This window comes from Clostridium sp. AF29-8BH, from assembly GCF_003478145.1.
Taxonomy (GTDB): domain Bacteria; phylum Bacillota; class Clostridia; order Lachnospirales; family Lachnospiraceae; genus Otoolea; species Otoolea fessa.
The window spans coordinates 1-57,671 of sequence record NZ_QUEL01000010.1 but is presented as its reverse complement, the minus strand read 5'-3'; the positions used below and the strand labels follow the sequence as shown (position 1 = coordinate 57,671).

Sequence of the window (57,671 nt, the reverse complement as noted above, 5' to 3'; positions counted from 1 at the left end):
TGTGTCTGTGCCGGATGAAAGCGCGGCGGGCACCGCGATGGCTCTGCGTTGCTTCGTGGACGTTCTGGATCCTGAATCCGTATCTGACGGTCTTTTCCTTTGTCACGACGAAGGATGTGCTCTTTGGCGCATTTTTCCTGCTGGCATTTGATACGGCATGTTGTCTGGCGGAGGATCCGGAGCATTTTTGGCGGGGAATGTGCCAGAAGAAAGAGGATTTGGATAAAGAAAGAGAGCTGGATAAAGAGAAAAATCCGAACGGAACAGGTTCTCGGAAAGAAGTGGGAAAGTCGGGTGATTGGCTGCTCTTTTTTGTGAGTGTGTTTTTCATGTGCCTGTTCCGAAATCAGGGAATCTATGTGTTCCTGTTTTTTGTTTTGGCAGTCTGCCTGTTTTTACGAAAAAAAGTGTATCGCAGAAACTGGTTTATCGGGGCATCTCTGCTGGTGGCAGCTTTATGGTATGTTTTATCCGGTCCGATTCCAACGGCGTTCGGCGTGGGAAAGGGCGATGCGAGGGAGATGCTGTGCGTGCCGATGCAGCAGCTGGCGCGCATGTATCATGAAGTTCCGGAGAAATTGACGCCGGAGGAAAAGGAATATATCGAGACGCTGATTGACCCGCAGGCGCTCAGCGAGTATGTCCGTGTCAATGCGGATCCAGTGAAAAATGGATCCATACGGAAGTGATGCAGGCAGATATAGGACGCTTCGTTCGTACCTGGGCGGAAATCGGGAAGCGCCATCCGGGTATTTATCTGGATTCATTTCTGATGGGGAACTGGGGGTACTGGTATATGGGAGACAGCCAGTACTGGATCAGCTATATTTTATACGATGGGGCATACTTGGAAGGTAATTTAAATATCCTGCATATCACGCGTAACAGCCATTTTCAGGCGCTTTCGGACTGGTTGAGGGAGGCGACACTGACACCCGCATTCCAGTCGGTTCCGGTGCTGTCGGTGCTTCTCAATCAGGCATTTCCGTTCTGGCTGATGCTGTTTGCGGCAGGATTTGCAGTCTGGAAGCACCGGGCGTATGAGATCATTCCGCTGATGCTTCTGCTAGGCTGCTGGGGAACACTTCTGCTGGGACCGGTGGTTTCCCTGCGGTATGCATTGCCGTTGATTTACTGTGTGCCGCGGATGCTGGAAATGATAGTGGGTTTGACGGGAAAATAGTAAACGGCATAGTTTCTGCTTTCCTACATATATTAGATAATAACAATGAAATAGGCGGTAGGCGCTTGTTTGGCAGACAGAAAAAAGCGATCGTTTCGGCGCTCCATCTGCCGGAGGACGTCGTTCTCGGAGAGATGCTTCTGTATTTACCGGCAGTCGGGCGGCTGTGGTGGAAAATTACAGGAGCATTCTCTTTTTTTCCGACGAAATGCTGCGGCTGACGGGAAAGAACACCCGGCTTACTATCAAGGGGAAGGGGCTTTCGATTGAGTATTATGACCGCGATAATCTGCGGGTCACGGGGCAGATTGTGTCTGTCGAATTTGGGGTGCTGTGAGGAATGAGTATGGCGAAGGTAAGACACCTTCTACATGGGATAGTGCGGCTTAACATGCGCGGCACCTCCCCGGAGAGATTCCTGAATCTCTGTACACTGGCAGGTTTAAATGTCTGGCAGGTAAAAAAAGAGCAGGCAAATCTGCTGTTTTATATGGAAATCCGCGATTTTAAGCGGTGTGCGCCACTGGCAAGAAAAGCGGGAGTCCGTCTGCATATCGTTGAAAAGCGTGGACTGCCGGTGTTTCTCTGGCGGAACCGGAAACGGAAATGGTGGGCGGTCAGCTTCGTCCTTTTTTTTCTGTTATTATTGTTTCTGGCACAATTTATCTGGGAGATCGACTGGAGCGGAAACCGGCGTTATACCGAAAGTGAGCTGAATCATTACCTCCAGACGCTGCAGATTGAAGAGGGAATTCCTAAGAAGCGGATTTCCTGTGCGAGGCTGGAGGAAGAACTGCGGGAGTCATTTGAAGATATCACCTGGGTGTCGGTGCGCCTGCATGGGACGCGCCTTTTCATCCGCCTGCGGGAGAGCGAGGTTCCGGTCCGTCAGGAAGTGGAGTCCGGCGAGGCGTGCGATCTGGCGGCGGTATCAGACGCGCGGATCACGTCGGTAATCGTTCGGAGCGGAATCCCGCTTGTACAGGCGGGAGATACGGTGGAAAAGGGGCAGCTTCTGGTGTCGGGAACGGTGCCGATCACAGATGATGGAGGCGAAGAAATTTCCTCTTACCGGGTGCGGGCGGATGCAGATATATATGGGATCCGGGAGCGGGTCGGGAGAAAGGAGCTTCCTCTCTGGAGGGAAATGCGGACGGAAACGGGAAAGAAACGATACGGAATTGCTTTGGAAGCAGGAACACACACATTTTACTGGAAAATTCCAGAATTTTATGATATGATAGAACATACATTCGATGTGGCGGAGCGGTGGGGCTTTTTCAGACGAAGCAGGCGGATGAAACCTGCCTGGACGATCCGGACGGAGTACCGGAAATTGCGGCTCCCGCTTGATTTTTATCTGCCGCTTTCTGTCGGGTGGAGTGAGTACCGGGAGACGTCTGTCTGCGAAAAAAGGTATACAGAACCAGAGCTTGCGGCGCTGTCAGCGGCATTTCAAAAGGAGACGGAAGAAAAATTGTGCGAAAAAGGTGTACATATTATGGCAAGTGATGGTAGAATACTAATAAATGGCGGAGTCTGCCATTTTGAGGTACGGCTTCAGACGGAGGAGCCGATTCAAGTTGTGACACAAGGAGAACAGCAAAGGAATGAGCATAATAGAGACAATGATTGATATTCCGATGGAACATGAGCGGAATGTATGCGGACAGTTTGACGCGTATCTGAAAAAGATTGAGCGGACGCTGCACGTGACGATGATCACACGCGACGGCGCGCTGAAAATCATCGGTCCGGAGCAGACGATCCGGCAGGCGAAGAGTGTGTTCAACAATCTGTTAGAGCTTTCCAAGCGCGGCAATACCATTACCGAGCAGAATGTTGATTACGCCCTGTCGCTGTCCTTCACGGAGAAGGACGATCAGATTCTCGAGATCGATAAGGATATCATCTGCCGGACGATCACGGGCAAGCCGGTCAAACCGAAGACGATGGGACAAAAACAGTACGTGGATCTGATCCGCAAGAAGATGATTGTATTTGGCATCGGTCCGGCGGGTACCGGAAAAACGTATCTGGCGATGTCGATGGCGATTCAGGCATTTAAGAGCGGTGAGGTAAGCCGGATCATCCTGACGCGTCCGGCGATCGAGGCGGGGGAGAAACTGGGTTTTCTGCCGGGCGATCTGCAGAGCAAGATCGATCCGTACCTGCGTCCGCTTTACGATGCGCTGTATCAGATTATGGGGGCAGAAAGTTACCTGCACAATTCTGAGAAGGGCTTGATTGAGGTGGCGCCGCTTGCGTACATGCGTGGTCGTACCCTGGATAATGCGTTCATCATTCTCGATGAGGCGCAGAATACGACCCCGGCACAGATGAAGATGTTCCTGACACGTATCGGTTTTGGTTCCAAGGTGATCGTGACGGGCGACCAGTCGCAAAAGGATCTGCCTGCCGGAGCTACGTCCGGACTGGATACGGCGATTCATGTACTCAAGAAAATTGACGATATCGGCTTCTGCTATCTGACCAGCAGCGACGTAGTCCGCCATCCGCTGGTACAGAAGATCGTAGAGGCATACGATGCGTATGAGAAAAAAGATGCGGATGCGTCCCGCGGTTTCCGGAGAAATAGTTCCGGGACGCGTGACCGGAAAGATGGAGGAAGAAAGAACAGATGACAATCCAGATCGAATATGAAGCAGAGCGGGAGTGGAAGGTAGATTACCGTCCGATCATCGAGGAGATCGTGGTTGCGGCACTCGATTATGAAAAATGCCCGTATGAGGCGGAGGTCAATGTAGTCCTGACAAATGATGAGGAGATTCATCGTATTAATAAGGAATTCCGAGGAATCGACCGGGCAACCGACGTCCTCTCTTTTCCGATGGGGGATTACGATGTGCCGTCCGATTTTGAACGGTTGGAAGAGCAGTCAGAGGACTATTTTAACCCGGAGACGGGCGAACTTCTTCTGGGCGATATCGTGATCTCGATCGACAAGGTTGACGAGCAGGCGGAGAAATATGGTCATTCTAAGGAGCGCGAGCTGGCGTTCCTGGTGGCACACAGTATGCTGCACCTGTGCGGTTACGATCATATGGAAGATGACGAACGCCTTGTGATGGAGAAAAAACAGGAGGAAATCCTGGCTGGCAAGGGATATACACGCTAAAAGCAGGAAAAAGAACCGGAGGGTAAGTGGAGAGCCCATCTGGGAAAAGAGGCACATGGGGATGTGATGGGGAAGTACGGAATGAAAAAAAACAGTTGGAAAATAAGGCACTGGCACTGACTCTGGCGGCAGTCTGCTGGCTGTCAGGCTGTTCGGCTCACAAAGAAATATCGGTAACGGCAGCAGAGACACAGGAGGAGACACGCGAGCTGTCCTTAAATACAGAGACGGAGGTCGAAACGCAGCCGGAAGCAGAGTCGGAGGAACGCTGCGAAAAAGACGGGAAGATACAGAGTTATCTGACCGGGGAATGGACCGATGTCGCAAAGGCGAACCGCCGTCCGCTTGCAATCATGATGAGCAATGACAAGGCGGCGCTTCCGCAGTATGGCATCAACCATGCCGGAGTGGTCTATGAGGCACCGGTGGAAGGCAGCATGAACCGATATATGGCACTGATAGAGGACTATGACGATCTGGACCGGATCGGTTCCGTCCGGAGCTGCCGCCCATACTATACTTTTTTTGCAAGGGAATTTGAGGCAGTCTATGCACATTATGGGCAGAATACGTTTGCACTTCCGTATCTGGAGCAGATGGAACATTTAGACGGAATCAAAGGTAATGGGGTATCTGCGTATTTTCGGACCAAGGATCGGAAGACCCCGCACAATGCCTATGCATCGGGACCAAAGCTGCGCCAGGCGATCGAGGCGAGCGGTTATGCGGATGCGTATCCGGAGAGCTATGAGGGGCATTATACTTTTGCGCCGGAGAGTGCGCCGGTGTGCTTTGAGGATGGTATCGCAGCGGCCAAAGTAGTGCCAGGTTATCAGTTAAGCAATCCCTGGTTTGAGTATCACCCGGAGGACGGGCTGTACTACCGGTATCAGTATGGCGGTCCGCATATGGGAGATGAAGGACAGATAGCGGTTAAAAATATTATTTTCCAATACTGTTTGTGGAAATATTATAAACCGACGGAATATCTGGATATTGATGTCCATACACCGGCGACGGGGTATTATTTTACAAATGGACACGGCATTCTGATTCGTTGGGAAAAAGACGGCGCTTACGGCGTCACAAAGTATTACGATATGGACGGTCAGGAAATCAAGCTGAATCCGGGCAAGACCTGGGTCTGCATCCTTCCGAATGACCGTATGGATAAGGCGGAATTCTATGGAGAACAGACGGAGTAGAAGAAAACCCGGAATGCGGGAAGAGACAGAAAGAGAGATAATCAGCCGGCAGCGCACGGCAGGACGTAGAGAAGAAGCAGCCGGAGGCAGCCGGGAAAGTGCGGGCAGAAGCCGTAACCGGTCAGGAAGCAGCCGGAAGCCGGAAGCGGTTCCGGTGAGGAAAGAAAATTTTGTCATTCAGGGTACGATCCTGGCAGTTGCTGGTATCATTGTGCGTCTGATCGGTATTCTGTACCGCGTTCCGATGACGAATATCATCGGCGATGAGGGCATGGGATATTATTCGACGGCATTCAACGTATATAATATCATGCTGATCCTTTCATCGTACAGTCTGCCTCTGGCGGTGTCGAAGATGGTAGCGGCCCGCCTTGCGAAAGGGCAGTACCGCAATATGAACCGTGTTCTGCGGGCGGCGCTTGTCTATGCGACGGTCGTAGGTGGTCTGGCATGCTTTATTACCTGGAATTTTGCAGGCTTTTTTGCAACGACCTTGTTTAACACGCCGTTTTGCGTGTATGCACTCCGCACACTTGCGCCAACGATCTGGATCATGGCGTATCTGGGCGTACTGCGCGGTTATTTCCAGGGACATGGAACGATGATTCCTACGGCGATCTCCCAGATCCTGGAGCAGGTGGTCAACGCGATTATCAGTGTGGTGGCCGCCAGCGTCCTTTTCAAGGTGGGACTGGATACAGCGAAAGTATATGGAAAAGATGGATATGCACAGGCATTTGGCGCGGCAGGCGGTACGATCGGCACAGGAAGCGGCGCGTTTGCAGCCCTGTTATTTGTGCTGGTATTGTTTTTACTCTACCGTCCGACGGCAAAACGGCGGATTGCCAAGGATCGGAGCGGTAGTGTGGATTCCTACCGTCAGATTTCGAGAATCTTCTTCTTTACCGTTATTCCGGTTATCGTAAGCTCGGGTGTTTACAATATTAACTCGGTTATTGACAACGGTATCATGGCGCACGGCATGGAGTCGCTGGGACGCGGCAAAGAGTTTTTAGCCCTCTGGGGTATCTACAACAACAAATATATGCTGCTGGTACACGTCCCACTTGCGATGGCGAACTCACTGTCCTCGTCGCTGATTCCTTCGCTGTCCGGTGCAATAGCGCGTAAGGATCGAAAGGCGGCGATTGAGAAGACAGCCCTTGCGATCCGGTTTGCTATGCTGATTGCGATTCCGTCGGCGGTGGGGCTGACGGTACTTTCAGCGCCGGTCAATAACCTGTTATTCCGGGGCGGCAACAATGCGGAAGCGATCCGTATGATGATGATTGGCGCTTCAGCCGTTATCTTCCTGTCGCTTTCGACGGTTACCAATGCAATCTTACAGGGACTGAACCGGATGAATGTTCCGGTGAGGAACGCCTTGATTTCGTTGGCATTACACGTGATTGCGCTGTATATTATGCTGATGATCTTCAATATGGGTATCTACAGTATGGTATTTGCAAGTATTTTGTTTGCGCTCTTTATGTGCATTTTAAATGCGATCGCGATCCACAACACACTCGGTTACCGCCAGGAGATGGTCAAGACCTTCCTGCTGCCGGCGATCAGCGCAGCATTTATGGGCGCGGCGGCATATGGCGTGTACCGTGGGGTTACGCTGGTGATCCACAGCAATGTGCTGGGAACGCTGCTGGCGGTGCTTGTGGCGGTCGCGGTATATGGCGTACTTCTTATCAAGCTGCACTGTATCGAGGAAGATGAGATGTATTCGATGCCGATGGGACGGAAACTCACACGCATCTGCCGGAAGCTGCATCTGATGTAGGGTTAGAAATTTAGTTATGATTAAAATTTAGAAAAAAGTGAATAATAAGGATACACAACAGGAGGTATCCTTATTATGAGAAAATATCAGGGAATACTGTTTGCGGCGCTTTTTTGTTTTGCAATGCTTCTGCTTCTGGCGGCAGGGCTCTGGTGGTACCGTCCACGGCGGGCGGAACCGGTACCGGGGCGCGTGTATGAGTCAGAGCGGATGCCGGAGAATAATGCGGTTCTGAACCCGGAACCGGAAGTGGCGGAGAAACAATCCGGCTATTGTCTGACGGCGGAGGATGGGATGCTGCTTATCTTTGACGGAACAAGCGGCGAAGTCTGTTTCCAGACCCATATGCCGCTCTCAGAATTTTCCGTGGAAGAACAGGAAAAACTGCTGGAAGGAGTCTGGTTCGACACAATGACGGATGTGTTTCACTATCTGGAGTCTTTCAGCAGTTAGATGTGATTATAATACAGTCAAAAAACAAAGAATAAAGTCCGCGTATGGACGGTACGAAGCAAACGGTCAGGAAGGGAAATAGGGATGAGTCAGAATAAAGTAATCATAGTGGGAGCGGGAGCAGCCGGAATGACGGCTGCCATTTTTGCTGCCAGGGAGGGCGCTCAGGTGGTTCTGCTGGAACATAAAGACCGGGTCGGCAAGAAGATCCTGTCTACCGGCAATGGACGCTGTAACCTTTCAAACCGTTTGCAGGAGCCGTTCTGCTACCGCAGTGGTCAGCCGGATTTTCCATGGAAGGCGCTTGGGACGTTTACGCTTCCGATGACACTGGAATATTTTGAGGATCTCGGCGTTTTGACGCGGGAACGGGACGGATATCTGTATCCATATTCCGGGCAGGCAAGCGCTGTTTTAGATGCACTCCGTCTGGGACTTGCGCGGGAGTCGGTTCAGGTGGTGACGGAATGTGAAGTTTTCTCGATCACGCCGCGCGAAGATGCGAAACACCGGTTTGAAGTGAAGACGTCCCAGGGGAGCTTTTCGGGCGAGACGCTGATTCTGGCGTGCGGCAGCAAGGCGGCACCGGGTACAGGTTCGGATGGAAGCGGATATAAGCTGGCGAAACGGCTGGGACACCATATCATCAAGCCGCTTCCGGCATTGGTTCAGCTTCGTTGCCCGGAAAAGTTCTTTAAACAGCTCGCCGGAGTACGCGCGGATGCCTCTGTGATACTCTACAGCGATGGCAGAAAGCTGGCGGAGGACAAGGGCGAGGTGCAGCTTACGGATTATGGTATTTCGGGGATTCCGGTTTTCCAGGTCAGCCGCTTTGCGGCGCGCGCGCTCGATGAGGGACAGGATGTACGGGCGGTACTCAATTTTTATCCGGAATGCCCGGAAACGGAGACACGCCGGATATTAAAAGAGCGGAGTGAGCGCCTGAAAGAACGGCAGGTGGAGGACTTTTTTTCCGGCTGGATACATAAAAAACTGGCAGCTCTGTTTTTAAAACAGGCAGGAATCCGGCCAGATCGGACGGTTGGCAGCCTGACAGAGGCACAGATTCAGACGCTGGGGGATCTGCTCTGCCGGTTTGAGGTCAGCGTGAACGGTACAAATTCCTTTGAACAGGCACAGATCTGCTGCGGCGGCGTCGATGTGCGGGAGGTTGACGCACAGACGATGGAATCGAAGAAGGTAAAAGGATTATATTTTGCCGGGGAGATTCTGGATGTCGATGGCATCTGCGGCGGTTATAATCTCCAGTGGGCGTGGAGCAGCGGTGCAGCAGCTGGAAAATGTGCTGGAAGGGAGTCAGATAAATGATACGAGTAAATCAGGTAAAACTGCCGGTCAGCCACAGTGAGGCAGATCTTCGCAAGAAAACTGCCAAAATGATGGGAGTATCGGCAGATCAGATACAGTCGGTGGAGCTGGTGCGCCAGTCTCTGGATGCGCGCAAAAAGCCAGATCTGTACTATTTATATGCATTAGATGTTGCAGTGGCAGGGAAAGAGGCGGCGATTGTCAAACGTGCGCGCAGTGTAAATGTGCAGATCCGAAAGGAAGAGGCGTACCGCCTGCCCGATCCGGGAATAGAGCCGCTTCGGGAACGACCGGTAATCGTGGGCTTTGGTCCGGCAGGTATGTTTTGTGGTCTGATGTTGGCGCGTGCCGGATATCGCCCTCTTATTCTGGAACGGGGGCTGGATGCGGACAGCCGTGCAAAGGCGGTTGCACGCTATTGGACAGATGGAACGCTGGATCCGGAGTGCAATGTGCAGTTCGGCGAGGGCGGTGCCGGTACGTTTTCAGATGGAAAGCTGAATACGCTGGTCAAGGATCCATCTGGGCGGAATAAGGAAGTGCTGAAAATCTTGGCGCAGGCGGGCGCGGATCCGACGATTACCTATGTGAACAAGCCGCACGTTGGAACGGATGTTCTGCGGACGGTGGTAAAGAATATTCGAAGTGAGATAGAGAGTCTGGGCGGTGAGGTACGGTTTGGCTGCCGTCTGGAGGACTTTGAGACACAGAATGGTCATTTGTGTTCCATCCGCGTCAGTGCCCGTAAAGGCACGTCGGAGGCAGGACGGACGGTGGAGGAGATTCCGGCATCGGCACTGGTGCTGGCGATCGGGCATAGCGCCCGCGATACCTTTGCGATGCTGGCAGAGAAACCGCTCGACATGCAGGCAAAGGCATTTGCGGTGGGACTGCGGATCCAGCACCCACAGACGCAGATCAACTTAAGCCAGTACGGACGGGAAGAAGCCGGGAATCTGGGGGCTGCCAGCTATAAGCTGACGGCACAGACCTCCGGAGGCAGGGGCGTGTATTCGTTCTGTATGTGTCCGGGCGGCTTTGTTGTGGATGCATCCTCAGAGCCGGGACGGCTGGCAATCAACGGCATGAGCAACCACGATCGTGCCGGTGCAAACGCAAACAGCGCCCTGATTGTGACCGTTACACCGGAGGATTTTCCACAGCCGGGCACACTTGGCGGCGTAACGTTCCAGCGTCAGCTGGAGGAAGCGGCATACCGCTGCGGCGGCGGAAAAATCCCGGTACAGCTTTATGGAGATTTCCGGGAAAACCGGAGTTCAACGGGATTTGGAGCAGTGACACCACAGTTTGAAGGACAGTTTGCATTTGGAAATCTGCGGGAGGTGCTGCCGGAAGCGCTTTCGGCAGCGATGTTAGAGGGAATGGAACATTTTGGACATGTGATTCATGGCTTTGACCGCGAGGATGCGGTTTTTGCCGGAGTAGAGAGCCGGACCTCCTCGCCGCTGCGGATTCCGCGTGACCACGCGACGATGGAGAGCAGCACGATCGCGGGCATCTACCCATGCGGCGAAGGCGCTGGATATGCGGGTGGCATTACCTCGGCGGCGATGGATGGGATGAAGACGGCAGAGGCAATTATCGCGAAGTATGCTATCCCCAAAATTAAATTGTGAGAGAGAATGGTTCAGCGGCTTTAGGCTTTATAGTAAGGATGTCTGCCTGTAGCTGCGAAGAAACAAGCATTATAAGAGGAGAAATGATAGATGAAACAGGAAAGAATTGACCGTATTAATACGTTATATCATAAGAGCCAGGCAGTTGGATTGACCGAAGAAGAGAAAAAAGAGCAGGCAGCGCTTCGAAAGGAGTACATTGAGTCAATCCGTGGAAATATGCGAGGACAGTTAAATTCGATACTGATTAAAGAGAAAGACGGTTCTATTACGGATCTGGGTAAGAAATACGGCGGCGTTACGGATACGAAGAATTAATTGAAGGGTAGAAGAGATGGTTATTCATTCATCTGGATCGCAGATATCAAAACAGGAGATTCGCGCATATGTCCTTCAAAAACGCCGGACTCTGCTGCCAGAAGAACAACAACGATGGGATGAGGCGTTGTTAGAACGTCTCCACCCTCTCTTTCCATCAGCCGGGACGGCAGTGTATGCCTATACGAGTGTGCGCGGTGAGGCAAGTACGGAATATTTGATTGACGAGCTGTTAAAGAGCGGCTGCCGGGTAGCGCTGCCGCGGGTGTTTGGGCGTGAGATGCGTTTTTTCTATGTCACAGATCGGAGTCAGCTTGTGGCGGGGGCATATGGCATCCCGGAACCGGCGGACGGATGTCAGGAGGCAGATGCGCCGAAAGCGCTGGTGATCACGCCTGGCGTGGGGTTTTCCAAGGACGGAAACCGCATCGGTTATGGGGCGGGGTATTATGACCGCTTTTTTGCGGCAGAACCGGACCATATGGCGGTGGGACTCTGCTATGGATTCCAGTTGTTTCCGGCATTTGAAACCGAAAAGCACGATAAAAAAATGGCATATATTGTGACACCGGAGCAGACAATTAAAGTTTTGTAATGTCTGGCGCACTCGCGCGAAGCAGAAACATATCAAAGGCATACAGGAACAGAGCAGCCGTGTGGTAAACTCTGTTTTTGCTTCCAGATACATGAACCGGAGTATTTTGTAAGAAACTGGAAAGGATTCTGGCAGGAATGGGACTTGCGAAAATGAGCGCCATATAGTAATATTATCTAATGTATGAAATATTAGGATTATTAGGATAATGAAAGAATAGTAAGGAGCAATACAATTTATGGATTTACATACAAACGATTCGTCCGAATCCGCAGCAGGCGTGTTTGTGTCTGACAAATGTCAGATTCCGGTGGGCGGTATACCGCAGCAGGAACCGGATCGCCAGCAGTATTATATGGCACTCTGCCGCCAGAAAGTACAGGAGATTTCGGACAAACTGGGGCGTCCGCTGACCTGCTTTATCTCGACGTTTGGATGTCAGATGAATGCACACGATTCAGAAAAGCTTCTCGGTATTCTGCTGGAAGCAGGATTTGTGGAAGGAACCAGTGAGGAATCGGATTTCGTCCTCTACAATACATGTACAGTCCGTGAAAATGCGAACCTACGCGTGTATGGACGTTTAGGGTATCTTCACAGCCTCAAGAAAAAGAATCCGCACATGATGATCGCACTTTGCGGCTGCATGATGCAGGAGCCGGAGGTTGTAGAGAAATTAAAGAAGAGCTACCGCTTTGTGGACTTGATTTTCGGCACGCACAATGTATATAAACTGGCAGAGTTGCTGGAACAGCGCTTTGAGACGGGGAAGATGGTCATCGATATCTGGAAAGGAACTGATAAGATCGTTGAGGATCTGCCGTCGGAGCGCAAATATACATTTAAGTCTGGCGTTAATATCATGTTTGGCTGCAACAATTTCTGCAGCTATTGCATCGTCCCGTATGTGCGCGGACGCGAGCGCAGCCGTGCGCCGGAGGACATCATCCGTGAGATTGAAGAGCTGGTTAAGAACGGCGTCGTAGAGATCATGCTGTTAGGGCAGAATGTCAATTCCTACGGAAAGAACCTGGAATCTCCAATTACCTTTGCAGAACTTCTGCGCCGGGTAGAGCGGATTGAGGGGCTTAAACGGATCCGTTTCATGACCTCCCATCCGAAGGATTTGTCGGATGAGCTGATCGAAGTGATGGCATCTTCCAAGAAGATCTGCCGCCATCTGCATCTGCCGCTTCAGTCGGGCAGTAGCGAGATCCTAAAGAAGATGAACCGCCATTACACGAAGGAGCAGTATCTGGAACTGGCAGAGCGCATCCGCAAGGCGGTACCGGATATTTCCCTGACGACGGATATCATCGTTGGATTTCCGGGAGAGACGGAGGAAGATTTCGAGGAGACACTGGAGGTTGTGCGGAAAGTCCGCTACGACAGCGCATTTACCTTTATTTATTCGAAGCGCACCGGAACTCCGGCGGCAGCGATGGAAAATCAGGTTCCAGAAGAAGTTGTCAAAGAACGTTTCGACCGTCTGCTCGCAGAGGTACAGGCGATTTCCGCACAGGTCTGTGGACGAGATGTCCATACGGTGCAGGAGGTTCTGGTGGAGGAACCGGACAGTCACGTGGAGGGACTGGTAACCGGACGTATGTCCAATAACACAATCGTTCATTTCCCAGGTGGAAAAGAGCTGATTGGTAAAATTGTTAAAGTATATCTGAAGGAATCCAAGGGATTTTACTATATGGGATCCCTGGTAGATTAAGGAGGATAAATTTATGAAAAAGCATTATAAAGGATTGACGGTTCTGCTGTCAGCCTGCATGCTGGCAGGAAGTGCTTCTGTCGCATATGCAGGACCGGCAGATGATATTGCAAACGGTACAGTCGGTATGCCAAACACCGGTTCGTCAACATCGGCAGAGCAGTTCAACCAGGGAACCGGGCAGCAGGATGAGAACACGGCACTTCATGTCGGCGTCAATTATCTGTATAATGCGGAAGGCGATATTTCTGCATTTGCGATGGATTTGAAAAACTTTGAGGGGATCGGCGGCGTGTCCTACCGTGCATATACCAACACAGGCGGTTATCTGTGGTGGTACCATGACGGCATCCAGACCGGTGTGGTTGGTTCTGGAAGCTGGGTAGAGGCGATCCAGATTCAGCTTTCCGGTCAGGCTGAGAAGATGTACGATGTTTACTATAGCGTTACATCCAGCGGTCAGGGCAAGATGGGATATGCGAAGAATGGCGAAGTGGCTGGTACCGTGGATATCGGCGAGAAGATCCTTTCTATTGAAGTCGTATTAGTTCCGAAGGGAAGCGCAGGTCCGCAGAGTGCAGCACCGCGCTACAAATCAGCTGCTTCCAGCAGACTGAGCGTAGCAGAAAATGCAACGGTTATGTTCAATGAGGACGGAAGCGTATATAACGGTTGGCTTTCCGATGACTTTGTACGTTATTATTTTGAAAATGGCTACGCAAAGACCGGCTGGCAGTATATCGATGGTTACAAGTTCTACTTTGACTCCTGCGGTCGTCTGGTTCAGGACGTAGACAGCCTGATTGGCAAGCAGTCCGATTATCTCCTGAAGGTAAATAAGACACTGAACTGCCTGACGGTTTATGCAAAAGACGGCAATAACGGATATATTATTCCGGTGAAAGCGATGCTGACCTCCGTCGGTGATGATACGCCGATTGGAACTTTCAAGACACCGGAGAAATATCGCTGGAGACTGATGGTAAATGATACTTACACCCAGTATGCAACCCGTATCACACAGGGATTCCTGTTCCATTCGATTACATACGCAACCCCGAATGAGAATAACCTTCTGACCGTCGGCTATAATGGTCTGGGTGTTTCCCGTTCTTTAGGCTGTGTACGCCTGACCTGTGGAAACTCCAAGTGGGTATATGATAACTGCCATCTGGGAACGACTGTACAGGTATACGAGGATGCCAATGTAGCATCTCCATTTGATAAGCCGGAGCTGGTACCGATCTCCGATCAGCAGACCTGGGATCCGACGGATCCGAAATTCAACTAAAATAAAACGACAGCGGTCTGTCCGGTCTGGCATTCAGATGAGTGAAGTGCCGGAAAACGGGCGGATCGCGATGAAGAGAGGTAAATTGTGGCACTTTCACCAATGATGACTCATTATCTGGAGACGAAAAAACAGTATCCGGACTGTATTCTGTTTTATCGTCTTGGCGATTTCTATGAGATGTTTTTTGAGGATGCCCAGACTGTTTCGAAAGAATTGGAACTTACCCTGACTGGAAAAGACTGCGGACTGGAGGAACGCGCGCCTATGTGCGGTGTTCCTTATCATGCCGTAGAGGGTTATTTGAGCCGTCTCGTCCAGAAGGGCTATAAGGTCGCCATCGCAGAGCAGATGGAGGATCCGAAACAGGCAAAGGGACTTGTGAAGCGGGAGGTAATCCGGGTGGTGACGCCGGGAACCCTGACAAATTCACAGGTTCTGGAGGAATCAAAAAACAATTACCTGATGGGAATTGTATACATAGACGGTGTATTCGGCGTTTCGACGGTTGATGTCAGCACGGGCGACTATCTTGTGACGGAGGTTCGCAACGAGCGCAGTCTGTTAGATGAAATTTATAAATTTTCGCCGTCGGAGCTTATCTGCAACGAGGCTTTTTACATGTCAGGAATCGATTTAGAGGACTTGAAGGTACGGTTAAATGCCGTGATCTCAGCACTTGAAAATCGGTTCTTTTCTGATGATTCCTGCCGGAGAATCCTGCGGGAACATTTTCATGTAGAGCACCTGGAAGCATTGGGACTGGCGGACTATGAGACGGGCGCGATCGCGGCGGGCGCTGTCCTGCAGTATCTGTATGAGACGCAGAAAAATACACTGGAACACCTGACGCGCCTGACTGTCTATACGACCGGACAGTTTATGATGCTGGATACGTCCACGCGCCGGAACCTGGAGCTTACTGAGACGCTCCGGGAAAAGCAGAAGCGGGGCACACTTCTCTGGGTGCTTGATAAGACGAAAACGGCGATGGGCGCCCGTATGCTGCGGACACTTGTGGAGCAGCCGCTCATCAGCCGGGAGGAGATCCTGCGCCGCCAGAATGCGATCGAAGAGCTGAACATGAACTATATCAGCCGCGAGGAGCTGTGCGAATATCTGAATCCGATCTACGATCTCGAACGTCTGATCGGACGCATCAGTTACCGGACGGCAAATCCGCGCGATCTCATCGCGTTTGGCAATTCACTGGCGATGCTTCCGTATATCAAACAGATTTTGAAGGAGTTTTCAGGCGAGCTGCTTAAAAACCTGGAAGCCGCTCTGGATCCGCTGGCAGATTTGAAGGAACTGATTGACAAGGCGATCGTGGAAGAGCCGCCGATCACGGTGCGCGAGGGCGGCATCATCAAGGAAGGCTACCATGAGGAGGCAGACCGTCTGCGTCATGCAAAGACGGAAGGAAAAGACTGGCTGGCACAGTTAGAGCAGAGCGAGCGCGAAAAGACAGGCATCAAAAACCTGAAAGTCAAGTTCAATAAGGTATTTGGCTACTATTTTGAGGTGACTAATTCCTTTAAGGATCTGGTGCCGGATTATTTCATCCGTAAACAGACCCTGACAAACGCAGAGCGCTATACGACCGACCGGCTGAAAGAGCTGGAAGATATCATTCTCGCGCCGAGGACAAGCTGGTTTCTCTGGAATATGATCTGTTCTGCCAGGTGCGCGATCAGATCGCGGGCGAGGTAAACCGGATTCAGAGTACCGCCCGTGCGATCGCGATGACGGATGTGCTGGCGTCTCTGTCGGTGGTGGCGACGCGTTACAATTACGTGAAACCTCATATCAACGAAAAGGGCATCATCCGCATCAAAAACGGACGTCATCCGGTCGTAGAGCGCATGATGGGCGGCGAGATGTTTGTCGCCAATGACACATATTTAGACAACGGAAAGAACCGGATTTCGATCATTACCGGTCCGAACATGGCTGGTAAGTCGACTTATATGCGTCAGACGGCGCTGATCACGCTGATGGCGCAGATCGGAAGCTTCGTCCCGGCGGATGAGGCGGATATCGGTCTCTGCGACCGTATTTTTACCCGTGTGGGCGCCTCGGATGATCTGGCATCTGGTCAGAGTACCTTCATGGTGGAGATGACCGAGGTTGCGAATATCCTGCGGAATGCGACGAAAAACAGCCTTCTGATTCTCGATGAGATCGGGCGCGGTACGAGTACCTTCGACGGTCTTTCGATCGCCTGGGCGGTTGTGGAGTATATTAGTAATACGAAGATTCTGGGTGCTAAGACGCTGTTTGCGACACATTACCATGAACTGACAGAGCTGGAAGGAACCTTAAGCGGCGTCAACAACTACTGTATTGCGGTCAAGGAACAGGGCGACGATATCGTCTTCCTGCGTAAAATCGTGAAGGGTGGCGCCGATAAGAGCTACGGCATCCAGGTGGCGAAGCTTGCAGGCGTTCCGGCTCCGGTCATCGATCGGGCAAAAGAACTGGTGGAAGAGTTGAGCGATGCCGACATTACAGCGCGTGCGAAGGAGATTGCAGAAAATGGTCCGGGAACCCAGACGCGCAAAAAGGTGGCAAAACCGGACGAGGTAGATCTGCAGCAGATGTCGATCTTTGACACGGTCAATGAGGACGATATCATCAAGGAGATCATGGAACTGGAAGTAAACCGGATGTCTCCGCTGGATGCGCTCAATACATTAGATAAGCTGCAGGCGAAGCTGAAAAACCGGTGGATGCACCAGTAAAAAAGAGTTTAGGAAGGATGTGGAGGAGATAGATGGCAGCGATTCAGGTCTTGGATTCCAATACAATCAATCAGATTGCAGCCGGCGAGGTCATTGAACGGCCGGCGTCGGTTGTCAAGGAGCTTTTGGAGAATGCGATCGATTCGAAGGCGACGGCGATCACGGTGGAGATTCAGGGCGGCGGTCTGCAGACGATCCGGGTGACGGATAACGGAAGCGGCATTGTGCGCGAGGAGATCCCACTGGCATTTAAGCGCCATGCGACCAGCAAGATCCGGACGGCGTCGGATTTGTTTCAGGTGGCATCGTTAGGGTTCCGCGGCGAGGCGCTGGCGTCGATCGCGTCGGTGGCGAAGGTGGAACTGATCACGAAAACAAACGATTCGATCAGCGGTTCCCGTTACCGCATCGAGGGCGGCGAGGAACTGGGACTGGAGGAGGTCGGTGCGCCGGAAGGTACGACCTTTATCGCCAGAGATCTGTTCTACAATACACCGGTACGCCGGAAGTTTTTAAAGACGCCGGCGACAGAAGGGTCCCATGTGGCAGATTTAGTCGAAAAGATTGCCCTGTCGCATCCGGAAATCTCCATCCGTTTCATCAATAACAACCAGAGCCGTCTCCATACCTCTGGAAATCATAACTTAAAAGATATAATTTATGCGGTCTTTGGACGCGAGATCACGGCAAACCTGATTGAGGTGGATGCCGGAGCTGATCCGATCCGGGTAGGCGGCTTCATCGGTAAGCCGCTGATCGCGCGCGGCAACCGCACGTATGAAAATTATTTCATCAACGGACGCTATATCAAGAGCAGTATCATCGGAAAGGCGATCGAGGACGCATATAAACCGTTCATGATGCAGCACAAGTATCCATTTACGATGCTGCAATTTACGATCGATCCGTCGTATATTGACGTCAACGTCCATCCGGCGAAGATGGAGATCCGTTTCAGAGACGGCGAACAGATCTACCGGACGGTCTACCATACGATCGCGATGGCACTCGCTAACCGGGAACTGATTCCGGCGGTTTCGCTGGAGAATGAGAAGAATGCAGAGAAAGAGCTGAAGATTCCGGGGCTGGAAAAGGGAGTGCTGCCGGAGCTTCCAACCAGAAAGATGGAAAGCAGCCAGGGCAGCCGTCCGTCCTTAAAACCGGTCCGTATCCGTGAGGAACATCCGGAACCGTTTGAGACGAAACGTCTGGGAGCGTCGCAGGCAGAAATGATGTCGGTCTCGGAAGATATGCCGGGATATGGGGCTGAAAACGGCAGCGGATCAAATGCGGCTGTGTCAGGAACGGGGCGGTTCGATGAAGTGTTTGGAAGAACCGACACAACCGGCAGAGTTGAAAATGTTTCAATTAATACAGAGTCAGATCTGCCAGAGCCGGCCACGTCAGCGCCTTCCAGCGAATCCATCTCAGCTTCAGCGGGGCAAGCTGCATCTCCTGCATCTGTTTCAACGGGAACGACCCAGTCCGCCCCATCTGAAAAGCCCCGTCAGATGGATCTGTTTGAAGATAAACTCCTGACCAAACCGGCGCGTGCGAACCACCGCCTGATTGGACAGCTGTTTGACACATACTGGCTGGTGGAGTATCATGATAATCTGTACATCATTGATCAGCATGCGGCGCATGAGAAAATCCTCTATGAGCGGACGATGGCATCCCTTCAAAAGAGGGAGTACACCTCCCAGATGATCGATCCGCCGATCATTTTGAGTCTCAACAGCAGTGAGCAGCTCAAATTAGAGCAGTATATGGAACATTTTACCTCGATCGGATTTGAGATTGAGCCGTTTGGCGGCAAGGAGTACGCGGTGCGTGCCGTTCCGGCGAACCTCTTTTCCGTCGCAAAACGCGAGCTTCTGATGGAGATGATCGACGATCTGGCGGAGGGCAATGGAAGCGGAACCCCGGATCTCATCAATGAGCGTGTGGCGACGATGTCGTGTAAGGCGGCGGTCAAGGGCAATCACACATTATCATTTGCCGAAGCGGACAAGCTGATCGATGAGCTTCTGGAACTCAAAAATCCGTATGCGTGCCCACATGGACGCCCAACGATCATATCGATGAGCAAATATGAGTTGGAGAAGAAATTCAAACGGATTGTATAACCCATTAAAAGGAGAGAAAGTCTTATGGGAAATCTGGAACAAGCGGCTGAAAAAAAACCTCTGATTGTCCTGACCGGACCGACGGCAGTCGGAAAAACGGCGCTGTCCATTCAGCTTGCCAGGCGGATCGGCGGCGAGATCATCAGCGCGGATTCGATGCAGGTGTACCGCCACATGGATATCGGTACGGCAAAGATACGCCTGGAGGAGATGGACGGTGTGCCGCACCATCTGATCGATATTTTAGAGCCGACTGAGGATTTCAATGTCGTGCGGTTTCAGGCGCTTGCCCGCGCGGCGGCGGAAGATATTTACAGCCGCGGAAAAATTCCGATCGTGGCAGGTGGAACCGGCTTTTATATTCAGGCGCTGCTCAATGATATTGATTTTACCCAGATCGACGAAAATACGCAGTTTCGGGAGGAGATGGAACGTCTGGCAGCCGAACAGGGGGCGGAAGTCCTGCATGAGCGCCTGCGGGCGGTCGATCCAGAATCGGCGGAGGCGATCCACGCAAACAATGTAAAACGTGTGATCCGCGCGCTGGAATATTATGAGCAGACGGGCGAGAAGATTTCTGCCCACAATGAGGCGGAGCGGGCAAAGATTTCACCGTACCATTTCTTCTATTATGTATTAAATACCGATCGGACAGTTCTCTATGAGCGGATCGAGAAGCGGATCGATGAGATGATGGAAGAGGGACTGGTCGAGGAAGTGAGGCAGCTGCAGGCGATGGGCTGCAGGCGTGATTCAGTGGCGATGCAGGGACTTGGATATAAAGAAATTCTGGCATATTTAAATGGCGAAATGTCGTTGGAGACAGCGGTCAATATCCTGAAACGCGATACGCGCCATTTTGCGAAACGTCAGCTTACCTGGTTCCGGCGGGAACGCGACGTGCGTTTCTTATATTTGCCGGAATTTGATAATGACCGGGAACGCGTGCTGGAACATATTCTGCAGGAATTAGCGGCGGAAGCGGGTATTATGGAGTGTGATTCATAAGATGGATGGAACACTCCAAAGTATAAGAAACCAAAAAAGAATTATAGAATAACCGACAACAGGAAAGGAAGCACCATGGAGTTAGAGAAAATGTATGGCGACCTCGGCATTTCGAAAGAAGTGCTTGAATATGGAGCCAGAATCGAAGCGGCTCTGGAAGATCGTTTCACAGAGATCGATGGCAATGCAGAGTACAATCAGTTAAAGGTAATCGCTGCGATGCAGAAAAACCGCGTCAGCGATATTCATTTTTCCGGTACAACCGGGTATGGTTACAACGACCTCGGACGTGAGACGCTGGAACAGGTATATGCGGATGTATTCCACACTGAGGACGCGCTGGTGCGCCCGCAGATCGTGTGCGGAACGCACGCGCTCTACACGGCATTAGCCGGAAACCTGCGCCCGGGCGACGAGCTGCTTTCGCCGGTGGGAAAACCGTATGATACTCTGGAGGAAGTGATCGGCATCCGCGAGTCCAACGGTTCCCTGCGAGAGTACGGCATTTCATACCGTCAGGTTGACCTGCTGCCGGACGGAACCTTCGATTACGACGGCATCCGCGCGGCGATCAACGAGAAGACAAAACTGGTAACCATCCAGCGTTCCAAGGGATACGCATCCCGTCCAACCCTCTCGGCAGAGCAGATCGGTGAACTGATTGCATTTGTTAAATCCATCAAACCGGAAGTGATCTGTATGGTAGACAACTGCTATGGCGAATTCGTTGAGCGGATCGAACCGAGCGATCTCGGTGCGGACATGGTAGTCGGTTCCCTGATCAAAAACCCGGGCGGCGGACTGGCGCCGATCGGCGGCTATATCGCCGGAACCAGACAGTGCATCGAAAATGCAGCGTACCGCCTTGGTTCTCCGGGACTCGGACGGGAGGTCGGCGCCAGTCTTGGCGTCAACCAGTCCTTCTTCCAGGGACTTTTCCTGGCACCGACCGTTGTATCCGGCGCATTAAAGGGAGCTATCTTTGCGGCAAACGTCTATGAGCGCCTGGGCTTTGATGTGGTTCCGAACAGCACGGAGCCGCGCTATGATATCATTCAGGCGATCACGTTTGGAAAACCGGAGGGTGTTATTGCGTTCTGCCAGGGCATTCAGGCGGCGGCGCCGGTTGACAGCTATGTATCGCCGGAACCGTGGGATATGCCGGGGTATGATTCCCAGGTTATTATGGCAGCAGGTGCCTTTATCCAGGGATCCTCGATAGAACTTTCCGCGGATGGTCCGATCAAACCGCCGTACAGCGTCTTCTTCCAGGGCGGACTGACCTGGTACCATGCGAAGTTAGGCATTTTAATGTCCCTGCAGAAGCTTCTGGATGCGGGCATAGTAAAACCTGAGCAGCTCAAAATCGACTAGAAATGACGTTTTTTGAATGATTTTGTAATTAATTTTAAGAAAACTTTAAAAAAAAATCTGCCGGACTGTCTATACACATTCCGGCAGTTTGTGCTAAGATAATAAAGATTATAGAAAGGGACGGTATTCAGTATCATGAATCGAGCAAAAAATTTCTGGATTCTGCTGCTGCTTCTGATGACAGGGATTGTGTTAGGTGGATTTATCGGAAATATGGCCTCCGGCGTCAGGGGACTGTCGTGGCTGAATTACGGACAATCCTTCGGTCTGATGGACCCGGTTGTTCTTGATTTAGGAATCCTGGTTATCACGTTTGGTCTGTCAATCCGGGTGACGATGGCGAGCATCATCGGCGTTGTCATTGCACTGATCGCATATCGTCTGATTTAATCAAAGAATCCCGCCTGGTGGGAATGGCTTTCTGTATGCAGAGGAGAGGCACGCAGGAGGACAATCAATGAAAAAAGAAACAAAGAAACCAGTAAAAAGTTCTGAACCGACCGCTGGATGGCGTCTTACCATGAAAGATATCCCTGAAAAAGACCGCCCCTACGAAAAATGTGAGAGGGAGGGAGTTGGGGCACTGACGGACGCCGAGCTTTTAGCGATCCTTATCCGGACCGGAAACCGGCAGGAGTCGGCACTTTCCCTGGCAACCCGGATTCTGGCGCAGGCGCAGCCGCCGGGGATTTTAGGGCTTTTGCATCTGACTCTTCCAGAACTGATGGAGCAGAAAGGAATCGGCAGGGTCAAGGGAATCGAACTTTTGTGTGTGGGAGAACTGTCACAGCGGATCTGGCGCACCTTGACGCTTTCAGAAGCGCCTGCGTTTACGGCGCCGGAGGCGATCGCCGCTTTTTATATGGAGGAAATGCGTCACAAAGAGCAGGAAGAGATGCACCTGATGATCCTCAATACGAAGCAGAGGCTGATTCGGGATATCCTGCTGTTTCGGGGAACCTTCAATCACTCTCCGGCGTCTCCGAGGGAGATATTTATCGAGGCGCTGCGCTATCATGCAGCCAGCATCGTTTTAGTACATAATCATCCGAGCGGGGATCCTACCCCCAGTGCGGAGGATCGGCGGACGACCGTCCGGATTCAGGAGGCGGGCGCTATGCTGGGAATCCGGCTTTTGGATCATGTGATTATCGGCGAACAAGCCTATTTTAGTTTCAAAGAACGGGGAATACTATCATTATGAAAAACAGCAAGTATATTCTGGCAGGTATGTCAGCCTTCTGTCTTGTGCTGATTACAGCAACGTCTATCAAATCAAGCTTTCTGATGCCGCTTCGGACGGGTGTCGGTTTTGTTCTGGTACCGCTGCAGTCAGGCGTCAACGCGATCGGCACAGGTCTCTACAATGCGCTTGAAAATTTTTCCTCCCTGCGGGAGGCGCAGGAGGAGAACAAAAATCTCCAGATGCGTCTGGATCAGATGGTGGAAGAGAACAACCGCTTGCAGTCGGAGCTTTACGAGTTAGACCGTCTCAGAGAGCTGTATCAGCTTGATCAGGAATATATGCAGTATAAAAAAATAGCCGCCCGTGTCATTGCAAAGGACTCTGGAAACTGGTTTCAGGTATTCCGGATCGACAAGGGAGCGGACGATGGCATCCAGGAAGATATGAACGTCATGGCAGGCGGCGGACTGGTCGGTATTGTAACCGATGTCGGGGCAAACTATGCAACTGTCCGCGCGATCATCGATGATGACAGCAACGTCAGCGGCATGTCCCTGCGGACCGGCGATACCTGTAATGTATCCGGCAACCTGACGCTTTACCAGGATGGACGGCTGGGACTTGACCATATCAAGAAAGAGGCAGATATCCAGGAGGGCGACAAGATCGTGACCTCCAACATCAGTGATATTTTCCTGCCGGGCATTCTCATCGGTTATGCCTCCGGGCTGACGACCGATGCCAACAACGTAACCAAATCCGGTACAATCATTCCGGTTGCAGATTTTGATAACCTGCAGGAGGTACTGGTAATCACCCAGCTGAAAAATGGGGATGGAGGCGACAATAATGCGGAAGCTGCTGATTAACCTTGTCATGCTGATTCTGGCATTCACGATCCAGATCTGCGTGTTCCCACAGATCGCCTTCTTATCTTCGGCTCCGAACCTGCTGCTGATTGTGGTGTTTGTGTGCAGCTTCATCGAGGGGCGCGAGCGGGGGATGTTCTACGGGCTGGTGGCAGGTCTTTTTATGGATCTGTTTTACAGTGGACCATTTGGCTTTTATACACTGTTTTTCATCAATCTGGGGTATGTCAGTGGAATCTGCAACAAGTATTATTATGAAGACTACATCACGCTGCCGCTGCTTTTGAGCCTGGCAAGTGATTTAATCTATAACCTGTACATCTATGTATTCCGGTTCCTGATACGGAATCGTCTGAATTTTGGGCATTATCTGGTCTCCATCATTATCCCGGAGATCATATTTACCACGGTTACGACGCTTGTCGTATACCGGTTTTTCCTTTTTATCAACCGGAAACTGAAAGAATGGGAACAAAGGAGAGATTCGAACATTGTTTGATGACCTGAAAGAATATCTGCGAGAATGGTTCAAAAAAGTGATTACCTCCCGGCTTTTTGTCCTGGCGGTTGTGTTCTGCCTGATGTCGTCCGCATTGGTGATGCGGTTGTTCAACCTGCAGATCATCAAGGGCGAAGAGTATCAGGATGCATATACAGCGATGACGGAAAAAGTCATAAAGACTGCCAGCACGCGGGGTAATATCTACGATCGGAACGGCAATGTGCTGGCGTACAACGAACTGGCATACGACGTTACCATACAGGATACCGGTGCATACAAGACGGATGCACAGTGGAACACGATGCTCTACGATCTGGTATCGATCTTGAATAAACACGGTGAGAGCGCACAGACCAGTTTAGAGCTTACGCTCGATCACGATGGAAATGTCGTGTATACCTCCGAGACACAGTCCGGACGCAAGCGATTCCTGCGCGATTATTATGGCCTTAAAAATGTGGATGAGATGGACGATTCAGATGGAAAATACCCGTCCGACATTTCAGCGCCAGATCTGCTGGAGCGGATGAAAAAGGAGTACCACCTGACACTCGGTGACGATAAGAACCGGGACGGGCGCCCGCTTGACAAAGACGGCAATCCGATCGATGTTTCGGATGAGGTGGCGCTGCAGATCGTCGGTATCCGCTACACGATGCGTTTTACCGCGTTCCAGAAGTACGAATCGACAACGATCGCGACGGATATCAGCGATGAGACCGTTGCAGACATTTTAGAGCACGCAGCCGATCTGGTGGGCGTCAATATACAGGAATCGACGATCCGTGTGTACAATGAAAGCCTCTACTTTGCGCCGATCATTGGATATACGGGAAAAGTAACGAGCGAACGTCTGGAGGAGTTAAAGGCGGTCAACGATGACTATGAGTTAAATGATGTAGTAGGCCGTACCGGCATCGAATCCTCGATGGAACTGGAATTAAAGGGTAAGAAAGGTTCCCAGACGGCATATGTAGATAACGTCGGAAGAATCCTAAGCGTGACCGGGGAAGTCGCACCAGTGGCAGGCAACGATATCTGGCTGACCCTCGATCTGAACCTTCAGAAGGGTATTTACCACATTCTGGAGAAGCAGCTGGCGGGCGTCTTGTTAAAGACGATTGTCAACCAGGATGAGAAAGATATCGCTTATATCGATTCTTCCAGTATTAAGATACCGATCAAGAAGGCATACTTCCAGCTGATCAACAACAACGTCCTCTCGATTGACAATTTTGCTTCCGAAGAGGCATCCGATGTGGAACAGCAGATTTATCAGAAGTACGAGAGCTCACGCGTGCGGATTGAACAGGAACTGCGGGGCGAACTGCAGTCTGAAAATGCAACGCCGATGAACGCGCTGTCAGAGGAAATGCAGGCATATATGCAGTATATCTATTCGTATCTTTCTTCCAGCAACAAGGCGATTGTCCAGCGTGATGCGATTGATACGTCCAGTGACATGTATCAGGCGTGGAAGAACGGTACGATCAGTCTGCGGGAATACTTATATTATGGAATTGCCAACAACTGGATCGATACGACGAAGCTGGACATCCAGAGCCGCTATTCGAATGCGGACGATGTCTTCACGGCACTGCTGGACGACTGTTTCCGCGATCTGGAACAGGATCCGGCATTCGAGAAACTGATTTATCAGTATTTAATCAATAACAATGTTGTGACCGGGCGCGAGCTCTGCATGGCGCTCTATTCCCAGAATGTGCTTGCATACGATGAGAATGAGGTCAACCTGCTGCGTGTCAGCGGGGAAGAATATGCGTACCAGTTCCTGATGAATAAGATCCGCAATATTGAGATCACACCGGCGCAGCTGGCACTTGACCCGTGTACGGCGAGCTGTGTCGTGACGAGCGCGAAGACTGGCGAGGTGCTGGCACTGGTATCTTATCCAAGCTATGACAACAACCGGATTTCGGACAGCACCTATTTTGCCCAGCTAAATGCCGATCAGTCGCTGCCGCTGCGAAACAATGCGACGCAGACGCTGAAAGCACCAGGCTCCACCTTTAAGCCGATCACGGCGATTGCAGGTCTGGAAGAGGGGGCAATCACGCTTTCTGATATGATTAACTGTACCGGTATTTATGAGGAAGTCAGCAATCCGATCCGATGCTGGAAATATCCGGGCTTCCACGGACCGTTAAACGTCGTGGGAGGTATCGAAAATTCCTGTAACTATTTCTTCTCGGAGGTGGCGCACCGCCTGTCCACAGAGACAGATGGAAGCTACAAACCGGAGAAAGGTCTGGAGACGCTGAAAAAATATGCGACCATGTTCGGTTTGGACCGGACTTCGGGCATTGAAATCTCGGAGGCGACGCCGTCTATCAGTGATACCGATCCGGAGCGTTCCAGTATGGGACAGGGTACGCACCAGTTTGCGAGCGTGCAGCTTGCCCGCTATGTGACGGCGCTTGCCAACCGCGGCACGGTCTATGATCTGAGCTTGATTGATAAGGAGACGGATTCCCAGGGTAATCTGGTCAAGGATTATTCGCCGGCTGTGGCGTCAACCCTTGATTTCCAGACAAGCACCTGGGATGCAGTCCAACAAGGTATGCGCCAGGTAGTTACCAACAGTTCGACCAAGCGCGTGTTTGATGGTCTGGACGTACACGTGGCTGGTAAGACCGGTACGGCGCAGGAGTCCCAGAAACGGGGCAACCACGCGTTCTTTATTTCGTTTGCACCGTATGAGAATCCGGAAATTTCGGTGACGGTCAGTATCCCGAATGGATATTCTTCTTCGAATGCAGCGATGGTGGCAAAACACGTATATCGTTATTTCTATGGCTATGCGAGTCTGGATGATATCCTGAATTCAGGAGCATTGGATGCGTCCAATGAACGAATCAATGGAGATTAAGAGGTGATGGAACTATGAAAAGTTCCGTAGTAATAAAGGGATGTAAGTCCGGTATGACGGTAATTCTGAATCCGGACACCCCCTTTGAACAGTTACTGGAGGATGTAGGGAAAAAGTTTAAAGAAAGTGAAAAATTCTGGGGATCCGCCCAGATGACGCTGACCCTGGAGGGGAGAGAACTGACCCCAATCGAGGAACTGCAGGTGACGGATGCGATTACCGCCAATTCCCAGATAGAGATTCTCTGTCTGCTGGATACTGACGCTAACCGCATCGCCCGCTGTGAAAAGGCGCTGACCGAGCGGCTGATGGAGCTGACTGCCCGGACGGGACAATTCTATAAGGGTAATTTATCCCGGGGCGATCTGCTGGAATCCGATGCGAGCATCGTGATCATCGGGGATGTGGAGCGCGGCGCGCGTGTCAGCGCACGGGGCAATATCGTCGTTCTTGGCACGCTGGCGGGTTCCGCCCATGCTGGGGCGGCGGGAAGTGAGGACGCGGTGATCACCGCGCTGGAAATGTCGCCGATGCACCTTCGGATTGCTGATCTGACAGCCAAAACGCGCAGTCAGGGTAAAAAGATGGGGCGCGGACCGATGATTGCATCGGTATCCGATGGAAACATTGACGTAGAATCGGTCAAAAAAAGTTTTTTAGATTATTTTCATTTTATTTAGCGTATTTAATGGATTTAAGACTGGAATTATTCTACTTTTTAGAGTAGAATAAAATGGTAAAACAGAATACAGGAGGATGTTCCTATGAGCGAAGTTATCGTTATTACTTCCGGAAAAGGAGGCGTCGGCAAAACGACAACCTCAGCGAACGTCGGCACCGGGCTTGCCATGCTTGGCAAACGGGTGGTTCTCATCGACACCGATATCGGTCTGAGAAACCTGGATGTCGTCATGGGACTGGAAAACCGGATTATCTACAATCTGGTCGATGTGATCGAGGGAAACTGCCGGATGAAGCAGGCGCTGATTCGAGACAAAAGATATCCTGACCTGTTCTTATTACCTTCCGCCCAGACGCGGGACAAGTCGTCCGTGAGTCCGGGGCAGATGATAAAATTAGTAGAAGACTTAAGAGAAGAGTTTGATTATATACTGCTTGACTGTCCCGCCGGGATTGAGCAGGGCTTTCGCAATGCGATCGCCGGGGCGGACCGGGCGCTGATTGTCACGACACCGGAGGTATCCGCGATAAGGGATGCTGACCGGATCATCGGACTTTTAGAAGCATCCGGGGTCGGGCGTATGGACCTGATCATCAACGGATCCGGAGCGATATGGTGCGCCGGGGCGATATGATGTCGGTGGATGATGTGATGGATATTCTGTCTGTCCCTGTGATTGGCACAGTCCCGGACGATGAGGATATCGTTATATCCACGAATCAGGGCGAACCGCTGGTCGGCATGAATGGATATGCCGGGCAGGCATATTTAAACATATGCAAACGAATACTTGGAGAATCGGTACCATTTATACAGCTTGATGCGTCTCCGGGCTTCTGGTCCCGGATATCCGGCTTCCTCAAACGTGCATAGGAGGGGACGCTATGATTCTGATTGCAGAACTGTTTACGAAAAAGAATTCCGGCGAGATAGCCAGAAAGCGTTTAAAACACCTTCTGACTGCCGATCGGGCGGGCTGTTCGCCGGAACTTCTGGATCTGATTCGCGCAGATTTCCTGAGGAGCGTGTCACGTTATCTGGAGATTGATCCGGGGGATGTGACACTCCGGATTCTGAGGACATCCTCAGAACAGCCGGCGGAGGTATTCCCGGCGGTCTGTGCGTCGGTGCCGGTTCTTACTTTAAGGAGCCATTTACAGCATGATATTCGATTACCAATTTAGAAATTACAACTTTCGAGCCCTCATTTATATGATTCTGCTGAGTGTTCTCGGCATTTTGGTTGTCGGGAGCGCCAGCAATCAGGACCGTTCCTCTGTGATAAAACAGATTATCGGAGTGGTTGTATCCCTGATTATCTGTCTGGTTCTGTCTTTGATTGATTACCATCAGTATTTCCGATTTACCACGCTTATTTATGTGGTCTGTGCCGGAATGCTGGCGGCAGTTCTTTTGTTTGGACGTACCACCAAGGGCGCGACCCGCTGGCTGCGGATCGGCGGGATTCAGATCCAGCCGTCCGAGTTTGTAAAGATCGGTCTGATCCTCATCCTGGCGAATTTTCTTTCCAGAAACCGGGATAAAATCAATGAGCCAAAGACATTGGGGATGACGGCGCTTATCTGTGCCCTTCCGGTCGGCATGGTATATTTGCAGCCGAACCTTTCCACCACCATCGTCATCTGCTTCATGATTCTGTGCATGGTTTATGTAGCCGGTATCAGTTACAAATGGATTGCCGGTGCGGTGGCGGTCGGGGTACCTGGATTTGCGGCGCTTATCTATCTGTCGCTGCAGGGATTCATCCCGTTTCTCCAGAAATACCAGGCACAGCGTATCATGGGAAAGATTTTCCACAGCAGCAGTGAATTTACGGATCTGAACCGTCAGCAGGATAACTCCATGATGGCGATCGGCTCCGGGCAGCTGCGCGGCAAGGGACTTTTTAACAACACATTAAGCTCCGTCAAGAATGGAAATTTCCTCTCGGAGGAACAGACGGACTTTATCTTCGCTGTTATCGGAGAGGAGCTTGGGTTTGTCGGCGGCGTGGCGGTCATTGCCCTCTATGCGCTGCTGGTGTATGAGTGCCTCTGGATTGCGGCGCGCGCGAAGGACACAGCTGGACGTCTGATTGCATCGGGCATGGCGGCGCTTCTGGCGTTCCAGAGTTTTGCCAACATTGCGGTAGCCACGGGAATCTTCCCGAACACGGGTCTTCCGCTTCCTTTCATAAGCTCCGGACTTAGTTCGCTGCTCAGTATGTTTATCGGAATGGGAGTTGTTCTCAATGTTGGATTGCAACGAAATAACGTAACCGTTCAGTAAGTACATGCATGGACTGTGAAGCTGCATGGAAATTGAATTTTATGGTTATGAAAAATAGGAATCATTAAGGAGGCAGGTATAGATGTATATCGGGTTAATCGCACATGATGCGAAGAAAAAACTGATGCAGAACTTCTGTATCGCATATCGCGGCATCCTGAGCAAGCATGAACTCTATGCGACAGGAACGACAGGCCGCCTGATTGAGGAGGTTACAAATCTGACCCTCCATAAATATCTGCCGGGTCATCTGGGAGGTTCCCAGCAGCTCGGCGCACAGATCGAACACAATCAGATCGATCTGCTGATTTTCCTGCGCGATCCGTTGGCGCCGAAGCCGCATGAGCCAGATGTTAATGATGTTGTCCGCCTCTGTGATATTCACAATATCCCGATGGCGACAAACCTGGCGACGGCAGAGCTTCTCGTTAAGGCGCTTGACCGCGGCGATATGGAATGGCGGGAGATGTACAAATGAGAAAACAGACAATCGGACTTGCGGGCGCACTGATGCTTTGCGGTATCAGCATGCTGATCGGCTGTGGTGCCCGCGGTCTGGAACAGGCATATTCATTTCAAGAACGGGAAGCGCAGATGACGCCAGCGGCAGGTGCCGGGCTGGCGCCCTTTTTTGCCTCTTCTCTCTGCGTACCGGAATCTGCAGACGGCGATATTGCTCCAGATGATGCGGTGACGGCGCAGGTGGGCGCATTGTTTGATGTGACCGACTCCAGCGTTATATATGGTAAGAACATCTATGACCAGATGTACCCGGCGAGCATCACGAAGGTAATGACGGCGATCATCGCGATCGAGGAAGGCAATCTTTCCGATGCGGTGACGGCAAATGACGATGTCGTGATCCACGAGGCAGGCGCTTCGATGGCAGGCATCAAGCCGGGCGATACCTTTACGCTGGAGCAGCTTTTATACGGACTGATGATTCCGTCCGGCAACGATGCAGCCAATGCGATTGCGGATCATATCGCCGGAAGCACGGATGCGTTTGTGGAGAAGATGAATGCGAAAGCGAAGGAACTCGGTGCGACCCACACGCATTTTGTCAATGCAAATGGTCTGCACAGCACCGACCACTATACAACGGCATATGATCTCTATCTGATTTTCAACGAGGCGCTTAAACTGCCGCTGTTTTGTGAGATCATCAACGCGCAGTCTTATACAGCTGATTATACCGATGCAAATGGAGCCGCAAAACAGCAGGTCTGGAAGGTTGGCAACTGGTATCTGAAGGGAGATCGCGAGGCACCGGAGGGAGTGACTGTCTTAGGCGGCAAAACCGGCACCACACAGGCGGCTGGCTACTGCCTGATCATGGCGAGCGATGGGGACGATGGCAAGGAATATATATCGATTGTGCTAAAATCTGCAAATCGTCCGTCACTTTATGACAATATGACGGAAATTTTGACTAAAATTTCAAATAAGTGATTGCAATATTTATAAATTTATACTATAATTATTTATACAATAAAAGATTTTACATACAACTTAAATAAACTCAAGGAGGAGATTGTTATGGTTCAGATCATCGCAGGAGCAAAGGGAAAAGGAAAAACTAAATATTTACTCGATATGGCGAACACGGCTGTCAAAGAAGCCAAGGGATCCGTTGTCTATCTGGATAAGAGTTCCAAACATATGTATGAGTTGAATAACCAGATTCGCCTTATCAATGTACAGGAATATCCGATTGATACCAGCGATGGATTTATCGGATTTATTTGTGGTATTATCTGCCAGGATCACGATCTGGAGCAGATGTATCTTGACAGCTTCCTGAAACTTGCCTGCCTCGAGGGAGCGGATATTGAAGAGACCTACAAGACGCTGGAGACCATCAGTGAGAAATATCATGTAAAATTCGTTTTAAGCATATCCATGAATGCAGCCGATCTTCCAGAGTGCGCGAAAGAAAGTGTTGTAGTATCTTTATAAGAGATTCAAAATGAACGAAACCGCAGCTGTCAGCGCAGGGCGGAGACAGGAGACTGTCCGATTCATCTGAAAAAGGAGAATTGGATGGTCTCTTTTTTTCCTAATTTTCTAGTTTGGGCTCAAAACCATCTTTCCACATTTTCATTGAAATGCTTCTTTTGCAGGTACCACTTTTGGGAAAAAATAGATATGCTTTTACATTCTTTTCAAAATTGAAAGGATTTCCTATCATATATATGAAATTTTGCATTAAATGAAAAAATTACAAAATATACTGAAAAATAATTGTAAAATTTTGATTTATACGGTATAATGACACGTGTCGGGAGACAAAAGATTACGATGCATCTATTTGTGAGATAGATACAAAAGTATACGGAAATCATTTAAAAGACAGGAAGGAAAATACTATGAATGCAGAATTTTACCAAGGGAACCGACAGCGGCTGTATGACAGCCTTCCGGATCACACCCTGCTTCTCCTGTTTTCCGGTTCTTCCATCCGAAAAACAGCCGATGAAAATTATCCGTTTTATGCCGATCGGAGTTTTCTCTATCTGACCGGCATCGGGCAGGAACACACAGTCCTGATGGCAGAGAAGGACGGAGAAGAGGTACAGGAAACACTTTACATACTTCCGCCGGATATGCTGGCCGAGCGGTGGACCGGGAAACGGTTCACACCGGAGGAGGCCAGGGCGCGATCCGGGGCCGCGCAGATCGCATCGAGCGGCGAGTGGGAAAACCGTCTGAAACTTCTGATGCGGAGCGGACGGTTTGAGCGGATTGCGATGGATCTGTATCGGCACGATCCGGAGGATGCAGATACCGAGAGTATCCGGATGGCACGGAAACTTAGAAAGTGGTACCCGGCAGCCACACTCACGGATATTTCCCGTCAGATACGCCGCCAGCGCACCATCAAGCAGCCGTGTGAGATCGAGGCGATGCGGGAGGCAGTCAAGATTACAAGGGACGGCATTCTGGCGATGATGAAGGCATCAAAGCGGGAATGTACGAATACCAGTATAAAGCCGAATTCGACTACGCACTGGCGCAGCACGGATGCCTTGAACCGGCATTTCCGAGTATCATTTCCGCGGGAGCCAATAATTTCTGTATTCACTATTATGAGTACACAGGGCAGGCGAAGGACGGCGATATGATTCTCAACGACGTAGGCGCCCAGTACGACCACCTCTTCAATGATGTATCGCGCGGTTGGCCGTGCAACGGAAAGTTTTCCGAACGGCAGCGACTTCTTTACACATGTGCATACCGGACTTCGCAGCACATGTTCTCTATCATCCGGCCGGGAATGAAGATGGCAGACGTGGACCGGCTGGCGAGGGAATACAATTTCGAACAGCTCAAAGCGATCGGCTTATGTGACCGGTATGAGGATGTCGGCAGATATATCTGGCACGGCGGCGCCCACCATGTTGGCTGGGACACACATGATCTGGTCGATGTCGATATCGTAGAGCCGGGTATGGTTTTCTGCGTGGATATCGGCATCTACTGCGAGGAATGGGGCATCGGCTTCCGCCTCGAGGATAACTGCCTGGTAACGGAGGATAGCTGTGAGAATCTGACAGCATCCATCCCCAGAACGATAGAGGAAATAGAATCAGTGATGGGAGGAGAGTAAGCATGGAACAGTTACTTGCGTATATGCAGAAAGAGCACCTGGATGGCATGTTCATCAGCCGCCCGGTCAATGTAAAGTATGTCAGCCATTATACCGGCGAAGATTCCTGGCTTTTTATCACGGAGCAGGAAAAATTCTTTCTGACAGATCCGCGCTACACCGAGCAGGTTTCCTATGAGTGCCCGGATTACACAATTTTGAACTGGAGAGACACCTACGGTTCCATCGGAAAGGCACTTGCCTACGCGGCGGAAAAGGTTGGGGCAAAGACGATCGGCTTTGAAGCAGCCCACCTGACCGTTGAACAGTACCAGAACCTCCAGTCGGAGGTAAAAGCAGAGCTGGTACCGGCGGACGGCATCATCGAGGAGTTCCGCTCCATCAAGAGGCCGGAAGAGATTGAGTGCCTGCGTATCTCCTGTGATATTGCTTCAAGGGCATATGAAAAGATCCAGAAGGATATCCGGGTCGGCATTACCGAGAAAGAGCTGGCGGCGCGTTTAAGCCTCTATATGGTTCTGGAGGGCGCGGATACACAGCCATACGGCAATATCCTCATCTCCGGTGCGAGAACATCCCTGCTTCATGGAATTCCGTCCCAGAAGGCGATTGAATACGGCGATCTGGTCCTGATGGATTATGGATGCCAGTATCATGGTTATTTATCTGATATGACGCGTACCCTGGTAGTCGGACGCGCAACGCCGAAGCAGAAGGAAGTATACAAGATTGAGCAGCAGATGGTCGCTGCGGTGGAAGGATTCTTAAAAGATGGGGTTTCGGCATCGGATGCATATTATGAATCCACGAAGATCATCGAGGGGACCGAGTATTTTCCATATCACTACACAGGAATCGGACACGGCGTCGGCATGTTTGTCCATGAGATTCCATTTATGAGCCCTGTTTCTAAAAATATCGTGCATGCCAATAATGTCATGACCGTGGAACCGGGTATCTATATTCCAGGATGGGGCGGTATCCGCATTGAAGATCAGCTTCTCATCACGGAGACAGGCAATGAAAACCTGATCAGCGCCACAAAGGAACTGATTGAGCTTTAATAAAAAAGGACAAGGAGGAATATTATGAGAAAAAACAAACTACTTGCACTGGGATTAGCTGCACTGATGGCAGCGAGTGTAGCGGGCTGTTCCACTCCGAGCGCTTCGGTGGATGATACGAAGGCAGCTGAATCGGGAAGTGACAGTTCCCAGAGCGCAGCAGCGGGCGAAAAGATTTTCCGTTATTCCAACACGGCGGATATCGCGACGATTGACCCTGATAAGACAAACTCGGTAGCAGACGCGACCGTCTCCTATCATATCTATGATGGTCTGTACCGCAACGTACAGGGCGAGCTTCAGCCGGCAACCGCTGAGAGCTATGAAGTCAGCGATGATGGTCTCGTATATACTTTCAAACTCCGTCAGGATACAAAGTGGAGTGATGGACAGACTGTTACGGCTAAGGATTATGAGTACGGTATGAAGCGTCTCTGCGATCCGGCAGCAGCCTGCCCTGCCAGCTATCTGGGTGCTGTTTTAAAGAACGGTGCCAAGGTCAGTGAGGGTGAACTTCCGGTGGATGAACTGGGAGTCAAGGCACTGGATGACTTTACCCTGGAGATTACGCTTGAGAATCCGGCTGATTACTTTGTCAGCATGACAAGCATGAGTGCATTCATGCCGGTACGTGAAGACCTGGTTGAGAAATATGGCAATGAGTTCGGCGGAAGTGCCGATAAACAGGTTTACAATGGACCGTTCGTTGTAAGTGAATACAGTAACGGCAAGGTAGAACTGACGAAGAATCCAGATTACTATGACAATGAAAAGATCAGTCTGGACGGCGTTGAGATTCTGACCGTAGCCGATCAGACTACCGCTGTTTCGATGTTCGATGCAGGCGAGCTGGATCTGGCAGAGGTTCCAACCGAGCTGGCAGCGCAGTATGAGGGCAAGACACAGTCCTACTACAACGGCGCAGACGATTATGCGGCACTGAATCACCGGAATAAATATCTGGCAAACAAGAACCTGCGTCTGGCGATGAACTACGCAGTCAACCGTGAAGAATACATTCTTCTGACCCACAATGGCTTATATCAGGCTAACCAGAGATATGTGCTTCCGCAGGTTCGCGGCGTGGACGGTGAGTACGGCACCGAGTATCCGTTAGAGGCATTCCCACTTCAGGGTGATATGGATAAGGCAAAAGAGTATCTGGATACGGCATTATCTGAATTAGGTCTTTCCAGTGCTTCTGATATTTCCCTGAAACTGGTTGTATCCGATTCTGACACAGCGAAGAAAGAGGCAGAGGTTGTTGCAAACCAGTGGAAGAACAACCTGGGTATCAACGTAGATATCAACATGGTTCCGTACGCAACGAAAAACGCACTCCTGGTTCCGGACAGTGATGAGTACGATATCATCATGAGCGGCTGGGCACCGGATTACTCTGACCCGTACAGCTACCTGGAGCTCTGGTACAGCACCTCCGGCTACAACTACTTAAATTACCACAGTGATGAATACGATAAGTACATCGACGCTTCCAAGACAACTTCCGGTAAAGAGCGTATGGACAATCTGTTCAATGCAGAGAAGACACTCCTGGAAGACGGCGCACTGGTAGCGCTTCAGTTAAGAGAGGTTCCGTATATGGTATCTGACCGTGTACAGAATCTGGGCGCATACTTTGTTGGACTGAACTATGACTATATGTATGTGGACATCACAAACTAATCCATCATCTATCCAAAACATATTGAAAAACCTTAGAAGATGATTGAAGCACCTGCGCTTCAGGATCCGGCAAAGCGGCTGGATTTCTGAAGCGCAGTACATATCCGGTGGCTGCCTGGCGGATGAATGAGCCGTAACCGGCGGCCGGAACAACCGGATTTGGGATGTTCCCGTAGTTAAAGGAGCGTGAACCTATGAAAAAATATATACTGAAGCGGGTGGGAATATCCATTGTGACTGTGTTTGTTCTCGTATCCGTTGTATTTTTCCTGGCGAGGCTGATGCCGGGCGGACCCTTCAATGATCCGAAAATGTCAGCAACCGCAAAGGCCAATTTAAGTGCCTACTACGGATTCGATAAACCTTTACTCCAGCAGTATCTGACATATCTGAATAATCTGATTCATGGAAATTTCGGTTTTTCTACCAAATATCCGAGCCGTACCGTCAATGACCTGTTAGCAGGCGCATTTCCGTATTCGGCAGACCTTGGTATCCGCGCATTATGTTTTGCGATTTCCTTTGGTCTTGTATTTGGTATTATTTCTGCATTAAACCGTGGCAATAAAATTGATTTAATCTTTGTGATTGTAGCTGTATTTGGTACAAGTGTCCCGGACTTTATCATGGGCGCGCTGCTGCAGCATTTCTTTGCAGTCAAATGGGGGCTGTTCCCGATCGCGCAGTACAAGGCTTCGCCTACACGATCCTGCCGTCGATCGGACTGGGATTCTACACGATGGCATCCGTCTCGCGTATCATGCGTGCGAGTATGCTGGAGGTAGTCCAGCAGGATTACATCAAGACGGCGCGCTCGAAGGGCATTTCCAAGTTCCGTGTGACCTGGAAGCATCAGATCCGGAACGCGATCATGCCGGTTGTTACGATCCTCGGTCCGACGGTAGCAGCCGTTCTGACCGGTACATTTGTTATCGAGTCCCTGTTTGCTATCCCCGGCATGGGTAAATATTATGTTGAGAGTGTGCAGAACAACGATTACTCCCTGATCCTTGGCATGACGGCGTTTTACGGCACATTCCTGGTATTCTGCAACATGGTAGTTGATATTCTGTATGGCGTGATCGATCCGAGAGTGCGGATCGGCGGAAAGTAGGTGGCAGTATGGGTGAGATGAAAATGAAAGATGGAAATGTGCTGCCTTCTGAGAATTCCGGCGCAGCAGCAGGCACATCCGAAAACCTGACAGATGGACGCACGATTACCCGCGACAAGTTTGAGATGGTAGGTAAAAATATTGAAAAAATGGAATCGATCTCCCGACCAAGCCTGACCTTCTGGCAGGAGGCGTGGAGACGAATCCGGACAAATAAGGCGGCATATTTCAGTCTGATTCTGTTGATTGCATATGGATTGTTAGCGATCTTTGCACCGATGTTCAGCCACTACGGATTTGACCAGCAGGATGCCTACTCGATGAGCAAGGGGATTTCAGCAGCTCATTGGCTGGGAACCGACTCTCTGGGGCGTGACCTCTGGGTACGTGTCTGGATGGGCGCGCGTGTTTCTTTGACGATCGGTCTTCTGGCAGCCCTTTTAAATACTGTAATTGGTACAGTGCTGGGCGGTTTCTGCGGCTATTATGGCGGCAAGTTTGATATGATCGTCATGCGTATTATCGATGTTATTTATGGTATTCCATCTCTGATCGTCTGTATTTTGGTTATGGTAGTATTAGGTTCCGGCGTTAAAAGCTTAATCATTGCAATGGTTATTGTTGGATGGACGGGAACCTGCCGTTTTACCAGAGGCGAAGTATACCGCTTGAAAGAGCAGGATTTTGTACTGGCAGCCCGCGTCATGGGCGAGTCGGCGTTCACAATCATCGTGCGTGAGATCATCCCGAATATCATGGGTCTTCTGATCACAAACCTGACAATGGCAATCCCGAGCGCCATCTTCCAGGAGGCGTTCTTGAGTTATATCGGTCTCGGCATTTCCCCGCCGCAGGCAAGCTGGGGCGTTCTGGCAAAAGAGGGAACCCGTATGATGACGGCAGCGCCGCATATGCTGTACGTGCCGGCATTCTTTATCTGTACAACTGTACTGGCGCTCAACCAGCTTGGAAACGGTCTGCGGGATGCATTTGATCCGAGACTGAGAGGAACGGAATAGGAGGTAGGAGACAATGGCTAAAAATATATTGGAAATCAAGAATCTGACCTTCTCGTTCCATACATACGGCGGCGTGGTAAAATCCGTCCGGGATGTCAGTTTTAATGTACGCGAAGGCGAGATTCTTGGAATTGTAGGCGAGAGCGGATGCGGCAAGAGCGTTACCTCCCAGTGCATTTTAAAGCTCAACCCGGAGCCGCCGGGATTTTTTGAGGGCGGTTCGATCAAGTATAAGGGCGAGGAGATCATCACCAAGACAGACCGCGAGATGCGGAAAATCCGCGGTGTGGAGATTGGATTTATCTTTCAGGATCCGATGACCTCGTTAAACCCGACCATGACGGTTGGAAAACAGATCGAGGAGGTTTTTGTCGGACGGAAGGGGATGACCCGGGCAGAAGTCAGGGAACGGGCGCTGGAGATCCTGCGTCTGGTCGGCATTAATGAGCCGGAGCGTCGTTATAAACAGTATCCGCATGAGTTGTCCGGCGGTATGAAGCAGCGTGTCATGATCGCGATCGCGCTGGTCGGCAAGCCGAGCATCATCATCGCGGATGAGCCGACGACCTCGCTGGACGTAACGATCGAGGCACAGATCCTGGATCTTCTGAAGGAACTGCGCGATAAGATAAACACCTCGATTATCCTGATTACCCACGATCTCGGAGTTATCGCCAAGATGTGTGACCGCGTGCTTGTTATGTATGGCGGCAAGGTGGCTGAAAAAGGAACGGTTGATGAGATCTTCTATGAGACGGCACATCCGTACACGGCAGGTCTTATCAAATCAATCGCTACGCTGGATACCTCCAAGAATCAGAAGCTGGTGCCCATCGACGGAACACCGCCGGATCTGTTCGCACCGCCGAAAGGATGCCCGTTTGCAGCGCGCTGTGAGTTTGCGATGAAGGTCTGTTATGAAGAACAGCCGGAATTTCACAGGCTTTCAGACGAACATACCTGTGCGTGCTGGCTGCAGCATGAATATGCGCCGAAGGTGGATATCATGAAAGGGCTGACTGAGGCGCAGAAACAGGAAGAAGAGGAAAATGTTGCGGCTCTGCCGGAAGAGAAACGGAGGGGACACCATGGCAAAACAAATTGATAGGAGCACACCCCTGTTCCAGGTCACGGATCTCTGCCAGTATTTCAACGTCGGCAGGGGAAAAGTGCTGAAAGCAGTTGATCACGTGCATTTTACGATTTATAAAGGGGAAACGTTGGGACTGGTAGGTGAGAGCGGATGTGGCAAGTCCACGACGGGACGGTGCCTGGTAAAGCTCTATGAGCCGGCAGCAGGCACGATCACCTATAAAGGAAAAGATATTTTTAAATACACCCGTGAAGAGGAAAAAGCATTCCGCAAGAATGTGCAGATGATCTTCCAGAATCCGCATTCTTCCCTGAACCCGCGTATGACGGTCAAGGATATCATCGGTTCCGGCATGAAACTGCATGGACTGGCGACGGACAAGGATGTGGATCAGAAGGTAGAGGCGATCCTGAAGCGCGTCGGTCTGAACCGCGACCATATGTCCCGTTTCCCGCATGAGTTCTCCGGCGGTCAGAAGCAGAGAATTGGTATTGCCAGGGCATTAGCGGTCGAACCGGAGTTTGTGATCTGCGACGAGCCGATCTCCGCACTGGATGTTTCAATCCAGGCGCAGGTATTAAATATGTTAAAGGAACTGCAGGAAGAAATGGGACTGACCTATCTCTTCATTGCGCATGACTTGAGCGTCGTCAAGTACATTTCCGACCGTGTCATCGTTATGTATCTGGGAACGATGGTTGAATTTGCCGATTCCGAAGAGCTGTATGCACATCCGCTGCATCCGTACACGCAGGTGCTTCTGTCCTCGATTCCGGTTGCGGATCCGAGACTGGTGCGTGAGAAGAAGCGTATCATGGTTAAGGGCGAGATTCCAAGCCCGATCAACCCGAAGGACTGCTGCCGTTTTGCCGAGAGATGTCCGTATGCGACGGAGGAGTGCAGGGCGAAGCTGCCGGAACTCCGGGAAGTGACGCCGGGGCATTTTGTGGCTTGTCATATGGTAAAGTAAATTAAATAGATTCGTGAAGGCGTCGAAGCTGACGGGGACAGGACAGCCTGGCTTCTCAGACTTATCATTGTTCGCTTGCTTTCGCTACAGATGCTCGCCTGATGCGGACTTACATCCGCCTCATTCGGACATCTGTACTCAAAATGCGTACAATTTGATAAGCTGAAAGCCAGACCGCCCTGTCCTCGTCAGCTTCTTAGTTTTTTGGCTAATTGAGGGAGTAATTGTAGACATTGATCGCCGACTGGTGTAAAATATTAGTTAGAATTTTTTTGAAATTATGGCTGAATTTGGAAAATTTTAACGATATATAACAGAAAGGTGGATTTTCTATGCAGTACGATTTTGACACACCGATCGATCGGACCCATACTTGGTCGATCAAGCATGATTTTAAGAAAGAAAATGGGAAAGCGGATGATATTCTGCCGCTCTGGGTGGCGGATATGGATTTCCGATCGCCGGACAGCGTGGTTGAAGCGCTGAAAAAGGCAGTGGATCACGGGATTTTCGGTTACAGCCGGGCAGATGAGTCGTATTTTGATGCGGTGGCAGCGTGGTATCAGAAACGCCATCATCTGACTCTGCAGCCGGAGTGGATGACCTGCACGCCAGGTATCGTGTTTGCACTCTCGATCGCAGTGCGGGCTTTTACCCAGGAGGGCGATGCGGTGTTGATCCAGCCGCCGGTCTACCATCCATTCAGCCGGGCGATCCTCCGCAATAAGCGGACGCTGGTGGAGAATCCGCTGGTTTTAAAAGATGGACATTATGAGATGGATCTGGAAGATCTGGAGCAGAAGGTGCTGGATGAGCATGTCAAACTGATGATTTTATGCAATCCGCACAATCCGGTTGGCCGTGTCTGGACGAGGGAAGAGCTGACCGCACTGGCGGACATCTGCCTGCGCCACCATGTATACGTGATCAGCGACGAGATCCATGGCGATTTTGTATGGCAGGGGCATGAGCAGACTCCGTATGCGTCGATTTCAGAGGAAGCATGCCTTCATTCGATGATGTGTACAGCGCCGAGCAAGACCTTCAATCTGGCTGGCATGGCGACATCAAACCTCTTTATCCCGGATCCGGAGATGCGGCGTAAATTCCGGTCGGAGCTGCTGGATGTTGGCCAAGAAAATATGAACCGTCTGGGATTGTTCGCCTGCCGTGCAGCGTATGAAGGAGGCGGGGAATGGCTGGATCAGCTTATCGGCTATCTGGCTGGCAATCTGGCACTGGTGCGCGATTTCTGTAAAAACCGTGTGCCACAGATTCAGCTGGTAGAACCGGAGGGAACGTATCTGGCGTGGCTGGATTGCCGTGAACTGGGGATGACGGATGATGAATTGATGGCATTCTTCTCGAATGAAGCGAAGGTATGGCTGGATCCGGGCACGCATTCGGGTGAACAGGGATCTGGATTTATGCGCTTTAATCTGGGCAGTTCGCGCAGTGTGATTGCACAGGCGCTCGATCAGATCGAGGCGGCATGGAAAAAACGGAACGCATAATGAATAATAGCAGAACCGTAAAAATAAAACGTTCGGAGGGATTGCATGGAATTTGAAGAAGTGGAGAATATTGGACAGCGGATCAAGGAGATTCGCAAGAGTAAATCTATCACGATCCAGAAGCTGTCCCAGTTTACCGATCTGTCAGTGGGATATCTGAGCAATCTGGAGCGGAACCAGGCAAGCCCGACGCTGAACAATCTGCAGCGCATCTGCGTGGCGCTTGGTATTTCGATCCGGGATCTGCTCAGTCCTTCCGGCGAGGAGAGAACCCTGATTCGCCAGGAGGAGCAGCAGTTATATGAATATGATGAGTACAAGCTTCAAATCCGCCGTCTGGATTTTGGAAAGAAACGCGGTATTTATGAGTTTTCAACCTATGATCCAGAGACAAAAGATACACCGCCGTCCTGGGGGCTGCATCCATACGCGGAGGTCGGAGTCATTCTGGAAGGCAAGATGGAGGTCAATCTGGATGGAACGGTTTATCTCTTAGGACCGGGCGATTCGATCTATATCAAGCCGAATCTCTATCACACGATGCGGAATGCAGGCGATACTCCCTGCCGCTCCTTCTGGCATCTGCAGATTATGGATGATTCTGTATAATTGACGGGATGAATTGATCTTGAAATTTGGACAATTCACTCGTATAATAAAGGCTGTACGTTGGGCTATACAGAATATTGCAAAAGTCCATGGCCGTAGACAAATTTGCGTGGATTTTTGTCTGGTAACTGTGAAACTGCAGAAACAGCTGCCAGAGAAGTACATCGGGAAAAGGGAGGATAGAGCTGCATGGCCAAAAACAAGAAAATTGTACGCTACAGAAAGCCATTGAATATCAATGTAGGCATGATCATTTTTGCCATGATTTTCGTCTATCTTTCTTTCAGTGTCTATACATATCTCAGGCGGGATCACGTCCAGTTTTATGAGGTCGTCGAGGGAAGTATTGTAAATAATAAAGAATACAACGGAATCCTGTTTCGGGATGAGACAGTGGAAAATGCACCGCAGACCGGGTACGTCAACTATTATGTGCGCGAGGGAAAGCGGGCAGGCGCTGGGGCGCGCGTCTATTCGCTAGATGAGACCGGCGAGCTGGGGAAATTTTTGGAAGAAAATCAGTCCTCTGGGGTGTCCCTGTCAGCAGAAAATCTGGCTGATTTGAAGAAACAACTCAGTTCGTTCTGTTTATCCTACAACGATCAGCACTTTGAAAGCGTTTACGACGCCAAATATTCTTTGCAGGCTTCGGTTGCAGAGTATATGAATTTCAATGCGCTGGGCGATATGGATGCACAGCTTCAGGCACAGGGTATCAATTACAAACAGATATCGGCGCCCCAGCCGGGTATTATTTCCTATATGACGGATTCTTTTGAGGGGGTCGCGCCGGAGGAGGTGACGGCGGATTCGTTTGACCGGAGTCAATATACGCGGCAGGTGGGACGAGCTGGGGAACTGATCGAGGCGGGCACGCCGGTGTACAAGATCATCACATCGGAGAACTGGAGTATCGTGTTTCAGATGGATGACAAGGATAAAGAGCAGTTTGCCGATCAAGATACACTGACGATCGAGCCGTTGGGAAGTGATATGAAATTCCGGGGAAATTATTCAATGTTTACCGGTTCCGATGGCAATCTGTATGGACGCCTGGATCTGGACCGTTACATGATCCAGTTTGAATCCGAGCGTTTTATGACCTTCGAGATCTCCAGCGAGGAAACGCAGGGACTTAAAATTCCGGTATCATCGGTGATGGAGAAGGAATTTTATACCATTCCAGTTGACTATATGACAACGGGCGGCAACGCTACTAAAGATGAGGCTGGCTTCAATAAAGAAGTTTACGGCGAAGGCGGAAAGGCGTCGATTGAATTTGTCACGCCGGAGATTTACAGCTCAACCGATGAGTATTATTATGTCGAGAAGAGCGACGATGGGCTGTTAAAGAGCGGCGATTATCTGGTAAAGCCGGATTCAAACGAGCGCTTCCAGGTAGGACCGACGGCAAAGCTGACAGGTGCTTACAATATTAATAAGGGATACGCGGTGTTCAAGCAGGTGAAAGAACTTGCAAATAGCGGTGAATATTACATTGTAGAAAAAGGAACCAAATATGGATTATCGGTTTATGACCATATCGTGTTGGATGCCAGCACCGTATCGGATGGCCAGATCGTATATCAGTAATGATATTTCCAAAATATAGAGATAAGGAAGGTGTATCACATATGGTTCAGGAACAGTTAGAAGAAATACGTCAGAATATACGGAACGCCTGCGAGCGGAGCGGACGGAAGGTGGAGGATGTCACGCTGATCGCGGTCAGTAAGACAAAGCCGGTGCCGATGCTTCAAGAGGCATATGATGCCGGCGCCAGAGATTTCGGCGAAAACAAGGTGCAGGAGATTCTGGAGAAGGAACCGCAGCTGCCGTCTGATATCCGTTGGCATATGATTGGACATTTACAGAAAAATAAAGTCCGTCAGGTAATTGACAAGGCAGTTCTGATTCACTCCGTCGATACGGTGGGACTGGCAGAGCAGATCGAAAAAGAAGCGGTCAAACGTGATCTGGACGTTTCTATTCTTCTGGAGGTCAATGTCGCCGGAGAAGAGTCCAAATTTGGTTTTGCCCCGGAAGAAGTCGAGGAAGCGGCACGCGAAATTGCAAAGTACCCGCATGTCCATATACAGGGACTTATGACGATTGCACCATTTGTAGAGAATTCGGAAGAAAATCGTGGTGTTTTTAAAAAATTATATGAATTATATGTTGACATGAAACGGAAAAACATTGATAATGTTACTATGAATGTCCTTTCGATGGGAATGACCGGAGACTATCAGACAGCGATTGAAGAAGGTGCAACTATGGTAAGAGTCGGTACGGGCATTTTTGGAACCAGGGCAAAGATAGGAGAGAAATAGGGTTATGAGTATTCTGAACAAATTAATGGATACAATGCGTCTCACAGAGAATGATGACGATTACTTCGATGAGGAAGATTACGAAGAAGAAAAACCGGTGATTAAGAAGCGTTCTTTCGGCAAGAGGGACGAAGAGATGGATGATTACCGCCACGAGGAGGAATCTAAGCCGCGTTTTCTGCCACGTTCCTCTAACAATAAGGTAGTGCAGATGCGCCGCAGCATGGAAGTATCTCTGATCAAACCTACTTCCATGGAGGATACGAGAGAGATTTGCGATTACCTGCTGGCTGGAAAAGCTGTTGTTTTAAATATGGAAGGAATCCACATGGAGGTTGCACAGCGTATCATTGATTTTACCTGTGGCGCGACCTATCGATGGATGGAAATCTCCAGAAGATTTCCAATTACATTTTTATTGCGACACCGTCATCGGTTGAGCTGTCCGGCGACTTTCCCGAACTCTTAGCAGACGGTTCCATGAATGTTTCCGGGATGAATCTCCACTTCTGATACTGATATACTCCCAGGTTCGCTATATATCTGAACCTGGGAGTATTTATTATACAATCGGAAATTTGTGTGATTTCTGATTGTATACAGGCTCTCTGAGCAGGAGCACACTTTATATAAGCACTTTCGAACAGGAGTAGAAACACGCGATGCTGCAGGAAAAAGAAGAACAGCTTTTAAAAAAGAGAATGATAGAACTGGCCGGACTCTGTTATCAGCGCGATATACAGACAAGTACCGGCTTTTTGTCGTTAAATGAACAGACGATCTTTCACTCGATCGAGAAGACGCTGCCGCCGGTGCGGACTTGCCTGACGGGTGGCTTTGAGGGCGCAGAGCGCAAACTTCTTTGTTTTCTGGCTTCGTATGACGATGAGGAGTTTGGACTTCCGATTGCCGTGTTGGAGGTCATTCCGGCAAACCTGCGTTACAGTGAGGCGCTGACGCACCGGGATTATCTCGGGGCGCTCATGAACCTGGGGATTGAGCGCAGCTGCATCGGGGATATTCTGATGAAGGAAAATGGCTGCTGCGTCTTCTGCCAGGAAAAGATGGCGGATTATCTCTGCCAGGAACTCACGATGGTGCGCCACACCTCTGTGATCTGCCGCAAGGCGGACGCGACGGAGCCGATCACACCGAAGATGGAGCGCGTGAGTGGAAGCGTTGCATCACCGCGTCTTGACAGTGTGATCGCGATGGTATTTTCATCCTCCCGCACGAAGATACTGCCGCTCATTGAGGGTGAAAAGGTGTTTATTGACGGGAAACAGGTGACTTCCCCGGCGGTGCAGCTTAAAGAGGGTGAGATTGTATCTGTGCGCGGCATGGGAAAATTCCGCTTTGCCGGGAGCGGGGGATTGTCGAAAAAGGGACGTCTGTATGTTTATGCGGATAAATATGTGTAAAAAAGAAAGGACTGAAAACAAATGACAGCTGTAAAGAATGAGAAAATGAATCGCGTAACCGTTCACCTGGACGAGAAGCCGATCTATGATATTGTGATGACCGAAGATTTTTCGGCACTTCCGGGTGAAATCGAAAAACTCTCCATTTCAAACCGCCGTCTCTGCATCGTGACGGATTCGAACGTAGAAAAATTATATCTGAATGAGGTAAAAGAACTTCTGGCGCCGTGCTGCAAGACGGTAATTTCGTTTGTATTTCCGGCGGGCGAGGAGCACAAAAACCTCGACACCGTCCGGGATTTATATGAGACCTTGATTTTGAACCATTTTGACCGCAACGATATGCTGGCAGCACTCGGCGGCGGAGTTGTGGGCGATCTCTGCGGATTCGCGGCGGCGACTTATCTGCGCGGCGTTGCCTTCATGCAGATTCCGACGACGCTTCTTTCCCAGGTGGACAGCAGCATTGGCGGCAAGACGGGCGTTGATTTTGACGCGTACAAAAATATGGTTGGCGCGTTTCATATGCCGAAGCTGGTATTTACCAATATCAATACGCTTCAGACGCTTCCGGACAACCAGTTTTCCGCCGGTATGGGCGAGGTTATCAAACATGGTCTGATCAAGGATGCGGCATATTATGAGTGGCTGCTTGAAAATGCGGCAGATATCTGGGCGAGAAAGCCGGAGGCACTCCGCAAGACAGTGACCTGGAGCAATGAGATCAAGCGTGCTGTGGTAGAGAAGGATCCGACCGAAAAAGGCGACCGTATGCTCTTAAACTTTGGTCATACGCTGGGACACGCGATCGAGAAGCTGAAAAACTTTGAACTTCTGCACGGTGAATGCGTGGCACTCGGCGCGCTGGCAGCGATGAAGCTGTCGGAAAACCGCGGCATGATCAAACCGGAGGAAACAAACCGCTTCAAAGAAGCACTGGGAGAATTCCATATCGGTACGCAGGTATCCGGGCTTGAGAAAGATGCGATTGTGGCAGCGTCCAAGAACGACAAGAAGATGGATTCTGGCATCATCAAATTTATTCTCATTCATTCCATCGGCGACGCCTACGTGGATCGCACAGTAACCGAGGACGAGATGAAACAGGCACTCGATCAGGTGCTGGTATAATAGCAGGAAAGGAATCAGGTGCATGAACACGAAATTACGACAGTTCTTTATCTTTTTTATCGGGCTGGGAGTCAGCATCGGACTGGATCAGTTTACAAAACATCTGGCAGTTGTCCATCTGAAAGGGCAGAAGCCATTTGTGCTCATTAAAGGTGTGTTTGAATTTTATTATTCTGAAAACCGTGGCGCTGCTTTTGGAATGCTGCAGGGACGGCAGGGATTCTTCTTCCTGATTGCAGCGGCAGTCATTCTGGCGGTGTTGTGGGCGGTTTACCGGATGCCGGCAGGGAGACGGTATCTGCCGCTGATGTGCAGCTTGTTTCTGCTCGTATCAGGCGCAGTTGGCAATATGATCGACCGTCTGACGCAGAAATATGTGGTGGATTTCCTGTATTTTAAGCTGATTGATTTCCCGATTTTTAATGTGGCAGACTGCTATGTGGTGATCGCGACGTTCTCGCTGATCCTTCTGTTTTTCTTCTTCTATTCGGATGAGGAACTGGAATTCCTTTCTTTTAAAGGTGCGAAAAAGGAGTCGGGACGATGATGCAGGAATATCTGGTTCCAGAAGAGGCGGCTGGAACCCGCATCGATAAATTTCTGGCGGACGCCTGCCCGGATCTGTCCCGTTCCTTTTTGCAGAAACTTCTGAAAGAGAGCAGCGTTACAGCAGACGGAAAAGCGGTTAAAAGCAGTTTCAAGGTAAATGGTGGGGAAACTATCGCCTTTGAAGTTCCAAAACCGGAGGAGGCGGCGATCGAGGCGGAAAATATCCCGTTGGACATTTTGTATGAAGATTCGGATATAATTTTAGTCAATAAGCCGAAGGGGATGGTTGTCCATCCGGCAGCAGGGCATTATACGGGGACTCTGGTCAATGCGCTGATGTACCATTGCAAGGATCAGCTCTCCGGCATCAACGGAGTCATGCGCCCTGGGATCGTCCATCGGATCGATATGAACACAACCGGCGTGCTGGTGGTGTGCAAGAATGATTTCGCCCACAATTCTCTCGCAGAACAGCTCAAGGTGCATTCGATCACCCGCGTGTATTATGCCATCGTATTTGGCAATCTGCGCGAGGATGAGGGCACTGTCCATGCACCGATCGGGCGTCATCCGACGGATCGCAAGAAAATGAGCATCCACTCCAAACAGGGGCGCGATGCGATCACGCATTACCGCGTACTGGAACGCTTCGGGGCGTATACATTTATCGAATGCCGCCTGGAGACGGGACGCACACACCAGATCCGCGTCCATATGGCAAGCATCGGTCATCCGCTTCTGGGCGATGAGGTGTACGGTCCGGCGCGGCAGCCATTTTCACTGGAAGGGCAGACCCTGCATGCGGGAGTCTTAGGCTTTATCCATCCGCGGACCGGGGAGTATGTGGAGTTTTCTGCGCCGCTGCCAGCGTATTTTGAAGAACTGCTGGAGAAGCTGCGGAAAAAAGCTGGAAAGTAAAAGTGACATGAATAGTAAGATCGTTCCGATTCGTATACACATTCTTTTCAGATAGTTTATTTCTGTGTCGCTAAGAAATACCTTTTATTCCGAAAAAATGATGACTTTTCAGATAGCTTGTGTTATAATAAAGGCAGAACTTGAAAGGAGTTGAGGGAGACATGAAAAAAAATTTAGTAATTACAATCGGTCGCGAATGCGGCAGCTCCGGAAGAGCGATTGGACGAAAACTGGCGGAATCATTGGGAATCAAGTGCTATGATAAAGAGCTTCTTGCACTGGCAGCGAAGAACAGCGGTCTCTGTGAAGAGCTTTTTAAGACGCATGATGAGAAACCAACCAACAGCTTCTTATATTCACTGGTAATGGACACCTATTCGATGGGTTATAATACATCGGCTTATATGGATATGCCGATCAACCACAAGATTTTCCTGGCACAGTTTGACACGATCAAGAAACTGGCAGATGAAGAATCCTGTGTCATTGTAGGACGGTGTGCGGACTATGCGCTGGCAGATTATCCGAACGTAGTGTCTGTTTTCATCTGTGCAGATGAGGAAGTGAAGATTCAGGAATTGATGAAACGTCACAATATTACCCGCGATAAGGCAAAAGATGTGATGATCAAGACCGATAAGCAGCGTTCTGGTTATTATAACTATTATTCCAGCAAACGCTGGGGCAGCTCCAAGAGCTATAACCTCTGCATCAACAGCAGTGTCGTAGGCATCGACGGTGCCGTAGAAATTATTAAGGAATTCGCCAAAAAGAAACAAGAATTTCTTAAGATAAACGAGAACGCATAAAAGTATAATTAAAACCGGTGTGTTTGAATTTCTGGTGAAGAATCAGAAAGGACGCATCGGTTTTTTGCGCCTGGATGTTTTGAAGATGAGATTGCGTTGGGGTATAAAAACAAAATAGTTACTTAAGATTTTGAATGTAGATACATGAAGAAAATGATGATGAAAGAAAGACATTCTTATATAATCCGAACGGCGCTCATGGCGGCATCGGGTATTTTATTGTGCGGGATTGCCGAAGCAGTGCGCCCGGAGGTGGATTTATCAGTCGATGTGCCTGCTGATAAAGTTGTGATTGCAGATGGAATTTTAGACCAGGAGACACAAAATGATACAGACGAATCCTTCTGCGACCGTCTGATGAAGAAAATGGTACACCCGATTCACATGGCATCCCGATTTTTAAATGGTCTGGGGGCAGACTCAGAAGAATATGTTCCGTCGGAAACGGAGTATAACCTGATGGCGCTCCGGACGGAAGAGAGCGCTGTTGATCTGTCTGATCCATTGGCGGCATTTGAGTCTCTTCCATGGTATAAACTTGCAAAACGATTCCGGAGTATGGGGACAGAAGATACCTGGGGCGCGAAGATGTACGAAGCGCTTGGAACGCGGGATGCACAGTGGATATCGGAGATCTACGGGTGGATCCAGACGACACCGCTTACGGCTTCCCAGAAAATGGGGCTGCCAGCTGCACAGGTACTCGGCAGCTATGATCCCTCCAATCCAGAGCATAACGCGCAGGACCCGGCGAGCTGGGTAGTTCCAACTTGGAAAAATATCCGTTTCCAGATATGCGACGGAGACGGAAAGCCGACGTCCCTGGCATCCAATGCGACCGATATTTTGTCTATGGCAAATGTATATACATACAGCCTTGACTGGAAAAATACAGACCTGTTCAATACCTATATCAATCAGCTCTGGACCAGTTCCCACCAGTACCACGTGAGCATTAGCAATGTGTATTACTGTGAGGGCTGTACAGAACTGCCGGACGAGCCGGTAACAGAGGAAACAGCAGATGACGATGTGGAGAGCGGCAGTGCAGCAGGAGAGGCATCCTCGGAGGCTTTAGATGCCCAGGGCGCAGGAGACAGTCAGACAGCGGCAGAAGAGCCGTTAACGGAGAGCGAGGCGGCATCCACAGCAAATAATTATGTCAAACCGGCACAGGGACCGGGGGCTTCCACACAGGAGCAGGCAGCCGAATCAAAAGCGGTTGCGTCCCCGTCAGAGGCGACGTTCAGTGCGGAGAGCGCTGCGGCAGTTACATTAAATGAAAACGGAAAATATTGCCCGGGACACGTTGATCTGACTATTACCGTTAAGACAACCGGTCTGAAAGAGAAGCATAATCTGTTTGCACTCGATGGAACGGGAAATCAGGCTGTCGGGAACTGGCAGGGTTGGACGGAAGAAAAACAGACAGCCGCCCAGACACTCGCTGCTCAGGATTGGCAGGGAATGTACGGGCTTGCCAGTTCAGAGTTTGCACTCGGGAATCCGCTGACACCGGCAGAAATTGCGTCTTACCTGGATTTACTTCCAGAGGATTTATCACCGGAGCGGCGTGCCGTTATCACATGCGCGCTCAATTCCGTTGGCAAGATTCCATATTATTATGGAGGAAAACCGAGTACAGCAGGACTTTCCGGCAATCATTTTGCCAGCGTGACAAGCCCGGATTACAAGGGACGGATTTTGTCAGGGCTTGACTGTTCTGGATGGGTCAACTGGGTATACTGGACCGCGCTTGGCAATAGAATGGGTGCCGCCAGCACCTACGAGATTGTGCGGACAGGACGGGCGATCAACAGCGCAGAGCTTCAGCCGGGCGACTTGCTTGTCCAGCTTGGCGGTGATTCGCACGTTGTAATGTTTTTAGGCTGGAACGCAGACAGAACCATACTGGGCGTACATGAATCCGGCAGTGCACGCAATGTAACGGTCGGAAAGGTCCATGCGGTCTGGCCGTATTACCGGGCGTTTTTGGATTAAGAAGTGAATAAAGAATAAAATGAATATGAATTAGTCATAAGGGATTTTGAGCTGGATGGATGTTGCCTTTGTTTTTTGCTGGAGTGTTTGCTGGTAAATGGCAAAGGCGGCATCCATCCATTTTGTGTTTAGGTTTGTTTTTATGCTGAAATACGATATTGAATAATTCGTAAAAAGATTTATTTACAAATAAAGGGAAACATGGTATGATAGGGAGATGGACATAACTATTCGTGAAAGCCTACTTTATCGAATAGTTCGAAATGCAAATATGCGTATGCACTTAATCTATTTGCTAAACTATTCATTCGTTATATTTGAAAGGATGTTCTCATGAAACTTCAACGTCTTCTAAGTTTAACTCGCCAGGCGGTTGATGACTATCGTCTGATTCAATCCGGCGATAAAATAGCTATCGGTATTTCTGGCGGTAAAGACAGCCTGACACTTTTATATGCTTTACAGGGCTTCGCCGGTTTTACCCGGAACCATTTGAACTTTGTGCTATTACAGTTGATCTGGGCTTTCAGGCACTTTCTCCGGAGGTTTCGAACCGGTTGTCGCCGACGCTTTCATCGGATGCGGCTGCATTTGATTTAAAACCGATTCAGGAGCTTTGTGATGAATTAAACGTGCCCTACACGGTCGTTCCGACGGAAATCGGCAAGATTCTCTTTGAAACCCGTCAGGAATCCAATCCATGTGCGCTCTGTGCCAAGATGCGAAAAGGCGCTTTAAATGAAGCGGCTCTGAAACTTGGCTGTAATAAAATCGCCTATGCACATCACCGTGACGATCTGATCGAAACCATGCTTTTATCCTTGATTTATGAGGGGCGTTTCTATTCTTTCTCGCCGAAAACCCATTTGGACAAAACGGGATTGACGCTGATCCGCCCGCTGATGTATGTCCAGGAAGCCGATGTGATCGGATTTAAAAACAAATATCATCTTCCTGTCTGTAAAAATCCATGTCCTGTAGATGGAAAAACAAAACGCGAGTATGTGAAACAATTAACAAGAAAACTCAACCATGATTCACCGGGGGTAAAGGATCGCTTTTTCCATGCGATTATTGATGGAAACAATCCCGGATGGCCGGAACGGACCGATCGACACCTGAAAAATTTGATACATTCGGACCTTTCATCATCACCAAAGGAGGAATTGTGATATGGCTGCACTCTCCTACCACGAACAGGAAGACATCGAAAATACAAAACGAATCCGAGGCATTCTGAAAGAGCTGCCACCGTTCTGTACCGATTTCTTCCGCGGCATTGAACCTCGTACATCAGCGCGCACCCGGCTTGCGTATGCCTATGATTTAAAGACATTTTTTGATTTCCTGAAACAAGTAAATCCAGAGCTTAAATCAAAGAAGCTGCGCGATTTGCCGCTCTCTCTTCTGGATGAAATCAAATTGATGGATCTGGAAGAATATATGGAGTATCTGAAATGTTATTCGACCGAAAAACGTGAGGATCTGATAAATACAGAGCGTGGTATCATGCGGAAAGTCTCGACGGTTAAGAGCTTTTACAACTACTTTTACCGGACCGAGCGGATTCAGAATAACCCCGCTTCTCTTCTGCAGCTTCCCAAGATTCATGAAAAAGAAATTATACGCCTCGATGTTGACGAGGTGGCGCGTTTCCTGGATGAGGTTGAGGATGGTGAATGTCTGACCGAAAAACAGAAAGCCTACCATGCAAAGACCAAGCTGCGAGATCTGGCGATGATGACGCTTCTGCTTGGTACGGGGCTTCGTGTATCAGAATGTGTCGGACTGAATATCAACGATGTTGATTTCCGAAACGGTGGTCTTAGGATTCATCGAAAAGGCGGAAAGGAAGTCATCGTATATTTTGGTGCCGAGGTAGAATATGCGCTTCAGGACTATCTCAGCGAGCGTGAACATATTGTCCCAGAGGAAGGCAGCGAAGAAGCACTCTTCCTCTCCATGCAGCGTAAGCGCATTAACGTACGCAGCGTGGAAAAAATGGTCAAAAAATACGCACAGCTCGTCACACCGCTAAAAAAGATCACGCCACATAAGCTCCGCAGCACCTACGGCACGAATCTGTACCGTGAAACCGGCGATATTTACCTCGTCGCGGATGTTTTGGGACACAGTGATGTCAATACGACGAAGAAGCATTATGCGGCGCTGGAGGATGAACGGCGGCGAAGCGCAAGGAATAAGGTGCAGCTGAGAGAAATAGAGTAAAGGGCAAAAAGGCAAAAAGTAAAAAAAATTTTTAGGTAAAAAAGGCTAATTTCGTACTTTATTTCCGTGTAAAGTGAAAATAGTATTTTGCTAAAATAAAGTTCAAAATTCATATTTGCCAAGAAAACCGATGACCTCGACTGCTTATAGTCTATGCCATCGGTTTTCCTAGTTCAAGCACTCTCACTCTGCTTCATCTGTGTCTCAATAACTTCGTCTAAGTTGGCTGCTGTAGTTTGTTCACTCATAGCCTTCTGCCTCTAATAATAAACACTGCAAAGGTTTAAAATATCCTGCAACAGATCATACTCCATCTTTGCCTTATCATTCATTTGATAATTTATCAGAGCCTTTTGCGAGTACATCGCATCTACGCTTTGCGTTTTCGTTGAAAATTCCATCAAAGTATCCGGGCCAATGCCCAAACTGGTAAAAATTTTATTCAAATGCTTATCGAATGAGCTTTTACTATCTATCTCGCCATTTAAAATTTTATCTAAAGTAGGTCGAGAAATTTCTGCCTTTTTGCAGAACGATACCTTAGAGAATCCATTGCCACTGATGTAGTCCTTTAATTTTATTCCTGTCAGTTTTCTCATTTCAAAAAGTTCATCAAAACGCACTCTCTATCTCTCCCAGTAACAAATTGTCAATAGTTTTTTAATCACTTTTCTTAAAAAGGCAAAAAATAGAACGTATAGTAAACGCTATGGTGCGTTGACAACGTATAGATTATTTCCATACGCTCTATCTCTCATTTCGTAAACGTTCCATAGCAAGTACCTTGCCAGCCCAAAGTGCTGCAACATGGTTTTGCAAGCAATAATCCGCAACGTTCGCTCCTCCAGTATTCACCTGTAATCTCCATACCGCCATCTTCTCATCTCCCCGCTTTCTTCTTTAGTGCTTATCCACCTTCCGCTTCGGGAACCATCCTTTTGCCACTCTTTTTTCCTGTTCTTTCAGTTCCTTAATGCTCCAAAAGCAACTGACGCCCAAAACACCCAGGGAAACCGACCAAAGTATTTCCTGCATTCTTACGGATAGAATCATACACAAAATGCCCACCAGCAAAAATACCGGCCAACAGCGGCTTCCAAAGTAATACTCCGCATATATAACAATAGGATGGAACAATCCAATCAGAAAAAAGGTAAGCACACCAATCAATATCCCACTAAAATTCATCATAACTCCTTGTCCTTTTCCTTATACAAACAGCACATTATCGCAGACCGGCGCAACTTACCTTCTGCGTGCAACAGTCGCCCTCAACAGCATATCCAATATGCGCAAAGAAGAAGTATTGCAATATAGAACTACAACCTTCCTCTTCCATATTTTTTAAATATCTGACACATTTTTACGGATTGCATTTTTTACACGGATCATAACCTGCAGCAATCAGCGCATCCCTACTCTCTGATGAGGATTTTTTATTACTCTCCTTCATCTGTTTGACCGATGAACAGGACGGCCGATGAAATTTCTTTGTATTGGTATTGAGGATATAGGATTCCGTGCTGGTCTGCCGAGAAGCTGCCTGCGTAACAGCCTGTGTGGCCTGCTCTGTTTCTGCCGTCTTGTTTGTTCCAGAAGCCGAGCTGTCCCCCGTCGCATAATTGATGTTAAAGGTCACTTTACCCATTTTGAGGGATGTAAAGTGACCTTCTCTTAGTCAAATATAATGCCGTTCCTTTCTTCGCAAACCTTTACAGAAAGTACAAGCATCCATGTTTCGTTTTTGATAAAGAATCCGTTGCTTTGGTGAGCACTTATAATCGTGTGCACACACTGGGCATGTCCAACAAACAGGTGTTATGCAATTATCCAAAATCTGATCAGGATCACATAACAAATAGTTATCCAAATGGTTCCACTCATTCATTAAATCCGGATGCAATACGGCAAAGGAATTAACACCCGGAAGAACTTCTTTTATTGAACAATACACACAATCCACGTTTCCCGTTGCCATATCTCGAATAGAACTTATATATTCACCACCACAATCAGGGCATTTCCAGAGTGCTCGGTAACATGAATTATTTAAATAATGTGACATTGGTTCTTCATTATTAGAAGACCATCGCGACATTAATTCTGGATTCGTTAACTTGAATTGACATAAACTTTTTCTTAAAATCACCTCCTCGTCTACTTCCTTTCACACTATCACCTCCAGAATCACACGCGCTCAAATGACAGATATCTCGTTCCCTGAAACGTAAGTTTCCCAATGTCGCCTTCCGCCAGCATTCCATATTCTCTGCCAGAAACCGACAGTTCCATCCGGTCACCGCTCTCTACCTGAAACGTGACATAGTAGCTGGTACTTGAAGTCGAATGGTAGCCATGAGTTCCAGACAGGTCACCCGCATTTGCATGGCTATGATGTGTGATATTTTCACGCTTTGCGACGATGGTTGCACTCACCGACAAACGCGGTGACTGATTGTTTTTATGCCATGTTCCGATTCCTGTCACAAACTGGAAGATGATCATGCCAAAAACCATTATGAAGATAATCGGAAACATAAACTCAAACAGCATAAACATATAGCTCACCTCTTCTTCATCTTTCGTCCAATGATTACTCTGAGCACAAAACATACGACAATCACGAAAAGCGAGGCAGCGATATACAGTAATGCTTCTGTATACCACGGTGCAGAATACGATTCGTATAGTTTCGGAAAGCGCTTATACCCATAGAAATCCATACCCGTTTTAATCACAATTATGTAGAAACTCGCATAGATAATATATTTTAATAAATCGTATAGTCCATCGTCTCCGCGATATTCTGTTTTAACCTTTTAGCATCGGCAAACTGGAATTTTCAAATTAGTCTTTGCAAATAACCTTTGAATCTTCACCATCAATTACAATTCCCTGACGGTTGTTAATTGGGCATAGATTCAAATCCGAAAACTCAGTCATTATTTTCTCGGTAACTTTCTTAAATGGTGCTGTAAGATAATGCGGAAGAACATAGAAATCAATCAAATCAATCCCTGCATCATCTTCTTGTGAGTAGTCCTCCGGCTTTTCATCCATTTGCTCGATATATTGGATGCTTGGAGCGCATATAATTGCGCCTGCCGACTCGCCGATCATCAATTTTCCATTTGCCAATTCCTTTTTCAGCAGTCCATCAGTTCCCGTTTTACGGAGCTGGTCCATAAGAAAGAAAGAATTTCCGCCGGTAAAATATATCACATCTGCTTCTTCAAAAACAGACTGTATCGTTGAATAAGCCT

General features: G+C 49.7%; 55 protein-coding genes and 3 pseudogenes (1 of these 58 running past the window's edge). 53 read left to right on the top strand and 5 right to left on the bottom strand.

Annotated features, from left to right (window positions below):
* The 53 genes and pseudogenes from DWZ16_RS16740 to DWZ16_RS07875 all read left to right on the top strand — a co-directional run.
* Positions 1–689, top strand: partial view of a DUF6020 family protein gene (locus DWZ16_RS16740; protein WP_118522589.1) — the final stretch only. Its footprint begins 691 nt before the window's first position; only the last 689 of its 1,380 coding nucleotides appear in the window; its start codon lies off the left edge, out of view; the stop codon is at positions 687–689.
* Positions 689–1,183: a DUF6020 family protein gene (locus DWZ16_RS16735; protein ID WP_118522588.1), complete on the top strand. Its 495-nt coding sequence runs from the start codon at positions 689–691 to the stop codon at positions 1,181–1,183. The genes DWZ16_RS16740 and DWZ16_RS16735 overlap by 1 nt, the downstream gene beginning before the upstream one ends.
* 169 nt (positions 1,184–1,352) lie before the next feature.
* Positions 1,353–1,520, top strand: a complete 168-nt coding sequence (locus DWZ16_RS16105) for a YabP/YqfC family sporulation protein (RefSeq protein WP_243015178.1) — start codon at positions 1,353–1,355, stop codon at positions 1,518–1,520.
* Positions 1,521–1,529: 9 nt separating this feature from the next.
* Complete coding sequence (locus tag DWZ16_RS08115; protein ID WP_182427315.1) at positions 1,530–2,819, top strand: sporulation protein YqfD; 1,290 nt, start codon at positions 1,530–1,532, stop codon at positions 2,817–2,819.
* Complete coding sequence (locus DWZ16_RS08110; RefSeq protein WP_243021961.1) at positions 2,794–3,828, top strand: PhoH family protein; 1,035 nt, start codon at positions 2,794–2,796, stop codon at positions 3,826–3,828. The genes DWZ16_RS08115 and DWZ16_RS08110 overlap by 26 nt, the downstream gene beginning before the upstream one ends.
* A complete protein-coding gene (gene ybeY / locus DWZ16_RS08105) occupies positions 3,825–4,322 on the top strand; it encodes an rRNA maturation RNase YbeY (protein ID WP_118467641.1) in 498 nt (165 codons plus the stop codon). The genes DWZ16_RS08110 and ybeY overlap by 4 nt, the downstream gene beginning before the upstream one ends.
* A gap of 26 nt (positions 4,323–4,348) precedes the next feature.
* Positions 4,349–5,527, top strand: a complete 1,179-nt coding sequence (locus DWZ16_RS08100; RefSeq protein ID WP_412694307.1) for a DUF3048 domain-containing protein — start codon at positions 4,349–4,351, stop codon at positions 5,525–5,527.
* Entirely contained in the window at positions 5,508–7,319 is a 1,812-nt protein-coding gene (locus tag DWZ16_RS08095) for a polysaccharide biosynthesis protein (RefSeq protein WP_243021960.1), read from the top strand. The genes DWZ16_RS08100 and DWZ16_RS08095 overlap by 20 nt, the downstream gene beginning before the upstream one ends.
* 75 nt (positions 7,320–7,394) lie before the next feature.
* Positions 7,395–7,772 carry a hypothetical protein gene (locus tag DWZ16_RS08090; RefSeq protein ID WP_106999838.1) on the top strand — a complete coding sequence of 126 codons (378 nt, stop codon included), beginning with the start codon at positions 7,395–7,397 and terminating at the stop codon, positions 7,770–7,772.
* An 84-nt stretch (positions 7,773–7,856) separates the two neighbouring features.
* Positions 7,857–9,101: an NAD(P)/FAD-dependent oxidoreductase gene (locus DWZ16_RS08085; RefSeq protein ID WP_118522586.1), complete on the top strand. Its 1,245-nt coding sequence runs from the start codon at positions 7,857–7,859 to the stop codon at positions 9,099–9,101.
* A complete protein-coding gene (locus DWZ16_RS08080; RefSeq protein ID WP_118467647.1) occupies positions 9,098–10,738 on the top strand; it encodes an NAD(P)/FAD-dependent oxidoreductase in 1,641 nt (546 codons plus the stop codon). Before DWZ16_RS08085 ends, DWZ16_RS08080 begins: the two co-directional genes overlap by 4 nt.
* 90 nt (positions 10,739–10,828) lie before the next feature.
* On the top strand, positions 10,829–11,056 hold the full coding sequence (locus tag DWZ16_RS08075) for a DUF896 domain-containing protein (RefSeq protein WP_022359502.1): 228 nt from the start codon (positions 10,829–10,831) through the stop codon (positions 11,054–11,056).
* Positions 11,057–11,072: 16 nt separating this feature from the next.
* Positions 11,073–11,651 (top strand): 5-formyltetrahydrofolate cyclo-ligase, encoded by a 579-nt coding sequence (locus DWZ16_RS08070; protein WP_118522585.1) that lies wholly within the window; start codon positions 11,073–11,075, stop codon positions 11,649–11,651.
* Between the two features lie 355 nt (positions 11,652–12,006).
* Positions 12,007–13,374 carry a tRNA (N6-isopentenyl adenosine(37)-C2)-methylthiotransferase MiaB gene (gene miaB / locus DWZ16_RS08065; RefSeq protein ID WP_243017797.1) on the top strand — a complete coding sequence of 456 codons (1,368 nt, stop codon included), beginning with the start codon at positions 12,007–12,009 and terminating at the stop codon, positions 13,372–13,374.
* A 13-nt stretch (positions 13,375–13,387) separates the two neighbouring features.
* Positions 13,388–14,665: a L,D-transpeptidase family protein gene (locus DWZ16_RS08060; protein ID WP_118522583.1), complete on the top strand. Its 1,278-nt coding sequence runs from the start codon at positions 13,388–13,390 to the stop codon at positions 14,663–14,665.
* A 102-nt stretch (positions 14,666–14,767) separates the two neighbouring features.
* A pseudogene (gene mutS / locus DWZ16_RS08055) lies at positions 14,768–17,409 on the top strand (DNA mismatch repair protein MutS).
* Positions 17,410–17,441: 32 nt separating this feature from the next.
* Positions 17,442–19,538: a DNA mismatch repair endonuclease MutL gene (gene mutL / locus DWZ16_RS08050; RefSeq protein ID WP_117795344.1), complete on the top strand. Its 2,097-nt coding sequence runs from the start codon at positions 17,442–17,444 to the stop codon at positions 19,536–19,538.
* A gap of 24 nt (positions 19,539–19,562) precedes the next feature.
* On the top strand, positions 19,563–20,546 hold the full coding sequence (gene miaA, locus DWZ16_RS08045) for a tRNA (adenosine(37)-N6)-dimethylallyltransferase MiaA (protein ID WP_106999846.1): 984 nt from the start codon (positions 19,563–19,565) through the stop codon (positions 20,544–20,546).
* Positions 20,547–20,621: 75 nt separating this feature from the next.
* The gene (locus DWZ16_RS08040) at positions 20,622–21,920 is read left to right on the top strand and encodes an aminotransferase class I/II-fold pyridoxal phosphate-dependent enzyme (protein ID WP_117795348.1); all 1,299 of its coding nucleotides are present in this window, start codon (positions 20,622–20,624) and stop codon (positions 21,918–21,920) included.
* 135 nt (positions 21,921–22,055) lie between these two features.
* Positions 22,056–22,310 carry a DUF4321 domain-containing protein gene (locus DWZ16_RS08035; protein ID WP_106999848.1) on the top strand — a complete coding sequence of 85 codons (255 nt, stop codon included), beginning with the start codon at positions 22,056–22,058 and terminating at the stop codon, positions 22,308–22,310.
* Between the two features lie 67 nt (positions 22,311–22,377).
* Positions 22,378–23,124, top strand: a complete 747-nt coding sequence (radC, locus tag DWZ16_RS08030) for a RadC family protein (protein WP_118522582.1) — start codon at positions 22,378–22,380, stop codon at positions 23,122–23,124.
* On the top strand, positions 23,121–23,975 hold the full coding sequence (mreC, locus tag DWZ16_RS08025; RefSeq protein ID WP_106999850.1) for a rod shape-determining protein MreC: 855 nt from the start codon (positions 23,121–23,123) through the stop codon (positions 23,973–23,975). The genes radC and mreC overlap by 4 nt, the downstream gene beginning before the upstream one ends.
* Positions 23,956–24,474 (top strand): rod shape-determining protein MreD, encoded by a 519-nt coding sequence (gene mreD / locus DWZ16_RS08020; protein WP_022359512.1) that lies wholly within the window; start codon positions 23,956–23,958, stop codon positions 24,472–24,474. The genes mreC and mreD overlap by 20 nt, the downstream gene beginning before the upstream one ends.
* A complete protein-coding gene (locus DWZ16_RS08015; protein ID WP_118467660.1) occupies positions 24,467–27,367 on the top strand; it encodes a penicillin-binding transpeptidase domain-containing protein in 2,901 nt (966 codons plus the stop codon). Before mreD ends, DWZ16_RS08015 begins: the two co-directional genes overlap by 8 nt.
* A gap of 14 nt (positions 27,368–27,381) precedes the next feature.
* Complete coding sequence (locus DWZ16_RS08010) at positions 27,382–28,047, top strand: septum site-determining protein MinC (protein ID WP_118522581.1); 666 nt, start codon at positions 27,382–27,384, stop codon at positions 28,045–28,047.
* A gap of 84 nt (positions 28,048–28,131) precedes the next feature.
* Positions 28,132–28,922: pseudogene (gene minD / locus DWZ16_RS08005) on the top strand (septum site-determining protein MinD).
* A gap of 11 nt (positions 28,923–28,933) precedes the next feature.
* Positions 28,934–29,233 carry a cell division topological specificity factor MinE gene (locus DWZ16_RS08000; protein WP_022359516.1) on the top strand — a complete coding sequence of 100 codons (300 nt, stop codon included), beginning with the start codon at positions 28,934–28,936 and terminating at the stop codon, positions 29,231–29,233.
* 28 nt (positions 29,234–29,261) lie between these two features.
* A complete protein-coding gene (locus tag DWZ16_RS07995) occupies positions 29,262–30,338 on the top strand; it encodes an FtsW/RodA/SpoVE family cell cycle protein (protein WP_370823634.1) in 1,077 nt (358 codons plus the stop codon).
* Between the two features lie 82 nt (positions 30,339–30,420).
* Positions 30,421–30,816: a methylglyoxal synthase gene (locus DWZ16_RS07990; RefSeq protein WP_022359519.1), complete on the top strand. Its 396-nt coding sequence runs from the start codon at positions 30,421–30,423 to the stop codon at positions 30,814–30,816.
* A complete protein-coding gene (locus DWZ16_RS07985) occupies positions 30,813–31,790 on the top strand; it encodes a D-alanyl-D-alanine carboxypeptidase family protein (RefSeq protein WP_182427314.1) in 978 nt (325 codons plus the stop codon). The genes DWZ16_RS07990 and DWZ16_RS07985 overlap by 4 nt, the downstream gene beginning before the upstream one ends.
* Positions 31,791–31,877: 87 nt before the next feature.
* Entirely contained in the window at positions 31,878–32,297 is a 420-nt protein-coding gene (locus DWZ16_RS07980) for a hypothetical protein (RefSeq protein WP_022359521.1), read from the top strand.
* A gap of 410 nt (positions 32,298–32,707) precedes the next feature.
* Positions 32,708–33,463: an aminopeptidase P N-terminal domain-containing protein gene (locus DWZ16_RS07975; protein ID WP_118522579.1), complete on the top strand. Its 756-nt coding sequence runs from the start codon at positions 32,708–32,710 to the stop codon at positions 33,461–33,463.
* On the top strand, positions 33,349–33,948 hold the full coding sequence (locus DWZ16_RS07970) for a M24 family metallopeptidase (RefSeq protein ID WP_243021963.1): 600 nt from the start codon (positions 33,349–33,351) through the stop codon (positions 33,946–33,948). The genes DWZ16_RS07975 and DWZ16_RS07970 overlap by 115 nt, the downstream gene beginning before the upstream one ends.
* Positions 33,949–33,950: 2 nt before the next feature.
* The gene (locus DWZ16_RS07965; RefSeq protein ID WP_106999855.1) at positions 33,951–35,012 is read left to right on the top strand and encodes a M24 family metallopeptidase; all 1,062 of its coding nucleotides are present in this window, start codon (positions 33,951–33,953) and stop codon (positions 35,010–35,012) included.
* A 24-nt stretch (positions 35,013–35,036) separates the two neighbouring features.
* Positions 35,037–36,698: a peptide ABC transporter substrate-binding protein gene (locus tag DWZ16_RS07960; protein ID WP_106999856.1), complete on the top strand. Its 1,662-nt coding sequence runs from the start codon at positions 35,037–35,039 to the stop codon at positions 36,696–36,698.
* 194 nt (positions 36,699–36,892) lie between these two features.
* Positions 36,893–37,483: an ABC transporter permease gene (locus DWZ16_RS16100; protein WP_243015180.1), complete on the top strand. Its 591-nt coding sequence runs from the start codon at positions 36,893–36,895 to the stop codon at positions 37,481–37,483.
* Positions 37,438–37,812 carry an ABC transporter permease gene (locus DWZ16_RS16095; RefSeq protein ID WP_243015181.1) on the top strand — a complete coding sequence of 125 codons (375 nt, stop codon included), beginning with the start codon at positions 37,438–37,440 and terminating at the stop codon, positions 37,810–37,812. The genes DWZ16_RS16100 and DWZ16_RS16095 overlap by 46 nt, the downstream gene beginning before the upstream one ends.
* A gap of 8 nt (positions 37,813–37,820) precedes the next feature.
* On the top strand, positions 37,821–38,831 hold the full coding sequence (locus tag DWZ16_RS07950; protein ID WP_227589504.1) for an ABC transporter permease: 1,011 nt from the start codon (positions 37,821–37,823) through the stop codon (positions 38,829–38,831).
* A 13-nt stretch (positions 38,832–38,844) separates the two neighbouring features.
* Complete coding sequence (locus tag DWZ16_RS07945; RefSeq protein ID WP_118522577.1) at positions 38,845–39,936, top strand: ABC transporter ATP-binding protein; 1,092 nt, start codon at positions 38,845–38,847, stop codon at positions 39,934–39,936.
* Positions 39,920–40,894 carry an ABC transporter ATP-binding protein gene (locus DWZ16_RS07940; protein WP_118472332.1) on the top strand — a complete coding sequence of 325 codons (975 nt, stop codon included), beginning with the start codon at positions 39,920–39,922 and terminating at the stop codon, positions 40,892–40,894. Before DWZ16_RS07945 ends, DWZ16_RS07940 begins: the two co-directional genes overlap by 17 nt.
* Positions 40,895–41,226: 332 nt before the next feature.
* Complete coding sequence (locus DWZ16_RS07935; protein ID WP_118522576.1) at positions 41,227–42,408, top strand: MalY/PatB family protein; 1,182 nt, start codon at positions 41,227–41,229, stop codon at positions 42,406–42,408.
* Between the two features lie 45 nt (positions 42,409–42,453).
* Complete coding sequence (locus tag DWZ16_RS07930; RefSeq protein WP_117795366.1) at positions 42,454–43,017, top strand: helix-turn-helix domain-containing protein; 564 nt, start codon at positions 42,454–42,456, stop codon at positions 43,015–43,017.
* A 189-nt stretch (positions 43,018–43,206) separates the two neighbouring features.
* Complete coding sequence (locus tag DWZ16_RS07925) at positions 43,207–44,610, top strand: HlyD family efflux transporter periplasmic adaptor subunit (RefSeq protein ID WP_118522575.1); 1,404 nt, start codon at positions 43,207–43,209, stop codon at positions 44,608–44,610.
* A 41-nt stretch (positions 44,611–44,651) separates the two neighbouring features.
* Complete coding sequence (locus tag DWZ16_RS07920) at positions 44,652–45,350, top strand: YggS family pyridoxal phosphate-dependent enzyme (protein WP_118522574.1); 699 nt, start codon at positions 44,652–44,654, stop codon at positions 45,348–45,350.
* Positions 45,351–45,354: 4 nt separating this feature from the next.
* Positions 45,355–45,819, top strand: coding sequence for a cell division protein SepF (locus DWZ16_RS07915; RefSeq protein WP_412693809.1), 465 nt, complete (start codon positions 45,355–45,357; stop codon positions 45,817–45,819).
* Between the two features lie 193 nt (positions 45,820–46,012).
* The gene (locus DWZ16_RS07910; RefSeq protein ID WP_233430144.1) at positions 46,013–46,771 is read left to right on the top strand and encodes an RNA-binding protein; all 759 of its coding nucleotides are present in this window, start codon (positions 46,013–46,015) and stop codon (positions 46,769–46,771) included.
* Between the two features lie 21 nt (positions 46,772–46,792).
* Entirely contained in the window at positions 46,793–47,902 is a 1,110-nt protein-coding gene (gene aroB, locus DWZ16_RS07905; RefSeq protein ID WP_118293704.1) for a 3-dehydroquinate synthase, read from the top strand.
* A gap of 22 nt (positions 47,903–47,924) precedes the next feature.
* A complete protein-coding gene (gene lspA, locus DWZ16_RS07900; RefSeq protein WP_117795372.1) occupies positions 47,925–48,449 on the top strand; it encodes a signal peptidase II in 525 nt (174 codons plus the stop codon).
* A complete protein-coding gene (locus DWZ16_RS07895) occupies positions 48,446–49,369 on the top strand; it encodes an RluA family pseudouridine synthase (RefSeq protein WP_118491389.1) in 924 nt (307 codons plus the stop codon). Before lspA ends, DWZ16_RS07895 begins: the two co-directional genes overlap by 4 nt.
* Positions 49,370–49,530: 161 nt before the next feature.
* Complete coding sequence (locus tag DWZ16_RS07890) at positions 49,531–50,178, top strand: AAA family ATPase (RefSeq protein ID WP_022358645.1); 648 nt, start codon at positions 49,531–49,533, stop codon at positions 50,176–50,178.
* Positions 50,179–50,322: 144 nt separating this feature from the next.
* Positions 50,323–52,179, top strand: a complete 1,857-nt coding sequence (locus DWZ16_RS07885) for an NlpC/P60 family protein (RefSeq protein ID WP_118522573.1) — start codon at positions 50,323–50,325, stop codon at positions 52,177–52,179.
* 333 nt (positions 52,180–52,512) lie between these two features.
* Positions 52,513–53,351 (top strand): annotated as a pseudogene (locus DWZ16_RS07880) (ATP-binding protein).
* A gap of 1 nt (position 53,352) precedes the next feature.
* Positions 53,353–54,408 (top strand): tyrosine-type recombinase/integrase, encoded by a 1,056-nt coding sequence (locus tag DWZ16_RS07875; RefSeq protein WP_118522572.1) that lies wholly within the window; start codon positions 53,353–53,355, stop codon positions 54,406–54,408.
* A gap of 260 nt (positions 54,409–54,668) precedes the next feature.
* On the opposite strand, the gene DWZ16_RS07870 is transcribed toward DWZ16_RS07875, so the two are convergent.
* From DWZ16_RS07870 to DWZ16_RS07840, 5 genes are all read right to left on the bottom strand, one after another.
* Complete coding sequence (locus DWZ16_RS07870; RefSeq protein ID WP_118467674.1) at positions 54,669–55,031, bottom strand: helix-turn-helix domain-containing protein; 363 nt, start codon at positions 55,029–55,031, stop codon at positions 54,669–54,671.
* A 277-nt stretch (positions 55,032–55,308) separates the two neighbouring features.
* Positions 55,309–55,596 (bottom strand): DUF4491 family protein, encoded by a 288-nt coding sequence (locus tag DWZ16_RS07865; protein ID WP_110436407.1) that lies wholly within the window; start codon positions 55,594–55,596, stop codon positions 55,309–55,311.
* Between the two features lie 175 nt (positions 55,597–55,771).
* Positions 55,772–56,056 (bottom strand): Ada metal-binding domain-containing protein, encoded by a 285-nt coding sequence (locus DWZ16_RS07860; RefSeq protein ID WP_118472339.1) that lies wholly within the window; start codon positions 56,054–56,056, stop codon positions 55,772–55,774.
* 539 nt (positions 56,057–56,595) lie between these two features.
* Positions 56,596–56,967, bottom strand: coding sequence for a DUF2500 domain-containing protein (locus DWZ16_RS07850; RefSeq protein WP_118293988.1), 372 nt, complete (start codon positions 56,965–56,967; stop codon positions 56,596–56,598).
* Positions 56,968–57,255: 288 nt separating this feature from the next.
* Positions 57,256–57,671, bottom strand: a 416-nt coding sequence (locus DWZ16_RS07840; RefSeq protein WP_118522570.1) for a Type 1 glutamine amidotransferase-like domain-containing protein, incomplete at its 5' end; no start/stop codon positions are given.

Excerpts from the sequence above, each read along its gene's own strand:
- DWZ16_RS07935 (WP_118522576.1), top strand. The coding sequence starts at position 41,227 with ATGCAGTACGATTTTGACACACCGATCGATCGGACCCATACTTGGTCG.
- DWZ16_RS08010 (WP_118522581.1), top strand. The coding sequence starts at position 27,382 with ATGAAAAGTTCCGTAGTAATAAAGGGATGTAAGTCCGGTATGACGGTA.
- DWZ16_RS07850 (WP_118293988.1), bottom strand. The coding sequence starts at position 56,967 with ATGTTTATGCTGTTTGAGTTTATGTTTCCGATTATCTTCATAATGGTT.
- DWZ16_RS07920 (WP_118522574.1), top strand. The coding sequence starts at position 44,652 with ATGGTTCAGGAACAGTTAGAAGAAATACGTCAGAATATACGGAACGCC.
- DWZ16_RS07965 (WP_106999855.1), top strand. The coding sequence starts at position 33,951 with ATGGAACAGTTACTTGCGTATATGCAGAAAGAGCACCTGGATGGCATG.
- DWZ16_RS08085 (WP_118522586.1), top strand. The coding sequence starts at position 7,857 with ATGAGTCAGAATAAAGTAATCATAGTGGGAGCGGGAGCAGCCGGAATG.
- DWZ16_RS07890 (WP_022358645.1), top strand. The coding sequence starts at position 49,531 with ATGAAAAAAAATTTAGTAATTACAATCGGTCGCGAATGCGGCAGCTCC.
- DWZ16_RS08110 (WP_243021961.1), top strand. The coding sequence starts at position 2,794 with ATGAGCATAATAGAGACAATGATTGATATTCCGATGGAACATGAGCGG.
- DWZ16_RS07945 (WP_118522577.1), top strand. The coding sequence starts at position 38,845 with ATGGCTAAAAATATATTGGAAATCAAGAATCTGACCTTCTCGTTCCAT.
- DWZ16_RS07990 (WP_022359519.1), top strand. The coding sequence starts at position 30,421 with ATGTATATCGGGTTAATCGCACATGATGCGAAGAAAAAACTGATGCAG.
- DWZ16_RS07860 (WP_118472339.1), bottom strand. The coding sequence starts at position 56,056 with ATGGGTAAAGTGACCTTTAACATCAATTATGCGACGGGGGACAGCTCG.
- DWZ16_RS07910 (WP_233430144.1), top strand. The coding sequence starts at position 46,013 with ATGCTGCAGGAAAAAGAAGAACAGCTTTTAAAAAAGAGAATGATAGAA.
- DWZ16_RS07940 (WP_118472332.1), top strand. The coding sequence starts at position 39,920 with ATGGCAAAACAAATTGATAGGAGCACACCCCTGTTCCAGGTCACGGAT.
- DWZ16_RS08075 (WP_022359502.1), top strand. The coding sequence starts at position 10,829 with ATGAAACAGGAAAGAATTGACCGTATTAATACGTTATATCATAAGAGC.
- DWZ16_RS16095 (WP_243015181.1), top strand. The coding sequence starts at position 37,438 with ATGGCATCCGTCTCGCGTATCATGCGTGCGAGTATGCTGGAGGTAGTC.
- DWZ16_RS07875 (WP_118522572.1), top strand. The coding sequence starts at position 53,353 with ATGGCTGCACTCTCCTACCACGAACAGGAAGACATCGAAAATACAAAA.
- mreD (WP_022359512.1), top strand. The coding sequence starts at position 23,956 with ATGCGGAAGCTGCTGATTAACCTTGTCATGCTGATTCTGGCATTCACG.
- mutL (WP_117795344.1), top strand. The coding sequence starts at position 17,442 with ATGGCAGCGATTCAGGTCTTGGATTCCAATACAATCAATCAGATTGCA.
- lspA (WP_117795372.1), top strand. The coding sequence starts at position 47,925 with ATGAACACGAAATTACGACAGTTCTTTATCTTTTTTATCGGGCTGGGA.
- DWZ16_RS08070 (WP_118522585.1), top strand. The coding sequence starts at position 11,073 with ATGGTTATTCATTCATCTGGATCGCAGATATCAAAACAGGAGATTCGC.
- mreC (WP_106999850.1), top strand. The coding sequence starts at position 23,121 with ATGAAAAACAGCAAGTATATTCTGGCAGGTATGTCAGCCTTCTGTCTT.
- DWZ16_RS07915 (WP_412693809.1), top strand. The coding sequence starts at position 45,355 with ATGAGTATTCTGAACAAATTAATGGATACAATGCGTCTCACAGAGAAT.
- DWZ16_RS07885 (WP_118522573.1), top strand. The coding sequence starts at position 50,323 with ATGAAGAAAATGATGATGAAAGAAAGACATTCTTATATAATCCGAACG.
- DWZ16_RS08090 (WP_106999838.1), top strand. The coding sequence starts at position 7,395 with ATGAGAAAATATCAGGGAATACTGTTTGCGGCGCTTTTTTGTTTTGCA.
- DWZ16_RS07930 (WP_117795366.1), top strand. The coding sequence starts at position 42,454 with ATGGAATTTGAAGAAGTGGAGAATATTGGACAGCGGATCAAGGAGATT.
- DWZ16_RS16735 (WP_118522588.1), top strand. The coding sequence starts at position 689 with ATGCAGGCAGATATAGGACGCTTCGTTCGTACCTGGGCGGAAATCGGG.
- DWZ16_RS16100 (WP_243015180.1), top strand. The coding sequence starts at position 36,893 with ATGAAAAAATATATACTGAAGCGGGTGGGAATATCCATTGTGACTGTG.
- DWZ16_RS07975 (WP_118522579.1), top strand. The coding sequence starts at position 32,708 with ATGAATGCAGAATTTTACCAAGGGAACCGACAGCGGCTGTATGACAGC.
- miaB (WP_243017797.1), top strand. The coding sequence starts at position 12,007 with ATGGCACTCTGCCGCCAGAAAGTACAGGAGATTTCGGACAAACTGGGG.
- DWZ16_RS08000 (WP_022359516.1), top strand. The coding sequence starts at position 28,934 with ATGATTCTGATTGCAGAACTGTTTACGAAAAAGAATTCCGGCGAGATA.
- DWZ16_RS07960 (WP_106999856.1), top strand. The coding sequence starts at position 35,037 with ATGAGAAAAAACAAACTACTTGCACTGGGATTAGCTGCACTGATGGCA.
- DWZ16_RS07895 (WP_118491389.1), top strand. The coding sequence starts at position 48,446 with ATGATGCAGGAATATCTGGTTCCAGAAGAGGCGGCTGGAACCCGCATC.
- DWZ16_RS08080 (WP_118467647.1), top strand. The coding sequence starts at position 9,098 with ATGATACGAGTAAATCAGGTAAAACTGCCGGTCAGCCACAGTGAGGCA.
- DWZ16_RS08115 (WP_182427315.1), top strand. The coding sequence starts at position 1,530 with ATGGCGAAGGTAAGACACCTTCTACATGGGATAGTGCGGCTTAACATG.
- DWZ16_RS07925 (WP_118522575.1), top strand. The coding sequence starts at position 43,207 with ATGGCCAAAAACAAGAAAATTGTACGCTACAGAAAGCCATTGAATATC.
- DWZ16_RS07865 (WP_110436407.1), bottom strand. The coding sequence starts at position 55,596 with ATGAATTTTAGTGGGATATTGATTGGTGTGCTTACCTTTTTTCTGATT.
- DWZ16_RS07950 (WP_227589504.1), top strand. The coding sequence starts at position 37,821 with ATGGGTGAGATGAAAATGAAAGATGGAAATGTGCTGCCTTCTGAGAAT.
- DWZ16_RS08060 (WP_118522583.1), top strand. The coding sequence starts at position 13,388 with ATGAAAAAGCATTATAAAGGATTGACGGTTCTGCTGTCAGCCTGCATG.
- DWZ16_RS08095 (WP_243021960.1), top strand. The coding sequence starts at position 5,508 with ATGGAGAACAGACGGAGTAGAAGAAAACCCGGAATGCGGGAAGAGACA.
- DWZ16_RS07985 (WP_182427314.1), top strand. The coding sequence starts at position 30,813 with ATGAGAAAACAGACAATCGGACTTGCGGGCGCACTGATGCTTTGCGGT.
- DWZ16_RS08035 (WP_106999848.1), top strand. The coding sequence starts at position 22,056 with ATGAATCGAGCAAAAAATTTCTGGATTCTGCTGCTGCTTCTGATGACA.
- aroB (WP_118293704.1), top strand. The coding sequence starts at position 46,793 with ATGACAGCTGTAAAGAATGAGAAAATGAATCGCGTAACCGTTCACCTG.
- DWZ16_RS07980 (WP_022359521.1), top strand. The coding sequence starts at position 31,878 with ATGGTTCAGATCATCGCAGGAGCAAAGGGAAAAGGAAAAACTAAATAT.
- DWZ16_RS08040 (WP_117795348.1), top strand. The coding sequence starts at position 20,622 with ATGGAGTTAGAGAAAATGTATGGCGACCTCGGCATTTCGAAAGAAGTG.
- radC (WP_118522582.1), top strand. The coding sequence starts at position 22,378 with ATGAAAAAAGAAACAAAGAAACCAGTAAAAAGTTCTGAACCGACCGCT.
- miaA (WP_106999846.1), top strand. The coding sequence starts at position 19,563 with ATGGGAAATCTGGAACAAGCGGCTGAAAAAAAACCTCTGATTGTCCTG.
- ybeY (WP_118467641.1), top strand. The coding sequence starts at position 3,825 with ATGACAATCCAGATCGAATATGAAGCAGAGCGGGAGTGGAAGGTAGAT.
- DWZ16_RS07995 (WP_370823634.1), top strand. The coding sequence starts at position 29,262 with ATGATTCTGCTGAGTGTTCTCGGCATTTTGGTTGTCGGGAGCGCCAGC.